This window comes from Pseudomonas sp. NY15372, assembly GCF_048068215.1.
Taxonomy (GTDB): Bacteria; Pseudomonadota; Gammaproteobacteria; order Pseudomonadales; family Pseudomonadaceae; genus Aquipseudomonas; species Aquipseudomonas guariconensis_A.
In genome coordinates, this window is the sequence record NZ_JBLUPY010000004.1 from 169,661 (window position 1) to 226,854 (window position 57,194).

At 64.2% G+C, this 57,194-nt stretch carries 51 protein-coding genes (2 of these 51 running past the window's edge); 22 read left to right on the top strand and 29 right to left on the bottom strand.

Translation table 11 applies throughout. The features are described 5' to 3' along the window. From ACNFG0_RS05300 to ACNFG0_RS05340, 9 genes are all read left to right on the top strand, one after another. Positions 1-68: the end of an STAS domain-containing protein gene (locus ACNFG0_RS05300; protein WP_416764166.1), read on the top strand. 235 nt of this gene lie to the left of the window's left edge; 68 of the gene's 303 nt are visible here — the last part of the coding sequence; its start codon lies off the left edge, out of view; its stop codon occupies positions 66-68. A gap of 118 nt (positions 69-186) precedes the next feature. Further along, on the top strand, positions 187-426 hold the full coding sequence (locus tag ACNFG0_RS05305) for a BolA family protein (RefSeq protein ID WP_029613593.1): 240 nt from the start codon (positions 187-189) through the stop codon (positions 424-426). A 24-nt stretch (positions 427-450) separates the two neighbouring features. Beyond that, the gene (gene murA / locus ACNFG0_RS05310) at positions 451-1,716 is read left to right on the top strand and encodes a UDP-N-acetylglucosamine 1-carboxyvinyltransferase (protein WP_084854530.1); all 1,266 of its coding nucleotides are present in this window, start codon (positions 451-453) and stop codon (positions 1,714-1,716) included. Positions 1,717-1,853: 137 nt separating this feature from the next. Next, positions 1,854-2,489, top strand: a complete 636-nt coding sequence (gene hisG, locus ACNFG0_RS05315) for an ATP phosphoribosyltransferase (protein WP_043213301.1) — start codon at positions 1,854-1,856, stop codon at positions 2,487-2,489. A gap of 125 nt (positions 2,490-2,614) precedes the next feature. Continuing rightward, positions 2,615-3,940: a histidinol dehydrogenase gene (gene hisD / locus ACNFG0_RS05320; protein ID WP_196146437.1), complete on the top strand. Its 1,326-nt coding sequence runs from the start codon at positions 2,615-2,617 to the stop codon at positions 3,938-3,940. Positions 3,941-3,942: 2 nt separating this feature from the next. Beyond that, positions 3,943-4,992, top strand: coding sequence for a histidinol-phosphate transaminase (hisC, locus tag ACNFG0_RS05325; protein WP_416764168.1), 1,050 nt, complete (start codon positions 3,943-3,945; stop codon positions 4,990-4,992). Positions 4,993-5,140: 148 nt separating this feature from the next. Next, complete coding sequence (locus tag ACNFG0_RS05330) at positions 5,141-6,421, top strand: CynX/NimT family MFS transporter (RefSeq protein ID WP_416764170.1); 1,281 nt, start codon at positions 5,141-5,143, stop codon at positions 6,419-6,421. A gap of 99 nt (positions 6,422-6,520) precedes the next feature. After that, a complete protein-coding gene (locus ACNFG0_RS05335; protein ID WP_416764171.1) occupies positions 6,521-6,991 on the top strand; it encodes a nuclear transport factor 2 family protein in 471 nt (156 codons plus the stop codon). A gap of 42 nt (positions 6,992-7,033) precedes the next feature. Then, positions 7,034-7,327, top strand: coding sequence for a GIY-YIG nuclease family protein (locus tag ACNFG0_RS05340; RefSeq protein ID WP_196155270.1), 294 nt, complete (start codon positions 7,034-7,036; stop codon positions 7,325-7,327). 140 nt (positions 7,328-7,467) lie between these two features. Here the strand turns inward: ACNFG0_RS05340 and yejK are convergent, their stop codons facing one another. Beyond that, the gene (yejK, locus tag ACNFG0_RS05345) at positions 7,468-8,475 is read right to left on the bottom strand and encodes a nucleoid-associated protein YejK (protein WP_196155271.1); all 1,008 of its coding nucleotides are present in this window, start codon (positions 8,473-8,475) and stop codon (positions 7,468-7,470) included. Positions 8,476-8,868: 393 nt separating this feature from the next. Here yejK and ACNFG0_RS05350 point away from each other — a divergent pair, with 393 nt between their 5' ends. After that, entirely contained in the window at positions 8,869-9,150 is a 282-nt protein-coding gene (locus ACNFG0_RS05350; protein ID WP_043210728.1) for an HU family DNA-binding protein, read from the top strand. A 51-nt stretch (positions 9,151-9,201) separates the two neighbouring features. Here ACNFG0_RS05350 and rlmF read toward each other — a convergent pair whose 3' ends face one another. The 5 genes from rlmF to ACNFG0_RS05375 all read right to left on the bottom strand — a co-directional run bounded on the left by rlmF (position 9,202) and on the right by ACNFG0_RS05375 (position 15,667). After that, the gene (gene rlmF, locus ACNFG0_RS05355; RefSeq protein WP_416764173.1) at positions 9,202-10,158 is read right to left on the bottom strand and encodes a 23S rRNA (adenine(1618)-N(6))-methyltransferase RlmF; all 957 of its coding nucleotides are present in this window, start codon (positions 10,156-10,158) and stop codon (positions 9,202-9,204) included. 136 nt (positions 10,159-10,294) lie between these two features. Continuing rightward, a complete protein-coding gene (locus ACNFG0_RS05360) occupies positions 10,295-13,141 on the bottom strand; it encodes a valine--tRNA ligase (protein WP_196146444.1) in 2,847 nt (948 codons plus the stop codon). 186 nt (positions 13,142-13,327) lie between these two features. Next, the gene (locus ACNFG0_RS05365) at positions 13,328-13,693 is read right to left on the bottom strand and encodes a DNA polymerase III subunit chi (RefSeq protein WP_196146450.1); all 366 of its coding nucleotides are present in this window, start codon (positions 13,691-13,693) and stop codon (positions 13,328-13,330) included. Positions 13,694-13,698: 5 nt separating this feature from the next. Then, positions 13,699-14,127 (bottom strand): DNA polymerase III subunit chi, encoded by a 429-nt coding sequence (locus ACNFG0_RS05370; RefSeq protein ID WP_416764175.1) that lies wholly within the window; start codon positions 14,125-14,127, stop codon positions 13,699-13,701. Between the two features lie 49 nt (positions 14,128-14,176). Beyond that, complete coding sequence (locus ACNFG0_RS05375) at positions 14,177-15,667, bottom strand: leucyl aminopeptidase (RefSeq protein WP_416764176.1); 1,491 nt, start codon at positions 15,665-15,667, stop codon at positions 14,177-14,179. 289 nt (positions 15,668-15,956) lie between these two features. On the opposite strand from ACNFG0_RS05375, the gene lptF reads away from it, so the two are divergent. Both lptF and lptG read left to right on the top strand, forming a co-directional pair. After that, positions 15,957-17,072 (top strand): LPS export ABC transporter permease LptF, encoded by a 1,116-nt coding sequence (lptF, locus tag ACNFG0_RS05380; RefSeq protein ID WP_196146447.1) that lies wholly within the window; start codon positions 15,957-15,959, stop codon positions 17,070-17,072. Beyond that, the gene (gene lptG, locus ACNFG0_RS05385; RefSeq protein WP_084856636.1) at positions 17,065-18,126 is read left to right on the top strand and encodes an LPS export ABC transporter permease LptG; all 1,062 of its coding nucleotides are present in this window, start codon (positions 17,065-17,067) and stop codon (positions 18,124-18,126) included. Before lptF ends, lptG begins: the two co-directional genes overlap by 8 nt. Positions 18,127-18,328: 202 nt before the next feature. Here lptG and ACNFG0_RS05390 read toward each other — a convergent pair whose 3' ends face one another. The 17 genes from ACNFG0_RS05390 to arcD (ACNFG0_RS05470) all read right to left on the bottom strand — a co-directional run bounded on the left by ACNFG0_RS05390 (position 18,329) and on the right by arcD (ACNFG0_RS05470) (position 37,722). Then, positions 18,329-18,814, bottom strand: coding sequence for an RDD family protein (locus tag ACNFG0_RS05390; RefSeq protein WP_196144481.1), 486 nt, complete (start codon positions 18,812-18,814; stop codon positions 18,329-18,331). A gap of 91 nt (positions 18,815-18,905) precedes the next feature. After that, the gene (locus tag ACNFG0_RS05395; protein WP_003257941.1) at positions 18,906-19,118 is read right to left on the bottom strand and encodes a cold-shock protein; all 213 of its coding nucleotides are present in this window, start codon (positions 19,116-19,118) and stop codon (positions 18,906-18,908) included. Between the two features lie 346 nt (positions 19,119-19,464). Further along, a complete protein-coding gene (gene gcvT / locus ACNFG0_RS05400; RefSeq protein ID WP_416764177.1) occupies positions 19,465-20,586 on the bottom strand; it encodes a glycine cleavage system aminomethyltransferase GcvT in 1,122 nt (373 codons plus the stop codon). Positions 20,587-20,611: 25 nt separating this feature from the next. Continuing rightward, complete coding sequence (locus tag ACNFG0_RS05405; RefSeq protein ID WP_416764178.1) at positions 20,612-21,988, bottom strand: L-serine ammonia-lyase; 1,377 nt, start codon at positions 21,986-21,988, stop codon at positions 20,612-20,614. 142 nt (positions 21,989-22,130) lie between these two features. Beyond that, complete coding sequence (gcvP, locus tag ACNFG0_RS05410; protein ID WP_416764179.1) at positions 22,131-24,986, bottom strand: aminomethyl-transferring glycine dehydrogenase; 2,856 nt, start codon at positions 24,984-24,986, stop codon at positions 22,131-22,133. Between the two features lie 9 nt (positions 24,987-24,995). Next, entirely contained in the window at positions 24,996-25,373 is a 378-nt protein-coding gene (gene gcvH / locus ACNFG0_RS05415) for a glycine cleavage system protein GcvH (protein ID WP_196144485.1), read from the bottom strand. 278 nt (positions 25,374-25,651) lie between these two features. Then, complete coding sequence (locus tag ACNFG0_RS05420; RefSeq protein ID WP_416764180.1) at positions 25,652-26,302, bottom strand: c-type cytochrome; 651 nt, start codon at positions 26,300-26,302, stop codon at positions 25,652-25,654. 9 nt (positions 26,303-26,311) lie between these two features. Then, positions 26,312-27,244, bottom strand: a complete 933-nt coding sequence (locus ACNFG0_RS05425; protein ID WP_416764181.1) for a copper resistance protein B — start codon at positions 27,242-27,244, stop codon at positions 26,312-26,314. Beyond that, on the bottom strand, positions 27,234-27,533 hold the full coding sequence (locus tag ACNFG0_RS05430) for a hypothetical protein (protein ID WP_416764182.1): 300 nt from the start codon (positions 27,531-27,533) through the stop codon (positions 27,234-27,236). The genes ACNFG0_RS05425 and ACNFG0_RS05430 overlap by 11 nt, the downstream gene beginning before the upstream one ends. A gap of 11 nt (positions 27,534-27,544) precedes the next feature. After that, positions 27,545-29,290, bottom strand: a complete 1,746-nt coding sequence (locus tag ACNFG0_RS05435; RefSeq protein WP_196144487.1) for a copper resistance system multicopper oxidase — start codon at positions 29,288-29,290, stop codon at positions 27,545-27,547. A 172-nt stretch (positions 29,291-29,462) separates the two neighbouring features. Next, positions 29,463-30,668 (bottom strand): sodium/glutamate symporter, encoded by a 1,206-nt coding sequence (gltS, locus tag ACNFG0_RS05440; protein ID WP_416764183.1) that lies wholly within the window; start codon positions 30,666-30,668, stop codon positions 29,463-29,465. A 135-nt stretch (positions 30,669-30,803) separates the two neighbouring features. After that, entirely contained in the window at positions 30,804-32,312 is a 1,509-nt protein-coding gene (locus ACNFG0_RS05445) for a sigma-54-dependent transcriptional regulator (protein WP_196144489.1), read from the bottom strand. 169 nt (positions 32,313-32,481) lie between these two features. Further along, positions 32,482-32,850: a DUF5064 family protein gene (locus ACNFG0_RS05450; RefSeq protein ID WP_416764184.1), complete on the bottom strand. Its 369-nt coding sequence runs from the start codon at positions 32,848-32,850 to the stop codon at positions 32,482-32,484. A 54-nt stretch (positions 32,851-32,904) separates the two neighbouring features. Beyond that, on the bottom strand, positions 32,905-33,834 hold the full coding sequence (gene arcC, locus ACNFG0_RS05455; RefSeq protein WP_416764185.1) for a carbamate kinase: 930 nt from the start codon (positions 33,832-33,834) through the stop codon (positions 32,905-32,907). Between the two features lie 95 nt (positions 33,835-33,929). After that, a complete protein-coding gene (locus ACNFG0_RS05460; protein ID WP_196155281.1) occupies positions 33,930-34,940 on the bottom strand; it encodes an ornithine carbamoyltransferase in 1,011 nt (336 codons plus the stop codon). Between the two features lie 68 nt (positions 34,941-35,008). Then, a complete protein-coding gene (gene arcA / locus ACNFG0_RS05465) occupies positions 35,009-36,262 on the bottom strand; it encodes an arginine deiminase (RefSeq protein WP_196155282.1) in 1,254 nt (417 codons plus the stop codon). Positions 36,263-36,294: 32 nt separating this feature from the next. After that, the gene (gene arcD, locus ACNFG0_RS05470; RefSeq protein ID WP_196155283.1) at positions 36,295-37,722 is read right to left on the bottom strand and encodes an arginine-ornithine antiporter; all 1,428 of its coding nucleotides are present in this window, start codon (positions 37,720-37,722) and stop codon (positions 36,295-36,297) included. A gap of 434 nt (positions 37,723-38,156) precedes the next feature. Here arcD (ACNFG0_RS05470) and arcD (ACNFG0_RS05475) point away from each other — a divergent pair, with 434 nt between their 5' ends. Next, complete coding sequence (gene arcD / locus ACNFG0_RS05475) at positions 38,157-39,584, top strand: arginine-ornithine antiporter (RefSeq protein ID WP_416764188.1); 1,428 nt, start codon at positions 38,157-38,159, stop codon at positions 39,582-39,584. On the opposite strand, the gene ACNFG0_RS05480 is transcribed toward arcD (ACNFG0_RS05475), so the two are convergent. The 6 genes from ACNFG0_RS05480 to gap form a co-directional block, all read right to left on the bottom strand. Continuing rightward, positions 39,564-39,989: a YbaN family protein gene (locus ACNFG0_RS05480; RefSeq protein WP_196144496.1), complete on the bottom strand. Its 426-nt coding sequence runs from the start codon at positions 39,987-39,989 to the stop codon at positions 39,564-39,566. The genes arcD (ACNFG0_RS05475) and ACNFG0_RS05480 overlap by 21 nt on opposite strands. Positions 39,990-40,040: 51 nt before the next feature. After that, a complete protein-coding gene (locus ACNFG0_RS05485) occupies positions 40,041-40,631 on the bottom strand; it encodes a biliverdin-producing heme oxygenase (RefSeq protein WP_196144497.1) in 591 nt (196 codons plus the stop codon). A 167-nt stretch (positions 40,632-40,798) separates the two neighbouring features. Then, complete coding sequence (locus tag ACNFG0_RS05490) at positions 40,799-43,387, bottom strand: TonB-dependent receptor (RefSeq protein WP_416764190.1); 2,589 nt, start codon at positions 43,385-43,387, stop codon at positions 40,799-40,801. Between the two features lie 126 nt (positions 43,388-43,513). Beyond that, on the bottom strand, positions 43,514-44,476 hold the full coding sequence (locus ACNFG0_RS05495; protein ID WP_416764191.1) for a FecR family protein: 963 nt from the start codon (positions 44,474-44,476) through the stop codon (positions 43,514-43,516). A gap of 93 nt (positions 44,477-44,569) precedes the next feature. Beyond that, positions 44,570-45,082: an RNA polymerase sigma factor gene (locus ACNFG0_RS05500; RefSeq protein ID WP_196155288.1), complete on the bottom strand. Its 513-nt coding sequence runs from the start codon at positions 45,080-45,082 to the stop codon at positions 44,570-44,572. A 281-nt stretch (positions 45,083-45,363) separates the two neighbouring features. After that, the gene (gap, locus tag ACNFG0_RS05505; protein WP_416764193.1) at positions 45,364-46,365 is read right to left on the bottom strand and encodes a type I glyceraldehyde-3-phosphate dehydrogenase; all 1,002 of its coding nucleotides are present in this window, start codon (positions 46,363-46,365) and stop codon (positions 45,364-45,366) included. 265 nt (positions 46,366-46,630) lie between these two features. Between gap and edd the strand changes: the two genes are divergently transcribed. The 9 genes from edd to ACNFG0_RS05550 form a co-directional block, all read left to right on the top strand. Next, positions 46,631-48,457 (top strand): phosphogluconate dehydratase, encoded by a 1,827-nt coding sequence (gene edd, locus ACNFG0_RS05510; protein WP_196144502.1) that lies wholly within the window; start codon positions 46,631-46,633, stop codon positions 48,455-48,457. Next, the gene (locus ACNFG0_RS05515; RefSeq protein WP_416764195.1) at positions 48,454-49,413 is read left to right on the top strand and encodes a glucokinase; all 960 of its coding nucleotides are present in this window, start codon (positions 48,454-48,456) and stop codon (positions 49,411-49,413) included. The genes edd and ACNFG0_RS05515 overlap by 4 nt, the downstream gene beginning before the upstream one ends. Positions 49,414-49,566: 153 nt before the next feature. Then, positions 49,567-50,265: a two-component system response regulator GltR gene (gene gltR / locus ACNFG0_RS05520; RefSeq protein ID WP_230386055.1), complete on the top strand. Its 699-nt coding sequence runs from the start codon at positions 49,567-49,569 to the stop codon at positions 50,263-50,265. Then, the gene (locus tag ACNFG0_RS05525; protein WP_328306378.1) at positions 50,246-51,700 is read left to right on the top strand and encodes an ATP-binding protein; all 1,455 of its coding nucleotides are present in this window, start codon (positions 50,246-50,248) and stop codon (positions 51,698-51,700) included. The genes gltR and ACNFG0_RS05525 overlap by 20 nt, the downstream gene beginning before the upstream one ends. A 136-nt stretch (positions 51,701-51,836) precedes the next feature. Then, positions 51,837-53,099, top strand: coding sequence for an ABC transporter substrate-binding protein (locus ACNFG0_RS05530; protein ID WP_416764196.1), 1,263 nt, complete (start codon positions 51,837-51,839; stop codon positions 53,097-53,099). Positions 53,100-53,208: 109 nt separating this feature from the next. Further along, positions 53,209-54,117 (top strand): carbohydrate ABC transporter permease, encoded by a 909-nt coding sequence (locus tag ACNFG0_RS05535; protein WP_416764198.1) that lies wholly within the window; start codon positions 53,209-53,211, stop codon positions 54,115-54,117. After that, positions 54,110-54,946, top strand: a complete 837-nt coding sequence (locus ACNFG0_RS05540) for a carbohydrate ABC transporter permease (protein ID WP_416764200.1) — start codon at positions 54,110-54,112, stop codon at positions 54,944-54,946. The genes ACNFG0_RS05535 and ACNFG0_RS05540 overlap by 8 nt, the downstream gene beginning before the upstream one ends. A 3-nt stretch (positions 54,947-54,949) precedes the next feature. After that, positions 54,950-56,095 carry an ABC transporter ATP-binding protein gene (locus tag ACNFG0_RS05545; RefSeq protein WP_416764202.1) on the top strand — a complete coding sequence of 382 codons (1,146 nt, stop codon included), beginning with the start codon at positions 54,950-54,952 and terminating at the stop codon, positions 56,093-56,095. An 84-nt stretch (positions 56,096-56,179) separates the two neighbouring features. Beyond that, positions 56,180-57,194 carry the 5' portion of a carbohydrate porin gene (locus ACNFG0_RS05550; RefSeq protein ID WP_230381265.1) on the top strand. Its footprint extends 287 nt past the window's final position, so the window shows 1,015 of its 1,302 coding nt (coding positions 1-1,015); it begins with the start codon at positions 56,180-56,182; the stop codon falls past the right edge of the window.

A 57,194-nucleotide genomic window follows, 5' to 3' on the forward strand; every position in this document is an offset into this window, starting at 1 on the left:
GCGGCATGCCCGACGACATGCGCGATATCGCCGAGGTCTACGACCTCGATGAAGTGCTGGCGGGCTGATGGCTCGCCGTCAAGAGATGGCCCCTCGGTCAGCAGGCCCCACCATGGGCTTCGCAGGCGAGGGGCTTTTTTGTATGATGGCCGACCCGCGCGCACTGGGCGCCGATTGAGGTTGAGCATGCAGGCCGTAGAAGTTAAAAGCTTCCTTGAAGAGAAATTGCCGGGAACCCGGGTCGAAGTTGAAGGCGAAGGCTGCAACTTCCAGTTGAACGTGATCAGCGACGAGCTGGCCGGCCAGAGCCCGGTCAAGCGCCAGCAGGCGATCTATGCTCACCTGAATCCGTGGATCGCCGATGGCAGCATCCATGCGGTAACCATGAAATTTTTCAGCAGCGCAGCCTGGGCTGAGCGCACCTGAGCCAACGTTGGCGGCGAGATTGCAATGGACAAACTGATTATCACTGGCGGCGCGCGTCTCGATGGCGAGATCCGCATTTCCGGGGCGAAGAACGCCGCCCTGCCGATTCTCTCGGCGACCCTGCTGGCTGACGGCCCGGTCACCGTGGGCAACCTGCCGCACCTGCACGACATCACCACCATGATCGAGCTGTTCGGTCGCATGGGCATCGAGCCTGTGATCGACGAGAAGCTCTCGGTGGAAATCGACCCGCGCACCATCAAGACCCTGGTCGCACCCTACGAGCTGGTCAAGACCATGCGCGCCTCGATCCTGGTGCTCGGCCCGATGGTCGCCCGTTTCGGCAAGGCCGAAGTCGCCCTGCCCGGTGGTTGCGCGATCGGTTCGCGCCCGGTCGACTTGCACATCCGTGGCCTGGAGGCCATGGGGGCGAAGATCGAGGTCGAAGGCGGCTACATCAAGGCCGAGGCCCCTGAGGGTGGCCTGCGTGGTGCGCACTTCTTCTTCGACACCGTCAGCGTGACCGGTACCGAGAACATCATGATGGCCGCTGCCCTGGCCAAGGGCCGCAGCGTCCTGCAGAACGCCGCGCGCGAGCCGGAAGTGGTCGACCTGGCCAACTTCATCAACGCCATGGGCGGCAAGATCCAGGGCGCGGGCACCGACACCATCGTCATCGACGGTGTCGAGCGCCTGCACTCGGCCACCTACCGCGTGATGCCTGACCGTATCGAGACCGGTACCTACCTGGTCGCTGCTGCCGTGACCGGTGGCCGCGTGAAGGTCAAGGACACCGATCCGACCATCCTCGAGGCCGTGCTGGAGAAGCTCAAGGAAGCCGGTGCCGAAGTCACCGCCGGCGAAGACTGGATCGAGCTGGACATGCATGGCAAGCGGCCCAAGGCCGTCAACCTGCGTACCGCCCCGTACCCGGCCTTCCCGACCGACATGCAGGCGCAGTTCATCTCGCTCAACGCCATCGCCGAAGGCACTGGCGCAGTGATCGAGACGATCTTCGAAAACCGCTTCATGCACGTCTACGAAATGCACCGCATGGGCGCTCAGATCCAGGTCGAGGGCAATACCGCGATCGTCACCGGGGTCAAGGCACTCAAGGGCGCACCGGTCATGGCCACCGACCTGCGGGCTTCGGCCAGCCTGGTCCTGTCGGCCCTGGTGGCCGACGGCGATACCCTGATCGATCGCATCTACCACATCGACCGTGGTTACGAGTGCATCGAAGAAAAACTGCAGATGCTGGGCGCGAAAATTCGCCGCGTACCGGGCTAGTCATCTGAGGTGCGAGAGCGGGCTTGGCCCGTGAAGAAGCTTGCCGTTCACGGGGCAAGCCCGCTCCCACACGCGAATCATAGGCGGCCAGGTCGACGACCTGGCCGGCAGTAGCCGCTTAAGGACCGACGTTTCCCATGTTGACCATCGCGCTATCGAAGGGCCGAATCCTCGACGATACCCTGCCATTGCTGGCCGAGGCCGGTATCGTGCCGACCGAGAATCCGGACAAGAGCCGCAAGCTGATCATCCCCACGACCCAGGACGACGTGCGCCTGCTGATCGTGCGCGCCACCGATGTGCCGACCTATGTCGAGCATGGCGCCGCCGACCTCGGGGTGGCCGGCAAGGACGTGCTGATGGAGTACGGTGGCCAGGGCCTCTACGAGCCCCTGGACCTGCAGATCGCCCGCTGCAAGCTGATGACCGCAGGTGCCGTAGGCGCGCCGGAGCCCAAGGGCCGGCTGCGTGTGGCCACCAAGTTCGTCAATGTAGCCAAGCGCTACTACGCCGAACAGGGCCGTCAGGTCGATATCATCAAGCTGTACGGCTCGATGGAGCTGGCGCCGCTGATCGGCCTGGCCGACAAGATCATCGACGTGGTCGACACCGGCAATACCTTGCGTGCCAACGGCCTGGAGCCCCAGGAACTGATCGCCACGATCAGCTCGCGTCTGGTGGTCAACAAGGCCTCCATGAAAATGCAGCACGCCCGCATCCAGAGCCTGATCGACACCCTGCGCCAGGCCGTCGAATCCCGACACCGCGGCTGACCTTTGCGCGCGACTTCTCGTCGCGCCCGTCTATCCGCGTCATAGCCAACTTTCTCGGGTGCCCGCGCGGATGGACTGGTAGCCTAGGGCGCCTGAGCATTCGCCAATAAAACGAGGCCCTCGCCATGACCGTGTCCACTGCAATTGCCCGTCTCAACGCTGCTGACCCGGATTTCGCCCGACATCTGGATCATCTGCTGAGCTGGGAAAGCGTGTCCGATGACGCGGTCAACCAGCGCGTGCTCGACATCATCAAGGCCGTGCGCGAGCGCGGCGATGCCGCCCTGGTGGAATTCACCCAGCGCTTCGATGGCGTCGAGGCCAAGGGCATCGACGACCTGATCCTCGGCCGCGAGCGCCTGGAGCTGGCGCTGACCCGCATCACCGAGGCCCAGCGCCAGGCGCTGGAGACTGCGGCCAACCGTGTGCGCAGCTACCACGAACGGCAGAAGCAGGACTCCTGGCAGTACACCGAGGCCGACGGCACCGTGCTCGGCCAGAAGGTCACGCCGCTGGACCGTGCCGGCCTGTATGTCCCGGGCGGCAAGGCATCGTACCCGTCGTCGGTACTGATGAACGCCATCCCGGCGAAGGTCGCCGGGGTCGGCGAAGTGGTGATGGTGGTACCGACCCCGCGTGGCGAGGTCAATGAACTGGTGTTGGCCGCAGCCTGCATCGCCGGCGTGGACCGTGTCTTCACCATCGGCGGCGCCCAGGCGGTCGCGGCCCTGGCCTATGGCACCCAGAGCGTGCCCCAGGTGGACAAGATCGTCGGCCCGGGCAACATCTACGTGGCCACCGCCAAGCGCCACGTCTTCGGCCAAGTCGGCATCGACATGATCGCTGGGCCTTCGGAGATCCTCGTGGTGTGCGACGGCCAGACCGACCCGGACTGGATCGCCATGGACCTCTTCTCCCAGGCCGAGCATGACGAAGACGCCCAGGCAATTCTGGTCAGCCCGGACGCTGCGTTCCTGGACCGCGTCGCCGCGAGCATCGACAAACTGCTGCCGACCATGGAGCGTGCCGAGATCATCGAGAAGTCGATCAACGGCCGTGGCGCGCTGATCCAGGTGCGCGACATGCAGCAGGCGATGGACGTCGCCAACCGCATCGCGCCCGAGCACCTGGAGCTGTCGGTGGCCGACCCACAAGCCTGGCTGCCGCACATCCGCCATGCCGGCGCGATCTTCATGGGCCGTCACACCAGCGAAGCCCTGGGCGACTACTGCGCCGGCCCCAACCACGTGCTGCCCACTTCCGGTACCGCGCGGTTCTCCTCGCCACTGGGGGTGTATGACTTCCAGAAGCGTTCATCGATCATCTTCTGCTCCGAGCAGGCCGCTTCCGAGCTGGGCCACACCGCGTCGGTCCTGGCCCGTGGCGAGTCGCTGACTGCCCACGCCCGCAGCGCCGAATACCGCATCCTCACCGAGAACAAGGGGAACTGAACATGAGCCGATTCTGGAGCCCCTTCGTCAAGGACCTGGTGCCCTACGTGCCGGGCGAGCAGCCCAAGCTGGCCCGCCTGGTCAAGCTCAACACCAACGAGAACCCCTATGGCCCGTCGCCCAAGGCACTGGCGGTCATGCAAGGGGAACTGAACGACAACCTGCGCCTGTACCCGGACCCCAATGCCGATCGCCTCAAGCAGGCGGTGGCCGAGTACTACGGCGTGACGGCGCAGCAGGTCTTCGTCGGCAACGGCTCGGACGAAGTGCTGGCGCACATCTTTCACGGCCTGTTCCAGCATGACGGCGGCCCGCTGCTGTTCCCCGACATCAGCTACAGCTTCTACCCGGTGTACTGCGGCCTGTACGGCATCCCGTTCGAGCCGGTGGCACTGGACGAGCAGTTCCAGATCCGCATCGCGGACTACAACAAGCCCAATGCCGGCATCATCTTCCCCAACCCTAACGCGCCGACCGGTTGTCTGCTGCCGTTGCAGGCCGTAGAGCAGTTGCTGCAGGCCAACCCTGATTCGGTCGTGGTGGTGGACGAGGCGTACATCGATTTTGGCGGCGAAACGGCCATCAGCCTGGTGGGCCGCTACGACAACCTGCTGGTGACCCAGACGCTGTCCAAGTCGCGCTCCCTCGCCGGCCTGCGGGTTGGCCTGGCGGTGGGGCACCCGGACCTGATCGAGGCGCTGGAGCGGATCAAGAACAGCTTCAACTCCTACCCGCTCGATCGCATGGCGATCGTGGGGGCGGCGGCAGCGTTCGAGGACCGCGCCTACTTCGACGAGACGTGCCGCAAGGTGATCGACAGCCGCGAGGCGTTGGTCGCTGAACTGCGCGACCGTGGTTTCGAGGTGCTGCCTTCGGCGGCCAACTTCATCTTTGCTCGGCATCCGCAGCAGGATGCTGCGGGGATTGCGATGCGGTTGCGGGAGCAGGGGGTTATTGTCCGACACTTCAAGCAAGCGCGGATCGCCCAGTTCTTGCGGATTACCATCGGCACGCCGGAGATGAACCAGGCACTGCTCGATGCGCTTGGATAAGGCAGCGGTTCAGGCGTAGGTGCTTGCGGCGACGCCTCGATTGGCGTTGTTTCTTCAGTGGGGTTGATGGTGGGGTTATGGGTCCGATCGCGGGACAAGCCTGCCCCTATCACCCTCGCCTTCAACGAACCCTGACCACGAGAAACCCATGGACGAACGCACGACCCACCCCGGCCCGCCCCACGAGACGGAGCTCGACGAACTGCTGATCGACGCCGAGGCTGACGACGAACAGGTCCAGCAACAGCCTGTGGTGCTGCACAAACCCTGGTTGCTGTTGCTTGGCCTGGTACTGGTGGCGCTGAACTTGCGCCCGGCCCTGTCGAGCATGGCGCCGGTGCTGGGGCAGGTGTCCGAAGGCTTGGGCCTGAGCGCGTCCCAGGCGGGCTTGCTGACCACCCTGCCGGTGCTCTGCCTCGGCCTGTTCGCGCCGCTGGCCCCCGTGCTGGCGCGCCGTTTTGGCAGCGAGCGGGTGATTCTCGGCATCCTGCTGGCCCTGGCGCTGGGGATCCTGGTGCGCAGTGCCTTGGGGGCGCCCGGGGTGTTTCTCGGCAGCCTGGTGGCCGGTGCCAGCATCGGAATCATCGGTGTGCTGCTGCCGGGTATCGTCAAGCGCGACTTCCCTCGGCATGCCGGCACCCTGACCGGTGTCTACACCATGGCCCTGTGCCTGGGAGCGGCCCTTGCGGCCGGAGCGACCGTGCCGCTGGCCCAATACTTCGACGACAGCTGGGCCCTGGGCCTGGGGTTCTGGCTGGTGCCCGCCTTGCTGGCGATGCTGGTCTGGCTGCCCCAGGCGCGCCGGGGGCATGGCTTGCACAAGGTGGCGTATCGGGTAAAGGGGCTGTGGCGTGATCCGCTGGCCTGGCAGGTCACGCTGTACATGGGCTTGCAGTCGTCGTTGGCCTATATCGTCTTCGGCTGGCTGCCGTCGATTCTCATCGGCCGGGGCCTGAGCCCGACAGAAGCGGGCCTGGTGCTGTCCGGCTCGGTGATCGTGCAACTGGTCAGTTCGCTCAGCGCGCCTTGGCTGGCAACCCGGGGCAAAGACCAGCGCCTGGCCATCGTCATCGTCATGCTGATCACCCTGGCGGGGTTGTTCGGGTGCTTGTATGCGCCACTCTCGGGTCTGTGGGGCTGGGCGGTCGTGCTTGGCCTGGGGCAGGGCGGTACCTTCGCCCTGGCATTGACCTTGATCGTGTTGCGTTCGAACGATGCCCATGTCGCGGCGAACCTGTCGAGCATGGCCCAGGGGGTAGGGTACACACTGGCCTCCATGGGCCCCTTCGCGGTGGGGTTGGTGCATGACCTGACCGGCGGCTGGTCTGCCGTGGGGTGGATCTTCGCAGCCTTGGGCGTCGGGGCCATCGTGTTCGGCCTTGGGGCTGGGCGGGCCTTGCATGTGCAGGTAACCAGCGAGCGGGTGTAGGCCTTTTCTTCGATGGGGGCATCGAAGGCTCGAATGGGCATGGCGCCAGCGCGCGTCACGGATTATCGTTCGAGCTTCCACTTCTCGACGGATTGCGCCATGAGCGATGCCAACCAAGCACTGATCACCCGTTTCTACCAGGCTTTCCAGCGCTTGGATGCCGAGTCCATGGTGGCTTGCTACAGCGAAGACATTACTTTCAGCGACCCGGTGTTCGGCACCTTGCGCGGCCAGGACGTCGGCGATATGTGGCGGATGCTGACCACACGAGCCAAGGATTTCTCGCTGACTTTCGACCACGTTCAGGCCAATCAGGACAGCGCCAGTGCGCATTGGGTGGCGCGTTACCTGTTCAGCCAGACCGGGCGCACGGTGGTCAACGACATCCAGGCGCGTTTCGTCATTCGCGACGGCCTGATCCTGCAGCATGACGACGGTTTCGATTTCTGGCGCTGGTCCCGCCAGACCCTAGGGTTGCCTGGCCTGTTGCTGGGCTGGTCGCCAATGTTGCAGAACAAGGTGCGCCTGCAGGCATTCAAGGGGCTCCGGGCGTTTCAGCAAGCGCGTTGAGCGAGTAAGCTGGCAGCTTTCCTGGTGGCCCTGAACGACGCTGTGAGCGAGACACTTCCTCCCCCCAACCCCAAGCCGTGGTACGTCTACCTGGTGCGTGCCGCCAATGGTTCGCTGTATTGCGGTATCAGCGATGACCCGCAGCGGCGCTTTCTGAAGCACCAGAAGGGACAGGGGGCGCGTTATTTCAAGACCAGCCCAGCCCAGGCGCTGGTCTATGTCGAGCAGTGGCCGGACAAGGCCGAGGCATTGCGCCAGGAGCGCCTGGTGAAGAAGCTGCGCAAGTCGGCCAAGGAAGCCCTGGTGGCGGCCTATGCCGAGGGGGCTGAACGTTAGAGGGCGTCAGCGCCATCGCCGGCAAGCCGCTCCCTCAAAGGATCAGCGCCCGAAGGGCTGGATCTCCCACAGGTGCGGCGGTGTCTCTGGAGGCAGCGCAGCGCAGGTGGGAGCCGGCTTGCCGGCGATAGGGCGCAGCCTCAATCCTTGCGGCGCTTGAGCTGATCGACCAGCTGGGTCGGCAGGCCCTTGATGATCAGGGTGCCGGCTTCCTCGTCATACTCCACCTTCGAGCCGAGCAGGTGAGCCTCGAAGCTGATCGACAGGCCTTCGGCCCGGCCGGTGAAGCGGCGGAATTGGTTGAGGGTGCGTTTGTCCGCCGGGATCTCTGGCGACAGGCCGTAGTCCTTGTTGCGGATATGGTCGTAGAAGGCCTTCGGGCGGTCCTCGTCGATCAGGCTCGACAGTTCTTCCAGGGTCACCGGCTCGCCCAGTTTGGTCTGGGTGGTGGCGTAGTCGACCAGGGTCTGGGTTTTTTCCCGGGCCGCTTCCTCGGGCAGGTCCTCGCTCTCGACGAAGTCGCTGAAGGCCTTGAGCAGCGTGCGGGTTTCACCGGGGCCGTCCACGCCTTCCTGGCAGCCGATGAAGTCGCGGAAATAGTCCGAGACCTTCTTGCCGTTCTTACCCTTGATGAACGAGATGTACTGCTTGGAGTTCTGGTTGTTCTTCCATTCCGAGAGGTTGATACGCGCCGCCAGGTGCAGTTGGCCGAGGTCCAGGTGGCGCGACGGGGTGACGTCGAGATCGGCATTCACCGCCACGCCTTCGCTGTGGTGCAGCAAGGCGATGGCCAGGTACTCGGTCATGCCTTGCTGGTAATGGGCGAAGAGGATGTGGCCACCGGTGGAGAGGTTGGATTCCTCCATCAGCTTTTGCAGGTGCTCGACGGCGATACGGCTGAAGGCGGTGAAGTCCTTTTCCTCGTCCAGGTACTGCTTCAGCCAGCCGCTGAGCGGGTAGGCACCGGACTCGCCGTGGAAGAAGCCCCAGGCCTTGCCCTGCTTGGCGTTATAGCTGTCGTTGAGGTCGGCCAGCAGGTTTTCGATGGCGTCGGAGGCGGCGAGTTCGGACTCGCGCGCGTGCAATACTGCGGGGCTGCCATCGGGTTTCTTGTCGATCAGGTGAACGATGCAATGACGGATTGGCATGGATATCTCGAATAGGTGTCGGGCGGTGGCGGACCGCGCTGCAAAGTCGCCCAGTTTAACCCAGGGCAGGGGCGATGCAGTGGCCAGATGTTGGCAGAAATGTCTTTTGTTCGTTTTTTGTTCAATTTTTTGCGTTTTCCGCTAAACCCCCCGAAAAACCTGCATTAAATCGAAGCCGGCAGCGGATATTTATCCATTCCTGTGGTAGCTTTGCGCGGTCTTGCGCCCCTTGGGTGGCGCATTGCCGGCAGATCGCTTGGCCGTGTCGAACCAAACGCCGATTTTCGTATCTACATACGCGATTGGCGCGGCCCGCCTGGCCGCCCAGGGCTGGCCCGATTACGACCTGGCACACTGCATAATCACTGAATTTGATAGGGAAGGAACACCACCATGGCATTGACCAAAGACCAACTGATTGCCGATATCGCCGAAGCCATCGACGCGCCGAAGACCACCGCGCGTAACGCCCTGGAGCAACTGGGCCAGATCGTCGCCGACCAACTGGAAAACGGCGCTGAAATCACCCTGCCAGGCATCGGCAAGCTGAAAGTCTCCGAGCGTCCTGCCCGTACCGGCCGCAACCCTTCGACTGGCGCTGCCATCGAAATCGCTGCCAAGAAAGTCGTCAAGTTCGTACCTGCCAAGGTCCTGAACGACGCCGTCAACAAGTAAGACGTTGATGCGTTGAACGAACCGCGCCCGGCTTGCCTGGGCGCGGTTTTTTCATGCCTGCGGTTTGCCCTCGCGCCGGGCATGCCAGGCCTGGCGAGCGGCGTCGTCCTGGAAACTCCAGGCGACCATGCGGCTCTGCTTCTGGCCCTGGCCCATGGCGACGACACGTTGCGCCTTCGCCCCTGCTTTTTTCAGGGCCGCCTCGATACCCGGCAGGTTGCTGGCCTTCGACACCAGGCTGGTGAACCACAGCACCTGTTCCCCGTACGGCACGCTCTCGCCCACCAGTTGGGTGACGAAACGAATCTCGCCACCTTCGCACCACAGCTCATTGTTCTGCCCGCCGAAGTTCAGGACCGGTAGCTTGCGCTTGGGGTCCTGCTTGCCCAGGTTCTTCCACTTGCGTTGGCTGCCACGGGTGGCTTCGTCCCGGGAGGCATGGAAGGGCGGGTTGCATAGGGTCACATCGAAACGCTCATCGCTTTGCAGTAGGCCGTCGAGGATATGCCGTGGGTTGCCTTGCTGGCGCAGGGTGATCACCTTGGCCAGGCCATTGGCCTGCACGATCGCCTTGGCCGAGGCCAGGGCGATTGGGTTGATGTCCGAGCCGAGGAAGCGCCAGCGGTAGTCGCTGTGGCCGAGCAACGGGTAGATGCAGTTGGCACCGACGCCGATGTCCAGCGCACGCACCTGGGGGCCGCGGGGGATGGCACCGCCGCAATCTTCGGCCAGCAGGTCGGCCAGCACGTGGATATAGTCGGCCCGGCCTGGGATCGGCGGGCACAGGTAGTCGGCCGGGATGTCCCAGTGCTGGACGCCGTACTGGGCCTTGAGCAGGGCACGGTTGAACACCCGCACCGCCTCGGGGTTGGCGAAGTCGATACTGGGCTTGCCGTAGGGGTTGGTGATGGTGAAGCGGGCAAGGTCCGGGTGGGCCTTGATCAGGCTGGGGAAGTCGTAGTGGCCCTTGTGTCGGTTGCGCGGGTGCAGGGTGGGTTTCTGGGTCATGGTAGGGTCCTGAAAAAGCATCGCCGGCAAGCAGGCTCCCACAGGTCAGTGCAAGGTTCAGGGTCTGCACGTTACCTGTGGGAGCCGGCTTGCCGGCGATGGGCTGCAAAGCAGCCCGCTATGGCTTCACTCGATGTTACAGCGCTGCAATCCGCGCATGCTGCTCGGTCAGGTTGGCCAGGGCCTGCTCGGACTCGGCCAGCTTGGCGCGCTCTTTCTCGATCACGGCAGGCGGGGCCTTGTCGACGAACGCAGCGTTGGACAGCTTGCCGCCCACGCGCTGGACTTCGCCTTGCAGGCGCTGGATTTCCTTGTTCAGACGCGCAAGCTCGGCATCCTTGTCGATCAGGCCGGCCATCGGCACCAGTACCTGCAGGTCGCCCACCAGTGCGGTGGCCGACAGTGGCGCTTCGTCCTGCTCGCCCAGTACGGTGAACGACTCGACCTTGGCCAGCTTCTTGAGCAGTGCCTCGTTCTCCTGCAGGCGACGCTGGTCGTCGGCATTGGCGTTCTTGAGGAACAGCGGCAGCGGCTTGCCTGGGCCGATGTTCATCTCGGCGCGGATGTTGCGCAGGCCGACCATCAGCTGCTGCAGCCACTCGATGTCGCCTTCGGCGGCGGTGTCGATGCGGCTCTCGTTGGCCACCGGCCACGGTTGCAGCATGATGGTCTTGCCGTCGATACCGGCCAGCGGCGCGATGCGCTGCCAGATCTCCTCGGTGATGAACGGCATGAACGGGTGAGCCAGGCGCAGGGCCACTTCCAGCACGCGTACCAAGGTGCGACGGGTGCCGCGGGCGCGCTCGACCGGAGCGTTCTCGTCCCAGAGCACCGGCTTGGACAGCTCCAGGTACCAGTCGCAGTACTGGTTCCAGATGAACTCGTACAGGGCCTGGCTGGCCAGGTCGAAGCGGAACTGCTCGAGCTGACGGGTGACCTCGGCCTCGGTGCGCTGCAGCTGCGAGATGATCCAGCGGTCGGCCAGCGACAGCTCGTAGGCCTCGCCGTTCTGGCCGCAGTCTTCGCCTTTGTCCAGCACGTAGCGGGCGGCGTTCCAGATCTTGTTGCAGAAGTTGCGGTAGCCTTCGACGCGGCCCATGTCGAACTTGATGTCGCGGCCGGTGGAGGCCAGCGAGCAGAAGGTGAAGCGTAGGGCATCGGTGCCGTAGCTGGCGATACCTTCCGGGAACTCGGCCTTGGTCTGCTTGGCGATCTTCTCGGCAAGCTTGGGCTGCATCATGCCGCTGGTGCGTTTTTCCAGCAGGGCGTCGAGGGTGATGCCGTCGACGATGTCCAGCGGGTCGAGCACGTTGCCCTTGGACTTGGACATCTTCTGGCCCTGGCCATCACGCACCAAGCCATGGACGTAGACGGTCTTGAACGGTACCTGCGGGGTGCCGTCCTCGTTCTTGATCAGGTGCATCGTCAGCATGATCATCCGGGCGACCCAGAAGAAGATGATGTCGAAGCCCGTCACCAGCACGTCGGTGGAGTGGAATTTCTTCAAGAACTCGGTCTGTTCCGGCCAGCCCAGGGTGGAGAAGGTCCACAGGCCCGAGCTGAACCAGGTGTCGAGTACGTCGTCGTCCTGGCGCAGGGCCACGTCGGCGCCCAGGTTGTGCTTGGCGCGCACCTCGGCTTCGTTGCGCCCGACATAGACCTGGCCGGCCTCGTCGTACCAGGCCGGGATGCGGTGGCCCCACCACAGCTGGCGGCTGATGCACCAGTCCTGGATGTCACGCATCCAGGAGAAGTACATGTTCTCGTACTGCTTGGGCACGAACTGGATGCGGCCGTCTTCCACGGCGGCAATGGCAGGCTCGGCCAGCGGCTTGGTGGAAACGTACCACTGGTCGGTCAGCCACGGCTCGATGACGGTGCCGGAGCGGTCGCCCTTCGGTACTTTCAGGGCGTGGTCGTCGATGCTGACCAGCAGGCCCTGGGCGTCCAGGTCGGCGACGATCTGCTTGCGCGCGACGAAACGGTCGAGGCCGGCGTATTGGGCGGGCAGGGTGGTGTCGATGTTCTCGTTGACGCTGCCGTCGAGGTTGAAGGCCTGGGCGCTTGCCAGCACCAGGGCGTTCTTGTCGAAGATGTTGAGCAGCGGCAGGTTGTGGCGCTTGCCGACTTCATAGTCGTTGAAGTCGTGGGCCGGGGTGATCTTCACGCAGCCGGTGCCGAACTCCGGGTCGCAGTAGTCGTCGGCGATGATCGGGATGCGGCGGCCCACCAAGGGCAGCTCGACGAACTTGCCGATCAGGGCCTGGTAGCGTTCGTCGTTCGGGTTGACCGCGACGGCGGCATCGCCGAGCAGGGTTTCCGGACGGGTGGTGGCGACGACCAGGTGGTCCTTGCCTTCGGCGGTCTTGGCGCCATCGGCCAGCGGGTAGCGCAGATTCCACAGGTGGCCCTTCTCGTCGTGGTTTTCCACTTCGAGGTCGGAGATGGCGGTGTGGAGCTTGGTGTCCCAGTTGACCAGGCGCTTGCCGCGGTAGATCAGGCCGTCTTCATGCAGGCGTACGAAGGCTTCCTTGACCGCCTCGGAGAGGCCGTCGTCCATGGTGAAGCGTTCACGGCTCCAGTCTACCGACGAGCCCAGGCGACGGATCTGGCGGCTGATGTTGCCACCGGACTGCTCTTTCCACTCCCAGACCTTCTCCAGGAACTTTTCGCGGCCCAGGTCATGACGGTTCTGGCCCTTGGCCTCGAGCTGGCGCTCCACCAGCATCTGGGTGGCGATGCCTGCGTGGTCGGTGCCCGGCTGCCACAGGGTGTCGCGACCCTGCATGCGGCGGAAGCGGATCAGGGCGTCCATGATCGCATTGTTGAAGCCATGGCCCATGTGCAGGCTGCCGGTCACGTTCGGCGGCGGGATCATGATGGTGTAGGACTCGCCTGCACCTTGTGGGGCGAAATAGTTCTCGGACTCCCAGGTGTTGTACCAGGAAGTTTCGATGGCGTGCGGCTGGTAGGTCTTATCCATGCGCGGCGGGACCCTATGGCATTAATTCGGGAAAGCCGGGAAGTATAACCAAGGTGGGGGTTCGAGGCGACAGGGGCAGGGGCTGCTTTGCAGCCCTTTCGCGGCACAAGGCCGTTCCTACAGACGCCACGGTCCCTGTAGGAGCGGCCTTGTGCCGCGAAAGGGCCGCAAGGCGGCCCCAGGGCATCATTCCGAACGCTTGATCAGCCGTTCCATGCGCGCATCCAGGCGGCGCTTGATCTCGTTCTCGATGTGCGGCGTGAAATCGTTGATCACGTCTTGCATGATCTGTTGGGCGGCGGCGCGCAGGTCAGCTTCCAGATGCAGCAGGGTGTCCTGGCGGCGGGTCTGCGGGTCGTCCTCGTCCACCGCTGGTGTGGCTTCGGTGGGCGGCGCCGTGTTGCCGGCCGGTTCGTCGAGCAGCAGGGGGATCTGCTCGACCGTTTCGGTCAGCAGCGGCGGTTGCAGGTCGGCGTCGCCCAGCAACTGGCGGATCGATTCGAGGTCGTCGAGCAGATGCGCGGAGTCAGGTAGGGGGGAATGCTTGTCCATCATCGTCAAAGTCGCTGTAAGCGGTGGTCTTGCAGAGCATAGCCCCGTTCACGGTAGAAACGGAATCGCTCCCGAGCAGCCTGGCGGACGGCCGGAGCCTCGACGACGATCTCGGCCACCCGTTCGAACTGACTGACGAACCCAGGCACGTCGGCCCCCAGGTTGATCAGCAGGTCATGGTGGGTGCCGGCATCGTCGCCCAGCCCCAGGGCCACCACGGCGTCGGCATGGGCCTCGGCTGGGTCATGGGGCACGAAGGCTTCGCCCTTGAAACGCCACAGGCGCTCGTCCAGCGCGGCACGCTGCTCGGCATCCTGGCAGTGCAGGTAGACCCGGTGGCCGAGGCGCCAGGCCTTCTCGCACAACTTGCAGGCGAAATCCAGGCGTGCCGCCAAGTCGTCGGTGGGCAGGATGTAGAAGTCGACTTTGCTCATGGTCAGGTCTGCCAGCCGATGGCGCGCGAACGCCACCGGCCTGGAGGCATCAGGCGTTGGCGCGGTCGAGCAGGTACTGGGTCAGCAGCGGGACCGGGCGGCCCGAGGCGCCCTTGTCCTTGCCGCCGCTGATCCACGCGGTGCCAGCAACGTCCAGGTGTGCCCAGTCGTAGGCCTTGGCGAAGCGCGACAGGAAGCAACCGGCGGTGATGGTGCCGGCCTTCGGCCCGCCGATGTTGGCGATGTCGGCGAACGGGCTGTCCAGCTGCTCCTGGTACTCGTCGAACAGCGGCAGCTGCCAGGCGCGGTCGTCGGCGCGCTTGCCGGCGTCGAGCAACTGGCCGACCAGGTCGTCGTTGTTGCCCATCAGCCCCGAGGTGTGGCTGCCCAGGGCGACGATGCAGGCGCCGGTCAGGGTGGCGATGTCGATCACTGCCTGGGGCTTGAAGCGCTCGGCGTAGGTCAGGGTGTCGCACAGCACCAGGCGGCCTTCGGCGTCGGTGTTGAGGATCTCGACGGTCTGGCCGCTCATGGTGGTGACGATGTCACCCGGGCGGGTGGCGCCGCCGCTGGGCATGTTCTCGGCGCAGGCCAGCAGGCACACCAGGTTGATCGGCAGCTGCAGTTGCAGCACTGCACGCAGGGTGCCGAACACGCTGGCGGCGCCGCACATGTCGTATTTCATTTCATCCATGCCGGCACCGGGCTTGAGGCTGATGCCGCCGGTGTCGAAGGTGATGCCCTTGCCGACCAGCACGAATGGCTTCTCGCTCTTCTTGCCGCCCTGGTAGTTGAGCACGATCAGGCGTGGCGGCTGGTCGCTGCCCTGGCCCACGGCATAGAAGGCCCCCATGCCCAGGTCCTTGATCTTCTTCTCGTCCAGGACCTCGACCTTGAGATTCTTGTGCGCCTTGCCCAGTTCCTTGGCCTGCTCGGCCAGGAAGCTTGGGTGGCACAGGTTCGGCGGCAGGTTGCCCAGGTCGCGGGTGAAGGACATGCCGGCGGCGATGGCGCTGGCGTGTTTCACGGCGCGTTCGACTTCGCCCTGGCCGGCCTTGTCGGCCAGCAGGGTGATCTTCTTCAACGCGCGGGGCTCGGCCTTCTGGCTCTTGAAGCGGTCGAACACGTATTCGCCGTCGAGCAGGGTCTCGGCCAACAGGCGGTACTTGCTGTAGTGGGCATCGCGGCCGGTGACGCTGACATCATCCAGGGCCAGTACCGCGTCGCCGCCGTTCAGGCCCTTGAGTACGCCGGCGACGCTGGCGACCAACTTGCGCCAGGCGCGATCGCCCAGCGCTTCCTTGCCGCTGCCCACCAGCAGCACGCGCTCGGCCTTGAGGCCTGGCAGGCTGTGCAGTAGTAGGGTCTGGCCGGGCTTGCCGGCCAGGTCGCCACGCTTGAGCACGGCGCTGATGGCACCGCTGCTGGCCTGGTCGACGGCCTTGGCGATTTCGCCGAGCTTGCGTCCTTCACTAACGGCCAGTACCAAGGTGGCGGTTTTCAAGGAGGCGGCGGCTACACTTTTTACAACCAGTTCCATGTCAGGGTCCCCGAATGATCAGTCAGTTGGCGCGGTCTCGTGCACACGCTCGAAACGGGCCTGGCCGCGTGCTCGCGTGCCAGTGGAAAAGCTGCCAGTTTGAGCCTGCGGCAACCTCGATGACAACCCCGACATGCGCCGTCATGCGCGGCCAAGTGACAGGCACTGCCAATCACAGGATAATGCGCGCACTTTACATGGAGGTTCGCCTTCGGCGAACCGGCATAGGTCTTGGCTGTCCGAAGCCCTTGAATGGCTTTGCGCCCCTGACAACCCAGGAGTGTCTGGTTTGATCGTCTTCCGTTATCTGTCCCGCGAGGTCCTGGTGACCTTGAGCGCCGTCAGCGCCGTGCTGCTGGTGATCATCATGAGCGGGCGCTTCATCAAGTACCTGGCCCAGGCCGCCCAGGGCGTGCTCGACCCGAGCGTGCTGTTCCTGATCATGGGCTTCCGCCTGCCGGGCTTCCTGCAGCTGATCCTGCCGCTGGGCCTGTTCCTCGGCATTCTCCTGGCCTACGGCCGGCTCTACTTGGAAAGCGAGATGACCGTCCTCTCGGCCACCGGCATGAGCCAGCAGCGCCTGCTACTGCTGACCCTGGCCCCGGCCGGGCTGGTCGCCCTGCTGGTGGCCTGGCTGAGCCTGAGCTTGGCCCCCCAGGGCGTGGCCCAGGTGCAGCAGATCATCAACCAGCAGGACGCCCTGACCGAATTCGATACCCTGGTGCCTGGGCGCTTCCAGACCCTGCGCGACGGCTCGCGGGTGACCTACACCGAAGAGCTGACCGACGATCGCATCAACCTGAGCGGCGTGTTCATCTCCGAGAAGCGTTTCAACCAGGACAAGACCAAGGACCGTGCGCCTTCGGTGCTGGTCGCCGAGAAGGGTCATCAGGAAGTGCAGGCCGACGGCAATCGCTACCTGATCCTGGAAAACGGCTACCGCTACGACGGCAACCCGGGCCAGGCCGACTACCGCGCGATCAAGTACGACACCTATGGCGTGCTGCTGCCCAAGCCCGAGGTCAGCGAGGAAGTGACCGACCGCGAGGCCATCCCCACCTCCGAGCTGTTCGGCAAGAAGGCGCTGCGCGAGCAGGCCGAGCTGCAGTGGCGCCTGTCGCTGCCGCTGCTGGTCTTCGTGGTGACCTTGCTGGCCGTGCCGCTGTCGCGCGTCAACCCGCGCCAGGGCCGTTTCCTCAAGCTGCTGCCGGCGATTCTTCTGTACATGGCCTACCTGACGATGCTGATTTCCGTACGCGGCGCCCTGGAGAAGGGCAAGATCCCGATCGCCCTGGGCATGTGGTGGGTGCATGGGCTGTTCCTGCTGATCGGCCTGGGCCTGATGTACTGGGAGCCACTGCGCCTGAAGCTCGCCGCCCGTCGTTCGGAGGTGGCCCATGGCTAAGCTGGATCGCTACATCGGCCAGAGCGTGCTGCTGGCCATCCTGGCGGTGCTGGGGATCATCCTCGGCCTGGCTTCGCTGTTCGCCTTCATCGACGAGATGGGCGACTTGAGCAACACCTATACGGTGATGGACGCCGGCCGTTTCGTGTTGCTGACCGCGCCGCGCCGGTTGTACGAGATGCTGCCGATGGCCGCGCTGATCGGCTGCCTGATCGGCCTGGGCAGCCTGGCCAGCAGCAGCGAGCTGACCATCATGCGCGCTGCCGGCGTGTCGATCGGGCGCATTGTCTGGGCGGTGATGAAGCCGATGCTGGTGCTCATGCTGGTCGGCTTGCTGATCGGCGAGTACGTGGCCCCGGTCACCGAGAACAAGGCCCAGGCCGACCGCTCGCTGGCCCAGGGTGGCGGCGACGCCCAGAGCTCCAAGCGTGGCATGTGGCACCGCCAGGGCGAGGAGTTCGTGCACATCAACTCGGTGCAGCCCAATGGCCTGCTGCTGGGCGTGACCCGTTATCGCTTCGATGCCGAGCGTCACATCGTGACCTCGAGCTTCGCGCGCCGGGCGCAGTACAACCAGGATCACTGGATCCTCAGCGACGTCGCCACTACCCATTTCCGTGGCGACCACACCGAGGTGGTGAAGACCCCTCAGGAACGCTGGGACGTTTCGGTGACACCGCAACTGCTCAACACCGTGATCCTGGCGCCCGAGTCGCTGTCGATCACCGGCCTGTGGGATTACATCCACTACCTGTCCGAGCAAGGCCTGAACAATGCCCGTTACTGGCTGGCATTCTGGACCAAGGTGTTGCAGCCGGTGGTCACCGCGGCCCTGGTGCTGATGGCGATTTCCTTCATCTTCGGCCCGCTGCGTTCGGTGACCCTCGGCCAACGGGTGTTCACCGGCGTGCTGGTGGGCTTCGTGTTCCGCATCGGCCAGGACCTGCTGGGGCCATCGAGCCAGGTGTTCGGCTTCCCACCGCTGCTGGCGGTGGTGATCCCGGCCGGGATCTGTGCGCTGGCGGGTGTGTGGTTGTTGCGCCGGGCGGGGTAGTGCCTATCAGTTAAGGACGCGGGTGCGCTGCACGCCCATCGCCGGCAAGCCGGCTCCCACAAGCCTCCAGGGCAGCACGGGCCTGTGGGAGCCGGCTTGCCAGCGATGGGCTGCGTAGCAGCCCCAAGTGCAGCCGACCTCAGGGTCGGCTTTTTTGTGCCGGCAGGCAATGCTCTTGCACGCTCCTACAGGTTGGTAGGTTTCACTTGCGCTTGGGCACCCGCACCAACTGGGTTTCTGAATAAATGTCGTGCCAGCCACGCTTGCGCTTGTCGACCAGCGCCCAGAGGAAGCCCAGGCCCAGGCACAGCCACGACGCGATGGCCACCACGAAGCGCAACAACGCCTGCCACAGGCTGATGGCACTGCCGTCGGCGTTCTGCACCCGTACGCCCCATACCTGCATGCCCAGGGTCTGGCCACCGTGGGTCCAGAACTTGGCGAAGAAGCCAAACAGGGCGAACAGCAGGATCGTCGACAGCAGCGGGTCGCCGTCCAGCGCACCAGCATCGGTCAACTCGCGCATGCGCGCCTCGCCGATGATCGCCATCTGCACCAGCTTGTAGAGGCCGGCGGTGACGATCAGCAGCGCGGTGCACAGCAGGAAGTCATAGAACATCGCAGCCAGGCGGCGGCCCAGGCCGACCGGTGGGAAGTCGCCTTGGGGGGCGAGCAGAGGCTTGGACATGCAGGGGCAGCTCCATATGGCGAAGCGGCTATTCTACGGGCAAAAAAAAGCCCCTGCACATGGCAGGGGCTTTTTGAAGTCGGGATCGGGCTTAGCCGGCGACCTGAACCTTGTCAGCCTGCATGCCTTTCTGGCCTTGCACTGCTTCGAAGGTGACCTTCTGGCCTTCTTTCAGGCTCTTGAAGCCGTTGCCTTCGATGGCACGGAAGTGCACGAACAGATCCGGACCGCTTTCTGGGGTGATGAAGCCGTAACCTTTCTCGTCATTGAACCACTTGACGGTACCGTTCTGACGCTCAGCCATTGTCTTGTTTCCTATGAAGCTTAAATTTTGATGACAGTTTCTTTCATATCTAAAGGTTATGAAAGAGTACCGGGCTGGGTTGCAGGAAAGTAAGAGACGTCGAACGGGTTGTAGCAGATTCAGCTACTGGCCCAGGTCACGAACTGTTGCGACCCATGCAAACACAGTGCAATGACTCTACGCTAACTCCAGCGAGAAAAACAAGCCCTGCGGACCACTGGATTCCCGGCTTTTGCCGATAACCGACAAAATTGTCGGAAACGGCATGGCGCCTGGCCTGGCGCCATGTTCCAAAAGTTATATGACAGGTTCGAAAACGAATATGCAGAACCTGTCTCCCCGGTTATCAACCGCGATAGTAACGCTGCGCTACGAATGGCATTTTGCTCACTTTCAAGGCCACCTGCTTGCCGCGCACAACAGCGAACAAAGCGGTATCGAGTGCAGCATGTTCGCTATCGACATAGCCCATGGCGACCGGGGCGCCGAGTGTCGGGCCGAAGCCGCCGCTGCACACTTCACCGACGGGCTGCCCGTCGGCATCGACGATCTGCGCCCCTTCGCGGACCGGGGTGCGCTCTTGCGGCAGCAAGCCAACCCGCTTGCGGGCAACGCTTTGCCGTTGTTGCTCGAAAATGGCGTGGGCCCCCGGGAAACCACCGGCACGTGCGCCCTCGGCGCGGCGCACCTTGGATACGGCCCATAGCAGGCTGGCCTCGACTGGCGTCGTGGAGGTGTTCATGTCGTGGCCGTACAGGCACAGGCCGGCTTCCAGGCGCAGCGAGTCGCGTGCGCCCAGGCCGATCGGCTGTACCTCGGGCTCGGCCAGCAGGCGGCGGGCGAGGGCTTCGGCGGCGGCGACCGGGACCGAAATCTCGTAGCCGTCTTCACCGGTGTAGCCCGAGCGGCTGACATAGCAGTCGGTGCCTAGCAGGTTGACGGGGCGGAACTGCATGAAGGTCATGCCGGCCACTTCCGGAGCCAGGCGCTCGAGCACCTTGACGGCAGCGGGGCCTTGCAGGGCCAGCAGGGCGCGCTCCTCGAACAGCGCCTGGATCTCGCAGCGCCCGCCGATGTGCTTTTGCAGGTGAGCCAGGTCCTGTTCCTTGCAGGCGGCGTTGACCACCAAGAACAGCTCGTCGTCGCCCAGGTTGGCGACCATCAGGTCGTCGAGGATGCCACCTTGCTCGTTGGTGAACATGGCGTAGCGCTGCATGCCCACCGGCAGGTCGATGATGTCCACCGGCACCAGGGTTTCCAGAGCCTTGGCGGCATCGCTGCCGCGCAGGCGGATCTGACCCATGTGCGAGACGTCGAACAGGCCCGCCTGTTCACGGGTGTGCAGGTGCTCCTTGAGCACGCCCAGTGGATACTGCACCGGCATGTCATAGCCGGCGAACGGCACCATGCGGGCGCCCAGTTCCAGGTGCAGGGCGTGCAATGGGGTCTTGTGCAGTGTTTCGGACATCGATGGTTCCTCGTTGTTATTCGGGTCAACATTCGATGATGTTGACGGCCAGACCGCCGCGGGCGGTCTCCTTGTATTTGCTTTTCATGTCCGCGCCGGTCTGGCGCATGGTGCGGATGACCTTGTCGAGCGAGACATAGTGTTGCCCGTCGCCACGCAAGGCCATGCGCACCGCGTTGATCGCCTTGACCGAGCCCATGGCGTTGCGCTCGATACAAGGCACCTGGACCAACCCGCCAATGGGGTCGCAGGTCAGGCCCAGGTTGTGTTCCATGCCGATCTCGGCGGCGTTCTCCACCTGCTGCGGGCTGCCGCCCATGACCTCGCACAAAGCGCCGGCCGCCATGGAGCACGCCACACCCACCTCGCCCTGGCAGCCGACTTCGGCACCGGAGATCGAGGCGTTTTCCTTGTACAAGATGCCGATGGCCGCAGCCGTGAGCAGAAAGCGCACGACCCCGTCCTCGTTGGCACCGGGAATGAAGCGCATGTAGTAGTGCAGCACCGCCGGGACGATGCCCGCCGCGCCATTGGTCGGCGCGGTGACCACCCGCCCGCCGTAGGCGTTCTCCTCGTTCACCGCCAGGGCGTAGAGGTTGACCCAGTCGAGCACCGACAGCGCATCGCGCAGGCTGGCTTCGGGGTGACGGCTGAGCTGGCGATACAGCGCCGGTGCACGCCGCTTGACCTTGAGCCCGCCGGGCAGGATGCCTTCGTGACGGTAACCGGCTTCGACGCAATCCTGCATGACCTGCCAGATGTGCAGCAGCCCTTCGCGGGTCTCGGCCTCGGGCCGCCAGGCCGCTTCGTTGGCCAGCATCACCTGGCTGATCGACAGGTGCTGTTCGCTGCAGTGGGCGAGCAGTTCCTTGGCGGTGCGGAACGGGTAGGCCAGCACGGTGCTGTCCTCGACGATCCGGTCCTGGCCGGCGGCATCCTCGTCGACCACGAAGCCACCACCGACCGAGTAGTACTCCCGGCTACGCATCTGCAGCCCGGCTTCATCGAAGGCGCGGAAGATCATGCCGTTGGGGTGGTAGGCCAGGGGCTTGCGGATCATCGCCAGGTGTTGTTTCTCGACGAAGGCGATTTCATGCTCGCCCAAAAGGCGCAGGCGGCCGCTGTCGCGGATCGCGTGCAGACGGGCGGGGATGGCCTCGGTGTCGACGGTGTCCGGGTGCTCGCCTTCAAGGCCCAGCAGCACGGCCTTGTCGCTGCCATGGCCCTTGCCGGTGGCGCCGAGCGAGCCATACAGCTCGGCCTTGACGCTTGCGGTACGGGTGAGCAGGCCATCGCGGCGCAGCCCTTCGGCGAAGCGCGCGGCGGCGCGCATCGGGCCGACCGTGTGCGAGCTGGAGGGGCCGATGCCGATCTTGAACAGGTCGAAGACGCTCAGTGACATTGCGTGTTCCCTCCAGAAGGTGAAAGCGAGTGCTGCGCACTCGATCGCTGGCAAGCCAGCTCTCACAGGTACTGCACCATGCTTACGGGCAGCGAGACGCCTGTGGGAGCCGGCTTGCCGGCGATTGGGCCAGCATGCCTGATCAGGCGTCCTGGTAGCTCTCGATCGACGGGCAGGCGCAGACCAGGTTGCGGTCGCCGTACACGTTGTCGACCCGGCCCACTGGCGGCCAGTACTTGGCCTCCACCAGGCTCGGCAGCGGGTACACCGCCTGCTCGCGGCTATAACCGTGGGCCCATTCGCCGACCAGTTCCGCCGCGGTGTGCGGGGCGTTCTTCAGCGGGTTGTCGTCCTTGTCCAGGGTGCCGTTCTCGACCGCGCGGATTTCCTCGCGGATCTGGATCATCGCGTCGCAGAAACGGTCCAGTTCCTCCTTGGACTCGCTTTCGGTCGGTTCGATCATCAAGGTGCCGGCCACCGGGAAGGACATGGTCGGGGCATGGAAGCCGAAGTCGATCAGACGCTTGGCCACGTCGTCGACGCTGATGCCGCTGCTGTCCTTGAGCGGGCGCAGGTCGAGGATGCACTCGTGGGCCACCAGGCCATTGCCACCGGTATACAGGACAGGATAGTGCTCTTCCAGGCGGCGGGCGATGTAGTTGGCGTTGAGGATGGCCATCTGCGAAGCGCGCTTGAGGCCCACGCCGCCCATCATGCGGATGTACATCCAGGTGATCGGCAGGATGCTGGCGCTGCCGAACGGTGCGGCGCAGACCGCGCCCTGGGTGTTCTCCAGGGCCGCATGGCCCGGCAGGAACGGTGCCAGGTGCGACTTGACGCCGATCGGGCCGACGCCTGGGCCGCCACCGCCGTGGGGAATGCAGAAGGTCTTGTGCAGGTTCAGGTGCGAGACATCGCCGCCGAACTTGCCTGGAGCGCACAGGCCGACCATGGCGTTCATGTTGGCACCGTCGATGTACACCTGGCCGCCGTTGTCGTGGATGATCGCGCAGATCTCGCCGATCGCTTCCTCGAACACGCCGTGGGTCGATGGGTAGGTGATCATGATCGCGGCCAGGCGATCGCGGTGCTCGATGGCCTTGGCACGCAGGTCCTCGACATCGACGTTGCCGCGTGCGTCACAGGCGGTGACCACCACGCGCATGCCGGCCATGTGCGCGGTAGCGGGGTTGGTGCCGTGGGCCGAGGATGGGATCAGGCAGATGTCGCGGTGGCCTTCGCCACGGCTGCGGTGGTAGGCGCGGATGGCCAGCAGGCCCGCGTACTCGCCCTGGGAGCCGGCGTTGGGCTGCAGCGACACGGCGTCGTAGCCGGTGGCGGCGCAGAGCATGGCTTCCAGTTCGCGGGTCATCTGCAGGTAGCCCTGGCTCTGCTCGGCCGGGGCGAAGGGGTGCAGGTTGCCGAACTCGGCCCAGGTCACCGGGATCATCTCGCTGGCGGCGTTGAGCTTCATGGTGCACGAGCCCAGCGGGATCATGCTGCGGTCCAGGGCCAGGTCCTTGTCGGCCAGGCGGCGCAGGTAGCGCATCAGCTCGGTTTCGCTGTGGTAGCGGTTGAACACCGGGTGTTCGAGGATCGCCGATTGGCGCAGCAGGGCCGATGGCAGGCGCGAGACGGTGCTGGCAGCCAGGCTGGCGAAGGCCGGCGCGGCCTTGCCTTCGGCGAACAGCTGCCACAGGGCCTCGACATCGGCCTGGGTGCAGGTTTCGTCCAGGGACAGGCCCAGGTGCGCGGCGTCGATCTGGCGCAGGTTGATGCCCTGGGCGCGGGCCTGCTCGTGCAGGCGAGCGGTGGCGTCACCGGTGGCCAGGGTCAGGGTGTCGAAGTAGGCACGGGTAACGACTTGGACGCCCAGCTGTTCCAGGCCGGTGGCGAGGATGGCGGTCAGGGCGTGGGTGCGTTCGGCGATGCGCTTGAGGCCGGCCGGGCCGTGGTACACGGCGAACATGCTGGCGATGTTGGCCAGCAGCACCTGGGCGGTGCAGATGTTGCTGGTGGCCTTCTCGCGGCGGATGTGCTGCTCACGGGTCTGCATGGCCAGGCGTAGGGCGGTCTTGCCGAAGCGGTCGATGGACACGCCGACCAGGCGGCCGGGCATGTCGCGCTTGAATGCATCGCGAGTGGCGAAGTAGGCCGCGTGCGGGCCGCCGAAGCCCAGCGGTACACCGAAGCGCTGGGCGCTGCCGATGGCCACGTCCGCCTCGAATTCGCCCGGCGGGGTGAGCAGGGTCAAAGCCAGCAGGTCAGCGGCCACCGCGACCAGGGCATTGCTGGCGTGCAAGCGTTGTACTAGCTCGCGGTAGTCGAACACGTCACCGTTGCTGGCCGGGTATTGCAGCAGGGCACCGAAGAAGTTGCCGACATCGCCGAGCTCGCGCTCGTCGCCCACCACCACTTCGATACCCAGGGGCTCGGCACGGGTGCGCAGCACGTCGAGGGTCTGCGGGTGGCAATGGATAGAGGCGAAGAAGGCATGGCCGCCCTTGTTCTTCGACAGGCGCTTGCAGAAGGTCATGGCCTCGGCGGCGGCGGTAGCTTCGTCAAGCAGGGAGGCGTTGGCGATCGGCAGGCCGGTCAGGTCGCTGATCAGGGTCTGGAAGTTGAGCAGCGCTTCCAGGCGGCCTTGGGAGATTTCCGGCTGGTAGGGGGTATAGGCGGTGTACCAGGCCGGGTTTTCCAGCAGGTTGCGCAGGATCGGAGCTGGCGTGTGGGTGTTGTAGTAGCCCTGGCCGATGTAGTTCTTGAACAGCTGGTTCTTGCCGGCGATGGCCTTGAGGTCGGCAAGGGCATCGGCCTCGCTCTGGCCGTCGGCGTTACCGAGTACGCTGGTGCCCTTGATGGTGTCGGGAATGACCGCGGCGGTCATGGCATCGAGCGACTCGAAGCCCAAGGCGGTGAGCATGGCCTGTTCATCGGCGCTGCGTGGGCCGATGTGGCGGGCGATGAATTCATTGGCGGTGCCGAGGTTGATGGTCATGGCGGCTCCTCAGGCGTTTTCGTTGATCAGGCGGTCGTAGGCGGCCTGGTCGAGCAGTTTGCCGACGGCGCTGGCGTCGGCCGGAACGAAGCGGAAGAACCAGCCTTCGCCCAATGGGTCTTCATTGACCAACTCAGGGCTGTTGTTGAGGTCTTCGTTGACTGCGACCACTTTACCGGTCAAGGGCATGTACACGCCGCTGGCGGCTTTCACCGATTCCACGGTCGAGGCTTCGGCGCCTTGTTCGTATTGCTGCAGTTCCGGTAGTTGCACGTAGACCACATCGCCCAAAGCGTTCTGGGCATAGGCGGTGATGCCCACGGTGACACTGCCGTCAGCTTCGACGCGCAGCCATTCGTGATCTTCGGTGAAACGCAACTCGCTCATGGGGAATCCTCGAAGCAGGGGAGGTAGGCACGGTGGTTCCGCGCTCTTGGTCACGATTCCCTTAGCAATAATGCGGCCAATTCGTGCGAGGGCCCGGAAATCAAGGCGGGCAGCGATTTGCGCGAGGGTTTGTCGGGGTGGGGTGTAATGAAATCACTACAGCTCGGCGGCGATTGAAAAGCCATGGTGGATCAAACCCTTGCGTACCGGTAGTCGAGGTGGCTTGGAACGATTTCAGTACATTGTATTTAAATCGATACAGTCACCCCGTTCTGCCGTCAATGGTGGGCGTGCTTCTTACCGTCCGCATGGTGATGGGTACCTGGTACAGCCGCTTCCTGCGCCGGGGTGGTTCCATGATGAGCACCATGGCCATCGGGCGCATCGTGCATCCGGGTTTCGCCGCCGCCATGCTGGTGGCCTGAACTGCTGGCGACCAACAGCTGATACTGCTCGGCATCCAAGGAGGGCAATTGCTGGAGGAAGGCGACGATGCCCCAGATGTACGGGTCTTCCATGCTCTTGCCCCAGGCCGGCATGCCCGTGGCCTTGATGCCATGCTTGATGGTCCAGAATGCCAGGGCAGGGCTTGCATCCAGCCCTGGCTTGGCCAGGTTCGGCGGAGCAGGGTAGAGGCCTTGGCTCAGTTCGGTCTTTTCCAGGCCCGGCGCCAAGTGGCAGCTGACGCACATGGCGTTGTAGTTGCCGGCGCCTGTTCGAATCAAGGCTTCATCCTTGAGGTCAGGGACCTGGAGGTTTCGCGCACGCACTTCGATAGAGCGGTCTCGGGCCATGGCCAAGAAGGCGTGGATCGGGGCGAAGTGCGGGTCATCGGCCCCCACGTTGACCAGGCCGAAATAGGCCACCCCCAGGATGGCCGCACTACCTACGGCACTTGCAAGGCTCAGCGTTTTTATTGTTCTTTTCATGTCAGGGTCTCAGAACCACATACGGATACCGGTCACGAAGCGCGCTTCTTCCACATCTTCGCCCTCGTCGCGCAGCATGTCGGCGGTATTGCCATAGGAGCGGCTCCACGTGACGCCAATATAGGGCGCGAACTCGCGCCGTATTTCATAACGCAGGCGAAGGCCGACTTCGGTGTTGGCCAGGCCCGAGCCGACGCCACGTGCTTCGTCGTTCTTGCCATAGACGTTCACTTCTGCCGTCGGCTGGAGGATCAGCCGATTGGTGAGCAATATGTCGTAGTCACCTTCCAGGCGCAGTGCGCTCTGGCCGTTCTCGCCAACGAACGCCGTCGCTTCGGCTTCGAAGGCATAGAGCGCCATGCCTTGCAGCCCGAACGCCGCCCAGGTTTGCGGGGCGCCAGGCTTGAAGTCCTGGCGAACACCGGTGACCACATCCCACCAAGGGCCGATGGCATGGCCCCAGAGCGCCTGGACCTCGGCTTCCTCGGTCACGCCGTTGGTGCGTTCGCCTTCGGAACGCAGCCAGAGGCGATCGACATCGCCGCCGATCCAGCCCGACGCATCCCAGGCCAAGGTGCTGCCGTCATCGGCGTCCTGGTACTCCAGTTGGTCGAGCAGGAAGAAGGTGTTGATCGCGCTGTCGTGGACGCCATGGCCGGGGAGCGGGGGAAAGGCAGCCTTGCGGTCGGCGTCGGTCAGCTCCGGAATGGGGGTGCGGCTTTCGGTCGCCGGCGAAGCGCCTGGCGCGGCGTGGTTCATCTTGCCGTGATCCATGCCTTGCATCTGGCCGTGGTTCATCTGACTGTGACCCATGCCGTGCATCTGGCCGTGGTCCATCTGGCTGTGATCCATGCCTTCGGCTGCGCTTGCCGGGCCCAGGGCCAGGGCCCCGAACGAGACAAGCGCCGCCAGTGCGGATGATGCCGTGGTTCTACTGGTCATTGTCCTTGCCCGTTTGTGCCTTGTCCGTTTTCGGCTCAGGCTTCATCGAGCCGTGATCCATCATTTTTCCATGGTCCATGGGCATCTTGCCGTGGTCCATGCTGCCGTGGTCCATAGGCATCTTGCCGTGGTCCATCTGCCCATGATCCATTTTCTCCATCTCGCCCGCCGAGCGTTTCTGGTGTGCGTCATGCTCGTCTGCGGCCAGGGCCGCAGGCATCGACAACACGGCCAGGCCGAAGGCCAGCAGGCCGCCGAACAGTGTCTTACGCATCTTGGATTCATTCATTGCAAGTCTCCTCATTCGTCCACACGGACTTCACGGAACATGCCCATTTCCATGTGGAACAGCAGATGGCAGTGGTAGGCCCAGCGGCCCAGCGCGTCGGCGGTGACGCGATAGCTGCGCTTGGAGCCAGGGGGCATGTCGATGGTGTGCTTGCGCACCATGAAGTTGCCGTGCTCATCCTCGAGGTCGCTCCACATGCCGTGGAGGTGGATGGGGTGGGTCATCATGGTGTCGTTGACCAGGGTGATGCGCAGGCGCTCGCCGTATTTCAGGCGCAACGGCTCGGCGTCGGAAAACTTGATCCCGTCGAATGACCAGGAGAATTTCTCCATGTGGCCGGTCAGGTGCAGCTCGACGGTGCGGCCGGGCTCGCGGCCGTCCGGGTCGATGAACGTACTGCGCAGGTCGGCATAGGTCAGTACCTTGCGGCCGTTGTCGCGCAGCCCGATGCCCGGGTCGTCCAGCTTGGGCGTGGGGGTCATGGTCTGCATGTCGACCAGCGGGCTATTGCTTTCCGAGGCCGGGTGCTGCTGCATCTGGCCACCGGCGGCGCCATGGTTCATGCCCGCCATCTGGCTGTGGTCCATGCCGGCCATGTCGCCCTGCATGCCTGGGGCCATGCTGCCCATGCCGCCATGGTCCATGCCCATGTCGGCCATGCTGATCAGGGGGCGTGGGTCGAGCGCCGGTACCGCGGCGCTCAGGCCATGCTGCACGGCCAGGGTGCCGCGGGCATAACCGGTACGGTCCATGGACTGGGCGAAGATCGTGTAGGCCTGCTCAGCGGCAGGCTCCACCAGCACATCGTAGGTTTCCGCGACGGCGATGCGAAACTCGTCGATGCTCACCGGCTCGACGGGCTGGCCGTCGGCGGCGACCACGGTCATCTTCAGGCCCGGGATGCGGACGTCGAAGTAGCTCATGGCCGAACCGTTGATAAAGCGCAGGCGGATCTTCTCGCCCGGCTTGAAGATGGCTGTCCAGTTGCCATCTGGCGCCTGGCCGTTCATCAGGTAGGTATAGGTATACCCGCTGACATCGGCGAGGTCCGTGGGGCTCATTTTCATTTCGGCCCACATCTTGCGGTCGGCCAGGGTGGCCGACCAGCCTTTCTCGCCCACGTCGTTGATGAAGTCGCCCACGGTGCGCTTGTGGAAGTTGTAGTAGTCGGACTGTTTTTTCAGCTTGGCCATGACCCGGGCCGGGTTCTCGTCGGTCCAGTCGCTGAGCATCACCACGTAGTCGCGGTCGTACTGGAAGGGCTCGGGTTCCTTCGGGTCGATGACCAAGGGGCCGTATACGCCCACCTGTTCCTGCAACCCGGAATGGCTGTGGTACCAATAGGTGCCGCTCTGCCTGACCTGGAACCGGTATTCGTACAGGCCGTCCGGCGCGATGCCGTGGAAGCTCAGGCCCGGCACGCCGTCCATGTTGGCCGGCAGGATGATGCCGTGCCAATGGATCGAGGTGTCTTCCTGCAGGCGGTTGCGCACGCGCAGGGTGACCGTGTCGCCTTCACGCCAGCGCAGGAGTGGCCCGGGCAGGGTGCCGTTGATGGTCATGGCCGTCCGCGAGGCGCCAGTGATATTGACCGGCGTCTGGCCGATGAACAGGTCGAATTCGGTACCGCTCAGCACCGTGGGCTGCCCTGGGCTGGTGAGGGCCCAGACCGGGCTGCGCCACAGGCCCAGGCCGCCCAGGATGCCACTTGCGGCCAGGCCCTTGACGAAGGTTCGCCTCGAGGTTTTGCAATGCATGCCGTGTATGTCCCATGAGTCAATGGAGCCTGCGCGATCCATCGGCGCGGCCAGGCTGTCGGGCTGGGCTATGCGCCACAGCTCGCTCATGGTCTCAGCCTAGGCAGCGACGGCTGTCAGCTGCCTGAGACAAGCATTACAGTTTTGTCAGCTTGGGGCGCGAGCCCCGTAGTCAAAAGGCGGCGAAGAGGGGCAGGGCGAGGTACAGCTTGATCACGATGACGTTGATGATGTCGATGAAGAATGCCCCCACCATTGGCACCACCAGGAAGGCGAGCTGGGACGCTCCGTAGCGTTGGGTCACCGCCTGCATGTTGGCGATGGCCGTAGGCGTGGCACCCAGGCCGAAACCGCAATGCCCGGCTGCCAGCACTGCCGCATCGTAGTTGCGGCCCATGACCCTGAATGTGACGAAGATCGCGAACAAGGCCATGACCAGCGTTTGTGCGGTCAACAGAATCAGGAAGGGCAATGCCAGGGCCGCGAGGTCCCACAATTTGAGCGACATCAGGGCAATGGCCAGGAACAGCGACAAGCTCACATTGCCCATCACGGACACTTCTCGCTCGAACACTTGATACAAACCCAAAGCCGAAAGCCCGTTGCGCAAGATGACGCCTACGAACAATACGCAGACGAATGTCGGCAGTTCGAATGCCGTGCCCTTGAGCCATTCGTTCAAGAGCGAGCCTGCCAGCAGGCTGACCGCGATCAGGGCGATGGTTTCGATCAGGGAGAACGGCGTGATCAGGCGTTCCTTGTTGGGTTGCTCGAACCCCTTGGGCAGGGTTGGCGCTTCCGGCACGATGCCGGGCGTCTGCACGCGGCTGATGAGCAGGCGTGCGACCGGGCCGCCGATCAACCCGCCCAGTACCAGGCCGAATGTCGCCGAGGCCAGCGCCAGCTCGGACGCCGAGGCCAGGCCGAACTTCTCGCTGAAGGTCGCGCCCCAGGCCGCGCCGGTACCGTGGCCGCCGGACAAAGTGATCGAGCCCGACAGCAGGCCCATCAGCGGGTCCAGCCCGAGGGCTGTCGCCAGGCCGATGCCCATGGCGTTCTGGACCACCAGCAGCGCAGTGACCACCAGCAGGAACACGGTAACCACACGCCCGCCTTTCTTCAGGCTGGCGAAGTCTGCGCTCAAGCCGATGGTGGCGAAGAAGGCGAGCATCAAGGGCGTTTGCAACGAGGTATCGAATTGGACCTGGATGTCCAGGCTGCGCAGGCCCAGCAGCACCAAGGCCACGAGCAGGCCGCCTGCCACCGGTTCGGGGATGTTGTAGGTGCGCAGGAAACCCAGGCGGGCGACAAGGCTACGCCCCAGCAGCAATACCAGCGAGGCTGCCACCAGCGTTCCATAGAAGTCGAGCTCAAGCATGTGAGTGCACTCTTTGAATCTTCAGAAGAATATTGACTAGAGCGCGGGATTCTAGGTGTGAAGTGTCGGTTAGTTATGTAAGGGGATTCTGAAGTTAATCGACTTAATATTTAAAGTTCAGGGGAAAGATAGGTTTCAATGCTTGCCCGGAATACCGTATTTGCGCAGCCGTTGGGCGATGGCGGTGTGCGAGGTCTGCAGGCGCCCGGCCAGCTGCCGGGTCGAGGGGTAGCTCAGGTACAGACGTTGCAACAGGTCGCGCTCGAAGGCCTGCACCGCTTGCTCCAGGCTCGCCACTTCGCCGTCCTGGCCACGCGCCACGGAGGTGCCGGCGATGTCGAGGTCGCCGATGTCCACCAGGCTACCTTCGCAGATGGCCGCGGCACGGAAGATCACGTTCTGCAGCTGGCGCACGTTGCCCGGCCAGGGGTTGGCGAGCAGTGCCGAATGGGTGGCCGGGGCCAGGCGGCAGGGTGGGCGCTGGATCTGCGTGCAGGCCTGCTGCATGAAGAAATGCGCCAGCAGGAGGATGTCCTGGCCCCGCTCGCGCAGGGGCGGTACCTGCAGGTTGAGCACGTTGAGGCGGTAGAACAGGTCTTCGCGGAAGGTGCCTTCGGCGACCATGCGCTCCAGGTCGCGGTGGGTGGCGCTGATGATGCGCACATCGACTTTGACCTCGCGGTCGCCGCCTACCCGGCGGAAGCTGCCGTCGCTGAGAAACCGCAGCAGCTTGGCTTGCAAGTAAGGCGACATCTCACCGATCTCGTCGAGGAACACCGTACCCTGGTTGGCCAGCTCCATCAGCCCTGGCTTGCCGCCGCGCTGCGCGCCGGTGAAGGCGCCGGGGGCATAGCCGAACAGTTCGCTCTCGGCCAGGCTCTCCGGCAGGGCGGCGCAGTTCAGTGCAAGGAAGGGGGCCGCATGGCGACTGCTGATGGCATGGCAGGCGCGGGCCACCAGCTCCTTGCCGGTACCGGTCTCGCCATGCACCAGCAGCGGTGCGTCCAGGGCCGCTACTCGCAGGGCGCGGGCCTTGAGGGTGCGGATTGCCGGCGAGTCGCCGAGCAGTGCGTCGAAGCCTTCGGCGTGGTCGTGGCGCAGGGCCGAGAGGCGCTCGCCCATGCGCGTCGGCGGGTAGAGCGTCAGCAGGCCGCCGGCGTTGGTGATCGGCGTGGCATCGAGCAGCAGGCTTTGGCCGTTGAGCTGCATCTCGCGCATCGGCAGGTGGAAGTTGTTTTCCACCAGGGCCTCGAGCAGCCCAGGGTCGTCGAACAGTTCGCCCACCGAGCGCCCAGCGGACTCGCGCCCGCACAGTGCGATCAGCGCGGGGTTGGCCAGCAGCACCAGGCCTGCGCTGTCCACTGCCAGTACCGGGTCGCTCATCGCGGCGAGCAGTGCGTCGAGCTGCAGGTGGCGGCGCTGGCCGGGGAGGATGTCGACCACTTCCACCGACTGCACCCCCTGAACCTCGAACAGCGCGTCATGAAGCTCCTCCAGCACGGCGGGGCTCAGGGTCGGCGCGTCGATGTAGACATTGGGCGGGACCATCTCCACGGCATCCAGGTTGAGGTTGCGTGCGCCGAGCAGGGCCAGGACTTCCTGGGTGATGCCGACGCGGTCGATGAAGCTGACGTGGATGCGCATGGGGCGATGGGGTTTTGGCTGAGAGAAGGGCGGTAGTATGCCTCAACATCGCCGGGGCCGCTGCGCGGCCCATTCGCGGCACACAGCCGCTCCTACAAGGGTACGCATGTTTCTGTAGGAGCGGCCTTGTGCCGCGAAAGGGTCGCAAAGCGGCCCCAGGTCTTTCACGTCACTCCAGATGCTCAGGCTTGATCGGGTCGCCCGACTTCACGTCCAGGGTCTGGCGAATGTCCTCGAACATGTAGTCGTAGAGCTTGTGCGGCGAGCCGAGGTTCTCGAACTTCTTCGGCGGCGGCAGGTGCGACTGGGCCCTGCGGCTGAGCTGCATGAGAAAACTCGGCAGGACCTGGTCCTTGGCCAGGAAGAACTTCTCGTCGACCGTTTTGCCCTCGATGCTGCCATGCATGTGGAACTGGATGCCTCTACCTTCCCTTGGGTCCTGCGCCGCTTCGTATTCGATGTTCAGGTCGTAGCTGTGGTCGTTCTGGTTGAGTGCGGTGCGCTCGATATGCACGTGCCCGGGCTTGTACTGGGCCATGGCGGAGTCCTCCAGAAGGTTGAAAACGACGGGCGATCTGCCTGCCAATTGCATTCAACGGTAGCTGATGCCCGGCTTCTCGGTGCTGACGCGGGTGCCAGCGGTGCCTTTGACGATGTCTTCGATGTTTTCCAGCGAACTGATCACCGCGACCTTGCCGGTGTGTCGGGCGAAGTCGCAGGCAGCCTGCACCTTCGGCCCCATGGAGCCTGCGGCGAAGCCCAGCTGTTCGAGCTCGTCGGGGTGGGCCTGGGCAATGGCCTTCTGCGTGGGCTTGCCCCAGTCGATGTAGGCCGCGTCGACGTCGGTGGCGATGATCAGCAGGTCCGCCTCCAGTTGTTCGGCGAGCAGGGCCGAGCACAGGTCCTTGTCGATCACCGCTTCGATGCCCTTGAGCTTGCGATTTTCATCGTACAGGGTGGGAATGCCGCCGCCGCCGGCGCAGATCACGATGCTGCTCTTTTCCAGCAGCCACTTGATCGGGCGGATCTCGAAGATGCGTTTGGGCTTGGGGCTGGCGACCACGCGACGGTACTTGTCGCCATCGGCCTTGACCACCCAGCCTTTTTCCTTGGCCAGGCGTTCGGCTTCTTCCTTGCCGTATACCGGGCCGATGAATTTGGTCGGGTCTTTGAAGGCCGGGTCGTTGGCATCGACTTCGACCTGGGTCAGCAGCGTGGCGAAGGGCACTTCGAAGTCTAGAAGGTTGCCCAGCTCCTGTTCGATCATGTAGCCGATCATGCCTTCGGTCTCGGCGCCGAGCACGTCCAGCGGGTAGGCTTCGTCGGGTTTGTAGGCCTGGCCCTGGAGCGACAGCAGGCCGACCTGCGGGCCGTTGCCGTGGGCGATGACCAGTTCGTTGCCCGGGTGGATCTTGGCGATCTGCTCGGTGGCGGTACGGATATTGGCGCGCTGGTTGTCGGCGGTCATGGGCTCGCCGCGACGCAGCAGGGCGTTGCCGCCCAAAGCAACAACGATACGCATGGTGAAGGTCCTTTTGAAATGGAGTGAGCGCCTCGTTCTTTGTGGGAGCCGGCAAGCCGGCTCCCACAGAGTTCCCACAAGGAACGAGAGGGGTGTCAGAGGTCTGCCAGGGTCGATACCAGGATCGCCTTGATGGTGTGCATGCGGTTTTCCGCCTGTTCGAAGGCGATGCACGCCGGCGACTCGAACACGTCGTCGGTGACTTCGATGCCGTTGGCCAGGTGCGGGTACTGTTCGGCGATCTGCTTGCCGACCTTGGTCTCGGAGTTGTGGAACGCCGGCAGGCAGTGCATGAACTTGGTGCGTGGGTTGCCGGTGGCCTTCATCAGCTCCTTGTTCACCTGGTAGGGCAGCAGCAACTTGATGCGCTCGCCCCAGGCCTCGACCGGCTCGCCCATCGAGACCCAGACGTCGGTGTGGACGAAGTCCACGCCATCGACCGCGGCTTTCGGGTCTTCGGTAAGGGTGATGCGCGCGCCGCTTTCCTCGGCGTATTGCTTGCAGCGTTGCACCAGGTCGTCATGGGGCCACAGCTCCCGGGGCGCGGCGATGCGCACGTCCATGCCGAGCTTGGCGCCGATCAGCAGCAATGAGTTGCCCATGTTGTTGCGGGCATCGCCCAGATAGGCATAGCTGATGTCATGCAGCGGCTTGTCGCTGTGCTCGCGCATGGTCAGCACGTCGGCGATCATCTGGGTCGGGTGGTACTCGTCGGTCAGGCCGTTGAACACCGGCACGCCGGCGAACTTGGCCAGTTCCTCGACGATCTCCTGCTTGAAGCCACGGTATTCGATGGCATCGTACATGCGCCCGAGCACTCGGGCGGTGTCCTTCATGCTCTCCTTGTGGCCGATCTGCGAGGAGTTGGGGTCGATGTAGGTGACGTTGGCGCCTTGGTCGTAGGCGGCGACTTCGAAGGCGCAGCGGGTGCGGGTCGAGGTCTTTTCGAAGATCAGGGCGATGTTGTTGCCCTTGAGGTGCTGCTGCTCGGTGCCGGTGTACTTGGCGCGCTTGAGGTCGCGGGACAGGTCCAGCAGGTATTTCAGTTCACGGGTGCTGTGGTGTTCGAGGCTGAGCAGGTTGCGGTTGTGGATATTGAACGCCATGACGGTTCTCCTTGGATTCGGGGTCGACCCGGCTGCCGCCTTGTGGGGGCAGCCGGGGGTGTGATGGCCTAGTAGTCGATGGGGTCGCGTACGATCGGGCAGGTCATGCAGTGGCCACCGCCGCGGCCTCGGCCCAGTTCGCCGGCACTGATGGTGATGACCTCGATCCCGGCTTTGCGCAGCAAGGTGTTGGTGTAGGTATTGCGGTCGTAGCCGATGACCACGCCTGGCTCCAGCGCCACCACGTTGTTGCCGTCATCCCACTGCTCGCGCTCGGCGGCGAAGCTGTTGCCGCCGGTCTCGACCACGCGCAGCTTGACGCCCAGCTGTTCGCCGACCACCTCGATGAACGACTTGTTCTCGCGGCGTACGTCCATGCCGTAGGGCTTGCTTTCGTCCGGGCGGATGATGAACGGCACGATCTCGCGCACCACTTCCGGGAAGACCGTGACCAGGTCGCGGTCGCAGAAGCTGAACACGGTGTCCAGGTGCATGGCCGCGCGGGACTTCGGCAGCCCGGCGACGATCACTTTCTCCACCGCGCCTTTGGCGAACAGGTTCTGTGCCAGTTGGCCGATGGCCTGGCGCGAGGTGCGCTCACCCATGCCGATCAGCACGATGCCCTTGCCGATCGGCATGACGTCGCCGCCTTCGAGGGTGGCCTGGCCATGCTCCTGGTCCGGGTCGCCGTACCAGACCTGGAAGTCGGCCTTGGTGAACTCAGGGTGGAACTTGTAGATGGCGGTGGTCAGCAGGGTTTCCTGGCGTCGAGCCGGCCAGTACATCGGGTTGAGGGTCACGCCGCCGTAGATCCAGCAGGTGGTGTCGCGGGTGAACTGGGTATTGGGCAGCGGCGGCAGGATGAAGCTGGAATGGCCCAGGTAGTCGTTGTACATGTTGACCACGCTGGCGCCTTCGCTCTGCGGCAGGTCCTGGCCGGCCACGCCGCCGATCAGGAATTCGGCCAGGTGGCGTGGCTCCTGGCCTTCGAGCCAGCTGCGCACTTCGTTGGTCAGGCCCACCCCGACGGTGTCAGGGGTGATCTTACGGTCGAGGATCCACTTCAGGGCCTCGGGGTTCTGCACGATGTCGGTGAGCAGGTTGTGCATTTCCAGTACATCCACCCCGCGCTCGCGCATCTTGGTGACGAAGTCGAAGTGGTCGCGCTTGGCCTGGTCGACCCAGATCACATCGTCGAACAACAGCTCGTCGCAGTTGCTCGGGGTCAGGCGCTTGTGCGCCAGTCCTGGGGCGCAGACCATTACCTTGCGCAGCTTGCCTGCTTCGGAGTGGACACCGTACTTGTGTTTTTCCGTGGACATGGTTCATTCCTCCAAAAAAGCGAAGACGTGGTTCAAAGGGTCAGGAAGCCGTCGTACAGGCCGTAGGCCGCCACCAGGGCGCCGACCACGACGGCTGCGAAGATCAGTTTTTCCACGTTGGTGAAGATAGGTTGGCCCACCTCGCGCTTGGCCTTGGCGAACAGGATCGCGCCAGGGGCATAGAGCAGGGCCGACAGCAGCAGGTACTTCACGCCGCCGGCGTACAGCAGCCAGATGGCGTACAGCAGGGCGATGCCACCGATGACCAGGTCCTTCTTGCGTTCGGCCAGGGCCTGCTCGTAGGTCTCGCTACGCACTGCCAGCAGCACCGCGTAGGCGGCCGACCACAGGTAGGGCACTAGGATCATCGAGGTGGCGAGGTAGATCAGCGACAGGTAGGTGCTGTTGGAGAACAGCGTGATGACCAGGAAGATCTGCACCATGGCGTTGGTCAGCCACAGGGCGTTGGCCGGCACATGGTTGGCGTTCTCGCGGCGCAGGAACTCCGGCATGGTGTGGTCCTTGGCCGCGGCGAACATGATCTCGGCACACAGCAGCACCCACGACAGCAAGGCGCCGAGCAGCGAGATGATCAGGCCGACACTGATCAGCACCGCGCCCCAGTGACCGACCACGTGCTCGAGTACGGCAGCCATCGACGGGTTCTGCAGCTTGGCCAGCTCCGGTTGGGTCATCACGCCCAGCGACAACACGTTGACCAGTACCAGGAACAGCAGCACGGTGATGAAGCCAATGACCGTGGCCTTGCCCACGTCGGCGCGTTTTTCCGCCCGCGAGGAGAAGATGCTCGCGCCCTCGATGCCGATGAACACCCACACGGTCACCAGCATCATGTTGCGCACCTGATCCATCACGCTGCCCAGGTCCGGCGAGCCTTCGCCCCAGATGTCGGCGGTGAAGATGTCGAGCTTGAAGGCGAACAGGCAGATCAGGGCGAACAGCGCCAGAGGCACGACCTTGGCCACCGTGGTGACCAGGTTGATGAACGCCGCTTCCTTGATGCCGCGCAGCACCAGAAAGTGCACTGCCCACAGCAGGATGGACGCGCCGATCACTGCGGCGGGGGTATTGCCTTCACCGAAGATCGGGAAGAAATAGCCCAGCGTGCTGAACAACAGCACGAAGTAGCCGACGTTGCCCAGCCAGGCGCTGATCCAGTAACCCCAGGCCGAGGAAAAGCCCATGTAGTCACCGAAACCGGCCTTGGCGTAGGCATACACCCCGCCGTCCAGGTCGGGCTTGCGGTTGGCCAGGGTCTGGAACACGAAGGCCAGGGTCAACATGCCCACGGCGGTTATGGCCCAACCGATCAGCACCGCGCCGACACCGGCACTGGCCGCCATGTTTTGCGGTAATGAAAAGATGCCGCCGCCAATCATCGAGCCGACGACAAGTGCAACGAGTGCACCCAGTTTTAGTTTTCCGGGAGAATCAGACATTTAACAACTCCATGTCAGGAGAACGTTGACCTCAGCGTAAATCCGATGTCGTTGCCATTCGCTGACCTGGGTCAGTTTATGACGATGTGAAGTAGGAAAATTCCTTCACATAACCTCCTGGAGCGTACCGACTACCCGGCTGCAGGCCTTGCGCGCTGGCACTTCCATGTCTATCTAGAGTAAACGCTCTGTGTCGCCTGCGAGCATAGACGCTAGCTGTTTTTGGCTGGGAATCAAGTTTTGGTAAATATTCTGTATAAAAGTTTCAGACGTTGACCTGAGGCAAGGAACGCGCAGTATTAATACAAAGGACATAGAACGCGTTGTTATGAGTCTTTAACGTTTGATCGCATGGGCTACTATAAAACGCTGTAGTTTTTTATAGGGGCGGTATGGTTGTTTCATGCATATTGCAACGCACCAAGGAGAGGGCCATGACTGAACCGGGACAAAAGCTGCGCCTGGGTGCGTTGATCGCACTGGTGGTCGGCTCGATGATTGGCGGCGGCATCTTTTCGTTGCCGCAGAACATGGCGGCCCGGGCCGATGTCGGGGCGGTACTGATCGGTTGGGGGATCACCGCAGTGGGCATGTTGGCGCTGGCCTTCGTGTTTCAGACCCTGGCCAACCGCAAGCCTGAACTCGACTCCGGGGTGTATGCCTATGCCAAGGCCGGTTTCGGTGACTACATGGGTTTTTCCTCGGCCTGGGGTTACTGGATCAGCGCCTGGCTGGGCAACGTCGGCTATTTCGTCCTGCTGTTCAGCACGCTGGGCTTCTACTACCCGGTGTTCGGCGAAGGCAACACGCCGGTGGCCATCGGCTGCGCCTCGCTGCTGCTATGGGCGGTGCACTTCCTGGTGCTGCGCGGCATCAAGGAAGCGGCGTTCATCAACCAGGTGACCACCATCGCCAAGGTGGTACCGCTGCTGATGTTCATCGTCATCGCGGCCTTTGCCTTCCGTGCCGATATCTTCACCCGCGACATCTGGGGCCTGGGCAACCCGAAGTTCGGCGGCGTGCTGGAGCAGGTACGCAACATGATGCTGGTGACCGTGTTCGTGTTCATCGGCATCGAGGGCGCCAGCGTCTATTCCGGCCGGGCCCTGCATCGCTCGGACGTGGGCAAGGCCACGGTGATCGGTTTTCTTGGTGTATTGGCCCTGCTGGTGCTGGTCAATGTGCTGTCGCTAGGGGTGATGACCCAGCCGGAACTGGCCAAGCTGCAGAACCCGTCGCTGGCATCGGTACTCGAGCACATCGTCGGGCCCTGGGGCGCGTTGCTGATCAGCATCGGGCTGGCGGTGTCGTTGCTCGGGGCCTTGCTGTCGTGGGCACTGCTGTGCGCGGAGATCCTCTTCGCCACGGCCCGGGACAAGACCATGCCACGTTTCCTGGCGCGGGAAAACGCCAACCATGTACCGGCCAATGCGCTGTGGTTGACCAACTGCATGATCCAGGGCTTCCTGCTGATCACCCTGTTCTCCGCGGGCACCTATACCAGCCTGATCTACCTGGCCTCGTCGATGATCCTGGTGCCGTACTTTTGGTCCGCGGCCTATGCTGTGTTGCTGACGCTGCGCGGTGAAGGCTATGCCGGGCAACAACGGCGGCGCCGCAAGGACCTGCTGGTGGCCATGGTCGCGTTGCTCTATGCCGTCTGGCTGCTATATGCCGGAGGTCTCAAGTACTTGCTGCTGTCGGCGCTGTTGTATGCGCCTGGGGTGATCCTGTTCGCCCGGGCCAAGCATGAGCAGGGGCAAGCCCTGTTCACCCGATGGGAGAAGCTGATCTTCGCAGCGGTGCTGGCCGGGGCCGGCCTGGCCGCCTACGCGCTGTATTCAGGAGTGCTGAGCTTGTGAACGTTCGCCCGGGTTGGGTGGGGTAGGGCGTTCCGGGCGCGACCATATCCACAGGTTACCCAGGGCCATGCCGCCGATGGCCAGGAAGACCGGCCAACGGGCCTCCAGGAACACCAGCATCAGACCGGCGCACAGCAGCATGCTGAGGGTGGCGCTGACCTTGGCCCGGCGCTGGATCACCTTGCCATTGCGCCAGTTGTACAGGATCGGCCCGAACAGGCGATGGTTTTCCAGCCAGGCGCTCAGGCGGGGGGAACTGCGGGTGGCGGCCCAGGCCGCGAGCAGGATGAACTCGGTGGTCGGCAGGCCGGGGATGACGATGGCCACGAGGCCGATGCCCAGGCTGACGTAAGCAAGGAGTGCGAACAACAGGCGGGACAGTTTGGAGCGGGCAGGTCGGGTCATGGTCTCACTGCAGGGAAGGGCCCGACCGCCTAGGCGGCCGGGTGAAGCGTGTCAGGCCAGTGCAGCATCGGCGGCATAGGCATGCTTGAGCAGCTCGGTGAAACGTTCGAAGGCCGCGACCGCGCCACGTTCGGCAGCGGCGTCTTCCTCGGGCGACAGCTCAAGGCCATCGAGAATCCGGGTGAACTGCTTCCAGCCTTCGGCGCGGCCACCTTCCGGCTCGCCCAGGTGACGGGCACCGAAACTGTCGGACAGCTCCAGGGCCACGGCACGCTTGATCAGGAACGCGGCGCCCAGTTTGGAGCCTTCGGAGACGAAGATCCAGCCCAAGGCCTGGCCGAGGGTCGGGTTGTGCAGGGCGCCGGGTACCCGGGCGGGCACCTCGGTATCCAGGTCGGCCAGGTCCAGGCGGGCTTGCTCGGCACGGCAGCGGGCGGCCAGGTCGGGAAAGATGGCGATCAGTTTCGGGTCGTTGTACAGCGCCTGCAGCTCTGACTGGAACAGGTACTGGGCAACCACGAAGCGGGCGAAGCTTTCGCGGCTGTCGAATGGCTTGTGCGATTTGACCAGGGCGTCCAGCTCGGTGTGAGGGGCGTGGGTGACCTGGTTCAGGCGTTGCGAACGCAGGGAAGTGGCGGTCATGGTAGGTCCTTGGGAAATTGGGCTCTAGTGACAAGACGAACGAGGTAGTGGCTGGACGTAAAAATTCTGTTCGAGCAGGAGGGCGTACCTCTGTGGGGGGGGTGAGATCGAGCCCCGCCCGCGCGGCGCTCGATCTCACAGGCACCCAGGCCGCTGCGCCGAACGGATCAGATATCCCACACCAGGTTGATGGCGAAGTTACGCCCTGGTGCTGTCAGGCGGTCGAGGTTGGCCGGCTGGGTCACGGCAGCTTCGCCCTGGCCGTCGTAGCGGCGTACCGAGTCCCACTGCCAGTACTTCTTGTCGGTGAGGTTGTACAGGCCGGCATTGACCGTGAGGTCGTCGGTCACCTTGTAGAAGCCGCTCAGGTCCAGCACGCCGTAGCCTGGCGTACGGAACTTCGAGCTCTGGCCGTCCGGGGCGAAGAAGGTGCTGTCGTCGACACGGGTCTTGCGCTTGACCAGGGTCCAGCTCACCAGGCCGCCGTAGTTCGGCTGCTCGTAACCCAGCCCGAACACGCCGGTCAGCGGGTTGACCGAGTTCAGCGGCTGGCCACTGTCGTCGTTGCGGCCATGGGCATAGGCGATCGAGCCTTGGGTGTACAGGCCCTGCGGCGCGCCGAAGTGGTCGAGGTTCAGGCGGCCCTTGACCTCGGCACCCTTGATGGTGGCGTGCCTGATGTTGTTGGCCTGGTAGGTGGGCAGCAGGTCCAGGCTCTTGACCGCGTCTTCGTCGATGAAATCACGGTACTTGTTGTAGAACACCGCGACATCGAAGTTACCCGCCTCGAAGTTGCCACGCAGGCCGGTTTCATAGCTCTTGCTCTTTTCAGGCTCCAGGTTCGGGTTGCCCTGGACGCTATAGCCCAGCTCGGCGTTTTCGAAGCGACCATACATGGCCTTGGCCGTCGGCGTGCGGAAGCCTTCGGCGTACTGGCCATACCAGGTGTAGTTGTCATCGAAGGCGTAGGTGATACCCAGCTTGGGCGACAGGCGATGCCACTTCTTGGCCGAGTCGTCGACGTTTTGCGCGCTGCCGCTGCCGTTCTCCAGACCACGCAGGAATTCGTCCGTCATCTTCGGCTTCATGCGGGTGTAGTCATAGCGTGCACCGGGGAGGAAGGTCCAATCGTTCCAGCGGATTTCGTCCTGGACAAAGAGGCTGTAGGTATTGACCGTCGGATCCGGGAAGTCGCTGACGAGCACCTGCCCATCCTTCGGGCTGTCCGCGCCTTCGGCAGGGCAGTCTCTGCCGACGGCCAGGCAGGTGCCGGCACCACTGCGTGAGCCGGCCACTTCCTGATGCTTGAGGGTCGTGCCATAGGTCAGCAGGTGGTCGGTTTCACCCAGGCTGAATGCTTTGTCCAGCTGGGCGTCGAAGACCCACTGGCGATCCTTGTAGGTCGTGTTGCGCGTGCGCAAGACTTCACGCGCCCCGGGCACATAGAGCTCCTCGGTGTTCTGATCGGTCTTGGCGACCTGGTAGTTCAAGCTCCACTTCACATGGTCGGCCACCAGACTATCGAGCCCGAACTCATGGTTGATGCCGAAACGCTCACGGGTAATGGTGTCGTTACTGGTACGCGCACGGTACATGTTCGAAGCGCCCCAGCCAGGGATGAAAGGACCGCCTACCGCACTGAGGATGTTCTGGTCGCGATCGTCCTTGTAGCGCTCGTAGGTCAAGCCCAGGCGTGCGTCATCGGCATAGTTCCAGCCCAACTTGGCCAGTACGTTGGTGGTGCGTGCGTCCACCGGGTTGGCCTTGGTGCGGTCCAGGCCGGTGCCGCCGTGCTCGCCGTAGGATTCGGTTTCGTGGCCGTTGCGCTGGCTCAGGTGCAGCAGGCCGTCGAAGTCGCCCTGGCGGCCGGCGACGGTGGCAGAGGTCAACCAGCTTTCATCGGCGGAGCTGTAGCCGGTCTTCAGGCGGGCACCGACGTCCTTGCCGGGCTTGATGATGTCGTCTGGATCGAGGGTGAAGTAGCTCACCGCACCGCCAATCGCGTTGCTGCCATACAGCACCGACGCCGGGCCGCGCAGGATTTCCACGCGCTTGACGATTTCCGGGTCGACGTAGTTGCGTTGGGTTTGCGCGTAGGGGCCGTAGAAGAAACTGTCCGGGATGGAGACGCCGTCGACCTGGGTCAGGATGCGTTCGCGGTCGATGCCGCGAATGTTGAAACCATTCAAACCGCTGCGCTGGCCGGTGCCGGCCACCGATACGCCGGGCTCGTAGCGCACCATGTCCTGGATGTTGTTGACGTTCTGCCGGTCCAGCTGTTGGCGGGTTTGCACTGTCACGGTGCTCGGTACCTGGCTGACGTCCTGAGCGCTGCGGGTGGCACTGACCGTCAGCTGCTGCAGGGCGATGGCGTTGCCCGTCATCTGGCGCTCCAGCACCACGTTGCCATTGCCGATGGTGCGGAATTTGAGCCCGGTTCCTTGCAGCAGGCGGCGCAGCGCCGCTTCCGGTGCCAACGAGCCCCGCACGCCTGGCGACGAAACGCCCTCGGCCACCTCGGCGCTGAAGCCGACCTGCCAGCCAGTGACCTGGCTGAACGCATTGATTGCGGCGACCAAGGGTTGCTGGTCGATGGCGAAGCGGTAGTCGCCCATGCGTGGGCTGCTGGCCTGGGTCGGTTCCGCGGCCAGTGCCGGCAGGCTGCAGGCGCCGCTGGCGAGCAGGGCGAGGGTCAGCAGGGACAATTGCCCCATGCGGCGGGACGGGTTGGATGGGCGAGTTGAACCTGTGGACATCGAAGGCGCTCCCTGACGCGCGAACTGTTATAGGTGATGGCTGTTCTCGTTTTCGAACAAGAATCAGTCGCATTGGCTATAACGAGACGGACGGAGGGCGGCAATTGCGTAAAAAAAACCAGCAGATCAGTTGAGGATCACCAGTGCCGGATACTCATGCAGCTGTGCCGAGGTGATGTGGGCGAGGGCGCGCAGGGTTTCCAGCGGCTGGTCGAGGCGGTAGTTGCCGGTCACCGCGACGTGGTCGAGGTTTGCGTTGCGGTTGATGATCCAGCCTGGGTAGTAGCGGCGGACTTCGGCCAGTACCTGGCTCAATGGGCAATTTTCGAACACCAGGCGGCCATCGACCCAGGCAAGGTCCTTGCGCAGGTCGGCACGTTGACGCGTGCCAAAACCCTGGGCCCCCACGCTGATGCTGTCGCCGGCACTGAGGCGAATGCGTTGATCGCTGGCCGCCTGCAGGTCGATATCGCCGCGCTGCACCCTGACCTGGGCCTGGCCGTCGAGGTAACGAACGGCGAAATCGGTGTCGCTCGCCTGCGCCCGCAAGGGGCCGGCCTGGACTTCCAGAGGCTCAAGGGTATCGCCGGGGACCTGGAAATAGGCTTCGCCCTGGAGCAGGCGGGCGACCTGGCGGCCATTGTGCAGGTCGCTGGCGAAGGCCGAGTCGGTGTTGAGCAGCACCTTGGCGCCATCGCCCAACTGCAGGCGCTGGCGTTCGCCGACCACCGTCAGATGGTCGGCCTGTAGGCGTACAGGCAGGTTGCCGAAGGTGAACAGCCCGACCAGCAGCACGGCGGCGGTGGCCAGGGGTTTCCAGTGGGCGCGCAGGCGACCGCCCACGGAACGGCGCCGGGTGTGGTGCAGTTGCGCAGCGGCCTGGCGCAGTGGCGCACCGTTCCACAGGGCCTCGGCTTCGACATAGGCCTCGGCGTTTTCCGCAGCTGCGCCCAGCCAGGCCTCGAAGGCTTGGGTGTCCTCTTCGCTGGCGCATTGCAGGCGCACCAGCCAGTCCAGCGCTTCGTCCATGGCGCGGGCACGGGCATCAGGCTCGGCAGGCGACGGGCCAGGGGCAGGGCTGTCAGTCACGGAGAATCCTTGCTGTAGGTCTTTTCGCAAATGATCAAGGCTGCGGTGAAGCAAGGCAAGGGCTTTGCCTGGACCGGCCGGCGAGTGGTCGGCTCACTTGAGGCGGTCGGCCACGCCCATGCAAATGGCCATGATCAGTTTCAGTTCCTTCTGTACCGTGCTGGCCGAGACGTTCAATTGTTCGGCGATTTCCAGGTAGCTGGCGCCGTGCAGGCGACTGAGGATGAAGATGCGTTGCTGGCGCGGTGTCAATTGGCCGAGGCTGACGCTCAAGCGCTCGAGCAACTGCTCGGCATGGGCGGCATCCTCGTTGCTGGTGGTGGGGGCGGCGACGTTGTGCAGGATGTCGTCAGGGACGTCCTCGACCAAGGTACGTGCCTGTACACGGCGGGCGCGCAGGTGATCCAGGGCGAGATTGCGCGCGGTCTGGAACACGAACGGCTCCAGGTGCTCGATCGGCCGCTCGCCCAGGGCGCGGGTGACGCGAAGGTAGGTTTCCTGCAACAGATCCTCGGCGGTGCTGGGGTTGCCCACCATGCGTTGCAGCGTACGCAACAGCGTGAGGCGCTGGGTGACGAAGACTGTGTTGAACCGGGACTGACTCACGGGAAAACCTGACCGATAGGAAGCGAATGATAATGCTTATCATCCGCTCTGTTGGTCAAGTCCAATCTGTAATCACATTGCCAGGCGGCGGTGATATCAGGCCCGGCCCAATCGCGGGACAAGCCCGCTCCCACAGGCCCGGCTAGCAATCTGTAGGAGCGGGCTTGCCCCGCGATCAAGGGCGAAGCCCTTGCCAGGCGACGCGATATCAGGCTCGGCCCAATCGCAGCCCCCACAGTCGCCATGTGTTCGCTGCGCGACAGTGCAGCTCAATACCGCGATCAGCGGGCGTTGCACAACGCCAGGCAGTTATCCAGCATGCGGTTGGAGAAGCCCCATTCGTTGTCGTACCAGGCCAGTACCTTGAGCATCCGCCCGTTGGCCCGGGTATGGTTGGCATCGAAGATCGACGACAGCGGGTTATGGTTGAAGTCGCACGAGACCAGCGGCAAGGCGTTGTAGCCCAGTATCCGGGAGTGCCGGCTGGCCTCGAGGAACAGCTGGTTGACCTGCTCGGCACTGACGTCGCGCTTGAGGTTGACGGTCAGGTCCACCAGCGACACATTGATCACCGGCACCCGCACGGCCATGCCGGTGAGCTTGCCGGCGAGCTCCGGCAGTACCAGGCCTACGGCCTCGGCGGCGCCGGTCTTGCTCGGGATCATCGACTGGGTGGCCGAACGCGCCCGGTAAGGGTCGCTGTGGTAGACGTCGGTGAGCACCTGGTCGTTGGTATAGGCGTGGATGGTGGTCATCAAACCTTGCTCGATGCCGAACTCGCGGTGCAGCACCTGGGCGATCGGCGCCAGGCAGTTGGTGGTGCAGGAGGCGTTGGAGATGATCTGGTGCGAAGCCTTCAGCATGTCATGGTTGACCCCGTAGACCACCGTGGCATCGGCGCCCTTGGCCGGTGCCGAGACGATCACCTTGCGCGCCCCGGCGGCCAGGTGGGCGGCGGCCTTGGCGCGGTCGGTGAACAGGCCGGTGCATTCGAACACCACATCCACGCCCTCGGCCTTCCACGGCAGCTCCGCCGGGTTGCGGATGGCGCTGACCGAGATGCGGTCGCCGTTGACCGTCAGGCTCTCCTGGTCGGCCTCCACACTGGCTTCGAACGTGCCGTGCACGCTGTCGTACTTGAGCAGATGGGCGTTCATCGTGCTATCGCCCAGGTCATTGATGGCGACGACCTGCAGGTCCTGGCGGTAGCCTTGGGTATAGAGTGCGCGCAGGACGTTGCGTCCGATGCGGCCAAATCCATTGATCGCGATGCGAAGGGTCATGGCATTACCTCTGGCGGTCCGGGTGAAGCCGTGGCAAAAAAGGTGACTTCACTGAAACGGTTTTGTTATTGGAATTACAAGATTATTCCTCGCAGGATAGAAAACAAGCCTTTTTGATGGCAGTATTTTGTTAAACCTACAACGAGTGGTCGGGCAGACCACCCCGTGATCGCGTCAGGCCCCCTTACCTTGAGCCTAGGCCGCAATCGTTTGGAGGGGAAATGCCCGAAGACGCCACCCCCACAGTTAGCCTGGAGTCCAGTACATGCATCCGCGCATCCTTGAGGTCACCGAACGGTTGGTCGAACGCAGCCGTGCCACCCGTGAACGCTACCTGGAGCTGATTCGCGGCGCGGCCAGCGATGGCCCCATGCGTGCCAGCCTGCAGTGTGCGAACTTCGCCCATGGCGTGGCCGGCTGCGGCGCCCAGGACAAGCAAAGCCTGCGGATGATGAACGCCGCCAACGTGGCCATCGTCTCGGCGTACAACGACATGCTCTCGGCCCACCAGCCGTACCAGCACTTCCCGGAGCAGATCAAACAGGCCCTGCGTGAGATCGGTTCGGTCGGCCAGTTCGCGGGTGGTGTGCCGGCCATGTGCGACGGCGTCACCCAGGGCGAGCCGGGCATGGAGCTGGCCATCGCCAGTCGTGAGGTGATCGCCCTGTCCACGGCCATCGCGCTGTCGCACAACATGTTCGATGCGGCGTTGATGCTGGGTATCTGCGACAAGATCGTCCCCGGCCTGATGATGGGCGCCCTGCGCTTTGGCCACCTGCCGACCATCTTCGTGCCAGGTGGGCCGATGCCGTCGGGCATCTCCAACAAGGAAAAGGCTGACGTGCGCCAGCGCTACGCCGAGGGCAAGGCCAGCCGCGAGGAGCTGCTGGAGTCGGAGATGAAGTCCTACCACAGCCCGGGTACCTGTACCTTCTACGGTACGGCCAACACCAACCAGCTGGTGATGGAAGTGATGGGCCTGCATCTACCGGGTGCTTCGTTCGTCAACCCCTATACCCCGCTGCGCGATGCCCTGACCGCCGAAGCGGCGCAGCAGGTCACGCGCATGACCAAGGCCAGCGGCAGCTTCATGCCACTGGGCGAGATCGTCGATGAAAAGGCCCTGGTCAACGCCATTGTCGCCCTGCATTCCACCGGGGGCTCCACCAACCATACCCTGCACATCCCGGCCATCGCTCAGGCTGCGGGTATCCAGCTGACCTGGCAGGACATGGCGGACCTGTCCGAGGTGGTGCCGACCCTGTCCCACGTCTACCCCAACGGCAAGGCCGACATCAACCACTTCCAGGCCGCCGGTGGCATGGCCTTCCTCATTCGCGAACTGCTCGACGCCGGGCTCCTGCACGAAGACGTCAATACGGTGGCTGGCCACGGCCTGCGCCGCTACACCCAGGAGCCGTTCCTGGAAGAAGGCAAGCTGGTCTGGCGTGAAGGCCCACGCCAGAGCCTGGACGAGAGCATCCTGCGCCCGGTGGCGCGGCCGTTCTCGGCCGAAGGTGGCCTGCGGGTGATGAACGGCAACCTTGGCCGGGGCGTCATGAAGGTGTCTGCCGTGGCGCCCGAGCATCAGGTGGTGGAAGCGCCGGCGCGGGTATTCCATGACCAGCAATCGTTGGCCGATGCCTTCAAGGCCGGCGAGCTGGAGCGTGACTTCGTCGCGGTGGTGCGGTTCCAGGGCCCGCGTTGCAACGGCATGCCCGAGCTGCACAAGCTGACCCCATTCCTGGGCGTGCTGCAGGACCGCGGCTACAAGGTCGCACTGGTGACCGACGGGCGGATGTCCGGCGCTTCAGGCAAGATCCCGGCCGCGATCCACGTCTGCCCGGAGGCCTATGACGGCGGCCCGCTGGCGCGGGTGCGCGATGGTGATATCGTGCGGGTCGACGGTGTCGAAGGCACGCTGCAGATCATGGTGTCGGCCGAAGAGCTGGCAACCCGCGACCTGCCCACGGCCCCCCAGGGCAACGACCTGGGCATGGGGCGCGAGCTGTTCGGCTTCATGCGTGTGGCGTTCAGCTCGGCCGAGCAGGGCGCCAGCGCCTTCACCTCGGCGTTGGAGCAGCTCAAATGAAGGCTTTGCTGGTTGGCGACATCGGTGGCACCAACGCGCGCTTCGGCCTGTGGCACGACAACCAGCTGCAGGCCGTGCAGGTCCTGGCGACCGCCGACTACACCAACCCCGAGCAGGCCATTGAGGCCTACCTCGCCGGGCAAGGTATTCCCCGCGGTGGCCTGGCCGCCGTATGCCTGGCGGTGGCGGGGCCGGTCAGCGGCGACGAGTTCCGCTTCACCAACAACCACTGGCGCCTGAGCCGCAGTGCCTTTTGCCGGGCCCTGCAGGTCGAGCGCCTGCTGTTGATCAATGATTTCAGCGCCATGGCCCTGGGCATGACACGCCTGCAGGACGGCGAATATCGCCAGGTCTGCGCGGGCACGGCCGACCCCGCTCGGCCGGCCCTGGTCATCGGCCCCGGTACCGGGCTGGGCGTGGGTAGCCTGTTGCGCCTGGACAACCAGCACTGGCTGGCCTTGCCGGGGGAGGGCGGGCATGTCGACCTGCCGGTGGGCAACGCACGCGAGGCCGCGATCCACCAGCAGATCCACGGGCAAATCGGCCATGTCAGCGCCGAAACGGTGCTCAGTGGCGGTGGTCTGGTGCGCCTGTACCAGGCCATGTGCGCACTCGATGGGGACACACCCAGACACAAGACCCCGGCGCAGATCACCGATGCCGCCCTAGGCGGCGAACCCCGGGCGCTGGCGGTGGTCGAGCAGTTCTGCCGCTTCCTTGGGCGAGTCGCTGGTAACAATGTCCTGACCCTCGGTGCCCGGGGCGGCGTCTATATTGTCGGCGGCGTGATCCCGCGTTTTGCCGAGTTGTTCCTGCGCAGCGGCTTTGCCGAGAGCTTTGCCGACAAGGGCTGCATGAGCGGGTATTTCGACGGAGTGCCGGTGTGGCTGGTGACGGCGGAGTTTTCCGGGTTGCTGGGGGCAGGCGTCGCGTTGCAGCAGGCGTTGGATCATTGAGCCAAGGTCAGCCCGATCGCGGAGCAAGCCCCCACGAATCAGGCGCGATGCTGTCCCTGTAGGAGCGGGCTTGTCCCGCGATGGGCTGCCAGGCAGCCCCGTTTCCACTGTTCAGAGGAAGGTTCAGTGACCACCACCGGCAAATCGATCCTGATGGTCGACGACGACCAGGAAATTCGCGAGCTGTTGCAAACCTACCTGAGTCGCTCCGGGTTCCAGGTGCATGCCGAGGCCGACGGCCAGGGCTTTCGCCAAGCGCTGGAGCGCGAGCCCTGCGACCTGGTGATCCTCGACGTGATGCTGCCTGACGAAGACGGTTTCAGCCTGTGCCGCTGGGTGCGCCAGCATCCTCGCCTGGCACGGGTACCGATCATCATGCTGACCGCCAGCTCCGACGAGGCCGACCGGGTCATTGGCCTCGAGCTGGGCGCCGACGACTACCTGGGCAAGCCGTTCAGCCCGCGCGAATTGCAGGCGCGGATCAAGGCCCTGCTGCGCCGCGCCGAGTTCGGTCAGGCGGTGCCCAGCCAGGCCGTACTGACCTTCGATGACTGGCGCCTGGACACCATCAGCCACCGGCTGTTCCACCGCGATGGCGAGGAGGTGATTCTCTCCGGGGCCGACTTCGCCCTGCTCAAGCTGTTTCTCGACCACCCGCAGCAGATCCTCGACCGCGACACCATCGGCAACGCCACCCGTGGGCGCGAGCCTATGCCGCTGGACCGCATCGTCGACATGGCGGTCAGCCGCCTGCGCCAGCGCCTGCGTGACACCGACAAGCCGCCTCGGCTGATACGCACCGTGCGCGGCAGTGGCTACCTGCTGGCAGCCCATGTCTACCCGGCCTGCTGAGCGACGCTGGCGCTTGCTGCCGCGCTCGTTGCTGGGGCGCATGCTGCTGCTTACCCTGCTGGTGGTGTTGCTGGCCCAAGGGCTGTCGAGCCTGATCTGGGTTTCCCAGTTGCGCGCCAGCCAGCTCCAGGGCCTGCAGGCCAGCGCCCGTAGCCTGGCGCATTCGATGAGCGCCAGCGTCAGCTATTTTCGTTCGTTGCCGGTGGCCTACCGGCCCATGGTGCTGGACCAGCTGCGCAGCATGGGCGGCACGCGTTTCTTCGTCTCGCTCAACGACAAACCCCTGGACATGCCCATGCTGCCGATCACCCCACGCAAGCGAGCGGTGATCGAGGTGTTCGAGCAGGTGTTGCACGAGCGCCTGGGCCAGCAGATGGAAATTTCGGTGGAATTCGTCAGCCCACAGGAGCTGCGTATCTTCAACAGCGGCTTGAAGCTCGACGAACTGCCGCGCTCATGGGCGCACTACTCGCTGACCCTGGAGCCGCTGAACCCGCCGGTGCTGGTGACGCAGATCCGCCTGGGCGAAGGCGAGTGGCTGTACATCGCCTCGTTGCTGCCCGAGCCCTACACCAGCCTCGAGGCCGAACGGCTGCCACGCCAGCAGATCGGCTTCATCGCCCTGACCACCGCCTTGTTGCTGTTGTTCATCGGCTTGCTGGTGCATTGGCAGAGCCGCCCGCTCAAGCGCCTGGCCCGGGCGGCGCGGGAGATGTCCCTGGGGGCCGACGTGGCCCCGGTGGTCGAGGGGGGCGGCAGCGAAGTGGTCGAGGTGGGGCGAGCGTTCAACAGCATGCGCGAGCGTATCAGCCGCTACCTGACCGAACGTGCGCAGCTGTTCAGTGCCGTGTCCCATGATCTGCGCACGCCCATCACACGCCTGCGCCTGCGCGTCGAGCTGCTCGAGGACGAGCGGATGCAGGCCAAGTTCAGCCGTGACCTCGACGAGCTGGAGCTGTTGGTCAAGGGTGCCCTGCAATGCGTGAAGGACACCGACATCCACGAGAACATCGAGCCCATCGACCTCAACCAGGTGCTTGAGATGCTCGCCGAGCCCTACCTGGGCGATGGCCGCATCACCCTCGAGGGCCGTGCCCTGGCGCCGTACCCGGGCAAGCCCCTGGCCTTGCGCCGCTGCATCGGCAACCTGATCGACAACGCCATCAAATACGGGGAGCGGGCGCACCTGCGCATTCTGGATAGCGCCACCGGCTTCGTCCTGCAGGTGGACGACCAAGGGCCTGGTGTTCCCGAGCAGCGTCTGGAGCAGGTGTTCGAGCCGCATTTTCGTCTGGCCGGGCAGCAGCAGGGCTACGGCCTGGGGCTCGGTATCGCGCGCAATATCGCCCATAGCCATGGCGGGGAGGTGAGCCTGCTGAACCTGCGCCAGGGTGGGTTGCGGGTGACCTTGAGCCTGCCGCGCAGCGCTGATTGAACAGCCGAATGTCACGAGTCGGTGACATTTGCGCATCCCTTCGTTACCTGCCCGGCATGGGCGTCTGGTTAGACTCGGATGCAAGCGCAAGTACCCATGACTTGCCTATGCATAACAACAAGAAAGGTTTCCCACGATGAATGCGATCACTCGTCTCGCCGCTGTCGTTTCCCTCGCTTCGCTCATGCCGCTTCATGCATCCGCCGCCAGCAACGGCACCGTCGAAGTCCTGCACTGGTGGACTTCTGGTGGCGAGGCCGCTGCCGTGAACACCCTCAAGCAACAAGTCGAGAAGGACGGCTTCACCTGGAAGGACAACGCCGTGGCCGGCGGTGGCGGTGCCGCTGCCATGACCGTGCTCAAGAGCCGTGCCGTGGCCGGCAACCCGCCCGCCGCCGCGCAGATCAAAGGCCCGGACATCCAGGAATGGGGCGCGTTGGGCCTGCTCACCGAGCTCGATGACGTGGCCCAGGCCAATCAGTGGGACCAACTGCTGCCGGCCAAGCTCACCCCCATCTGGAAATACGACGATCACTACGTGGCCGTGCCGGTGAACATCCATCGGGTCAACTGGCTGTGGGTCAACCCGCAGGTGTTCGAGAAGGCCGGGGCCAAGGTGCCCACCACCCTGGACGAACTGTTCGCCGCCGCGGACAAGCTCAAGGCCGCAGGTTTCCAGCCCTTGGCCCATGGTGGTCAGCCTTGGCAGGACAGTACTGTGTTCGAGAACCTGGTGCTGGCGGTCCTGGGGCCGCAGGGTTACCACAAAGCCTTCGTCGAGCTGGACCAAGGCACCCTGACCGGCGACCAAATGGTCCAGGCCTTCAAGGTCCTGCAGCGCCTGGGGACCTACATGGACGCCAACCGCGCCGGGCGTGACTGGAACATCGCCGCCGCCGAGGTCATCAATGGCAAGGCCGGCATGCAGATCATGGGCGACTGGGCCAAGAGCGAATGGACCGCCGCACACAAGGTGGCTGGCAAGGACTACCAGTGCGTGCCATTCCCCGGCACCCAAGGCAGCTTCACCTACAACATCGACTCCCTGGCGATGTTCAAGCTCAAGGACGACAACGACATCAAGGCCCAGAACGACCTGGCCAAGGTCGCCCTGGAGCCGGCCTTCCAAACTGCCTTCAACCAGGCCAAGGGCTCGCTGCCGGTGCGCCAGGGCATGGACATGAGCCAGTTCGATGCCTGCACCCAGCAGTCGCAGAAGGACTTCCAGCAAGCCGAGCAGGGCGATGGCCTGCAGCCGAGCATGGCGCACAACATGGCCTCGTCGCTGGCCGTGCAAGGGGCCATCTTCGATGTGGTCACCAACTTCCTCAACGACCCCAAGGCCGACCCGGCCAAGGCGGCCAAGCAGTTGGGCGCGGCGATCAAGGCGGCCCAGTAACGAGCCTACGCCCACAGGTGCCGCATGACCTGTGGGCAGCGCTCACTCTGTGGGTGCGGGCTTGCCCCGCGATGCGGTGCCCAGCGCCGCCATTGACTCGGTATCACTCATGAACACAGCAACCGCAACCCTGCGGGCCTCACCCCTGGACGCCTTGCAGCGCTGGCTCCCGAAACTGGTGCTGGCGCCCAGCATGCTGATCGTCCTGGTGGGCTTCTACGGCTACATCCTCTGGACCTTCGTCCTGTCCTTCACTAACTCAAGCTTCATGCCCAGCTACAAGTGGGCTGGGCTGAGCCAGTACCTCAAGCTGCTCGACAACGACCGCTGGTGGGTTGCCAGCAAGAACCTGCTGGTGTTCGGTGGGCTGTTCATCGGCATCAGCCTGCTGGTCGGGGTACTGCTCGCAGTGCTGCTAGATCAGCGCATCCGCCGCGAGGGGTTCATCCGCACTATCTACCTTTACCCCATGGCGCTGTCGATGATCGTCACCGGCACGGCCTGGAAATGGTTGCTCAACCCCGGCCTGGGCCTGGACAAGCTGCTGCGTGACTGGGGCTGGGAGGGCTTTCGCTTCGACTGGCTGGTGGATCCCGAGCGGGTCGTGTACTGCCTGGTGATCGCCGCGGTGTGGCAGGCTTCCGGGTTCGTCATGGCGCTGTTCCTGGCGGGCCTTCGCGGGGTCGACCCGTCCATCGTGCGGGCTGCCCAGGTCGACGGCGCGAGCCTGCCGAGGATCTATTTGCGCATCGTGTTGCCCAGCCTGCGGCCGGTGTTCTTCAGTGCCCTGATGATCCTCGCTCACATCGCCATCAAGAGTTTCGACCTGGTCGCCGCCATGACCGCAGGTGGCCCTGGCTATGCCTCCGACCTGCCGGCGATGTTCATGTACAACTTCACCTTCAGCCGCGGGCAGATGGGCATGGGGTCGGCCAGCGCGATCCTCATGCTTGGCGCCATCCTGGCGATCCTGGTGCCCTACCTGTATTCGGAACTGAGGAACAAGCGCCATGACTAGCCCCCGTTGGTTCGCCCCCAGCCGCCTGGCCATTCACGCCACCCTGCTGGCTGCCTGTGCGCTGTACCTGGTCCCGCTGGTGGTGATGTTGCTCACCAGCTTCAAAACACCCGAGGACATCCGTGCCGGCAACTTGCTCAGCTGGCCGGAGGTGGTCACCGGCATCGGCTGGATCAAGGCCTGGGACACCGTGGGCGGCTACTTCTGGAACTCGGTGAAGATCACCGTGCCGGCGGTGGTGCTTTCCACGCTGATCGGCGCGCTCAACGGCTATGTGCTGTCGATGTGGCGCTTCCGAGGGTCGCAGCTGTTCTTCGGCCTGTTGCTGTTCGGGTGCTTCCTGCCGTTCCAGACCGTGCTGCTGCCAGCCTCGTTCACCCTGGGCAAGCTGGGCCTGGCCAGTACCACCGCGGGCCTGGTGCTGATGCACATCGTCTATGGCCTGGCCTTCACCACGCTGTTCTTTCGCAACTACTACTGCAGCGTGCCCGAGGCCTTGGTGCAGGCGGCGCGGCTGGACGGTGCGGGCTTCTTCACGATCTTCGGGCGCATCCTGCTGCCGATGTCGGTGCCGATCATCATGGTCTGCCTGATCTGGCAGTTCACCCAGATCTGGAACGATTTCCTCTTCGGCGTGGTGTTCGCCAGCGGCGACGCCCAGCCCATCACGGTGGCCCTGAACAACCTGGTCAACACCAGCACCGGGGTCAAGGAATACAACGTCGACATGGCGGCGGCGATGATCGCGGGGCTTCCGACCCTGCTGGTCTATGTGCTGGCCGGCAAATATTTCCTGCGCGGGCTGACCGCCGGCGCGGTCAAGGGGTGACATATGGCACGGCTCGAACTTCGCAACGTCAACAAGCGCTACGGCAGCGGCCTGGCCGATACCCTCAAGGCCATCGACCTGGGTATCGAGTCGGGTGAGTTCCTGATCCTGGTGGGCCCGTCCGGCTGCGGCAAGTCGACCCTGATGAATTGCATCGCCGGGCTCGAGGACATCAGTGGTGGCGAGATTCTGGTCGATGGCGCCGACATCAGCGGCATGAGCCCCAAGGACCGGGACATCGCCATGGTGTTCCAGTCCTATGCGCTGTACCCGACCATGAACGTGCGCGACAACATCGCCTTTGGCCTGAAGATCCGCAAGATGCCCCAGGCGGCCATCGACGAGGAGGTGGCGCGGGTCGCCAAACTGCTGCAGATCGAACACCTGCTCGGCCGTAAGCCCGGGCAGCTCTCCGGCGGCCAGCAACAGCGGGTGGCCATGGGCCGGGCCCTGGCGCGGCGGCCGAAAATTTACTTGTTCGACGAGCCGCTGTCGAACCTGGACGCCAAGCTGCGGGTGGAGATGCGCACCGAAATCAAGTTGATGCACCAGCGCCTGAAAACCACCACCGTATATGTCACCCACGACCAGATCGAGGCCATGACCCTGGGTGACAAGGTGGCGGTGATGAAAGATGGCGTCATCCAGCAGTTCGGCACGCCCCAGCAGATCTACAACGACCCGGCCAACCAGTTCGTCGCCAGCTTCATCGGCTCACCGCCAATGAACTTCATCCCGGCTCGTTTGACGAAACAGGAAGGGCGCCTGCTGGCCCTGCTCGACAGCGGCCAGGCGCGCTGTGAGTTGCCCCTGGGGCGGATGGACGCATGGGAGGGGCGCGAAGTGGTCCTGGGCATCCGTCCGGAGCAGATCGGCGTGGGAGAGGGCAATGGCCTGCCTGGCATCCGCGCCCAAGTGCAGGTGACCGAGCCCACCGGGCCGGACCTGCTGGTTTTCGTCACCCTCAACCAGGCCAAGGTCTGCTGTCGGCTGGCGCCGGATGTTGCCTGCCGGGTCGGTGACAACCTGAACCTGCAATTCGACCCGGCCCGGGTACTGCTGTTCGACGCGCAAAGCGGCGAACGCCTGGGCCTTGCCGAACCGGTATCCGGGGTCACGGGCAACGTGGCGCGCTTCAAGAGTCGCTGAATCGTCTACACCATCAATAACAAGAAGAGTGAGGAACAAGGGATGGATCATCGCAAACGCATCAGGACGCTGGGGTCGCTGGCCATGCTGGCCATCGTCGGCAGCAATGGGGCACAGGCAGCCGAGGCCTTCTCGGCGGACTCGAAATGGATGACCGGCGACTGGGGCGGGACGCGCACCGAACTGCTGGAAAAAGGCTACGACTTCACCCTCGATTATGTCGGCGAAGTGGCCGGCAACCTGCACGGCGGCTACAACGACGACAAGACCGCACGCTACAGCGATCAGTTCGCCCTCGGGGCGCACCTGGACCTGCAGAAGATCCTCGGCTGGCATGACGCCGAGTTCAAGCTGGCGATCACCGAGCGTAGCGGTCGCAACCTGTCCAACGACCGCATCGGCGACCCGCGGGCCGGCCACCTCAGCTCGGTGCAGGAAGTCTGGGGCCGTGGCCAGACCTGGCGCCTGACCCAGATGTGGATCAAGCAGAAGTATTTCGACGGCGCCTTGGACGTGAAATTCGGCCGCTTCGGTGAAGGTGAGGACTTCAACAGCTTCCCCTGCGACTTCCAGAACCTGGCGTTCTGCGGCTCCCAGGTAGGCAACTGGGTAGGCGGCATCTGGTACAACTGGCCGGTCAGCCAGTGGGCGCTGCGGGTCAAGTACAACATCAACCCGGAGTTCTTCGTGCAGGTGGGCGCCTTCGAGCAGAACCCCTCGAACCTGGAGACCGGTAACGGCTTCAAGCTCAGCGGCAGTGGCACCAAGGGCGCCATCCTGCCGGTGGAGATGGTCTGGTCGCCCAAGGTCAACGGCCTGCCGGGCGAGTACCGCCTGGGCTACTACTACAGCACCGCCAATGCCGACGATATCTACGAGGACGTCAATGGCCAGCCACAGGGCATCACCGGCAACGACTTCAAGTCCCACTCCAGCAAGCATGGCTGGTGGGTCGTTGCCCAGCAGCAGGTGACCGCCCACGGCGGCGACGTCAATCGGGGCCTGAGCCTGTTCGCCAACTTCACGGTGCATGACAAGGCCACCAACGTCATCGACAACTACCAGCAGGTCGGCATGGTCTACAAAGGCCCCTTCGATG

Bases quoted from the DNA above. Each gene is read 5' to 3' on its own strand.
- lptG (WP_084856636.1), top strand. From the start codon at position 17,065: ATGGCTAAGCTGGATCGCTACATCGGCCAGAGCGTGCTGCTGGCCATC.
- ACNFG0_RS05540 (WP_416764200.1), top strand. From the start codon at position 54,110: ATGACTAGCCCCCGTTGGTTCGCCCCCAGCCGCCTGGCCATTCACGCC.
- ACNFG0_RS05460 (WP_196155281.1), bottom strand. From the start codon at position 34,940: ATGGCGTTCAATATCCACAACCGCAACCTGCTCAGCCTCGAACACCAC.
- yejK (WP_196155271.1), bottom strand. From the start codon at position 8,475: ATGCCAATCCGTCATTGCATCGTTCACCTGATCGACAAGAAACCCGAT.
- gcvT (WP_416764177.1), bottom strand. From the start codon at position 20,586: ATGTCCGAAACACTGCACAAGACCCCATTGCACGCCCTGCACCTGGAA.
- rlmF (WP_416764173.1), bottom strand. From the start codon at position 10,158: ATGACCCAGAAACCCACCCTGCACCCGCGCAACCGACACAAGGGCCAC.
- arcA (WP_196155282.1), bottom strand. From the start codon at position 36,262: ATGTCCACGGAAAAACACAAGTACGGTGTCCACTCCGAAGCAGGCAAG.
- ACNFG0_RS05530 (WP_416764196.1), top strand. From the start codon at position 51,837: ATGAATGCGATCACTCGTCTCGCCGCTGTCGTTTCCCTCGCTTCGCTC.
- ACNFG0_RS05480 (WP_196144496.1), bottom strand. From the start codon at position 39,989: ATGACCCGACCTGCCCGCTCCAAACTGTCCCGCCTGTTGTTCGCACTC.
- ACNFG0_RS05405 (WP_416764178.1), bottom strand. From the start codon at position 21,988: ATGTCACTGAGCGTCTTCGACCTGTTCAAGATCGGCATCGGCCCCTCC.
- arcC (WP_416764185.1), bottom strand. From the start codon at position 33,834: ATGCGTATCGTTGTTGCTTTGGGCGGCAACGCCCTGCTGCGTCGCGGC.
- ACNFG0_RS05525 (WP_328306378.1), top strand. From the start codon at position 50,246: ATGTCTACCCGGCCTGCTGAGCGACGCTGGCGCTTGCTGCCGCGCTCG.
- gap (WP_416764193.1), bottom strand. From the start codon at position 46,365: ATGACCCTTCGCATCGCGATCAATGGATTTGGCCGCATCGGACGCAAC.
- ACNFG0_RS05360 (WP_196146444.1), bottom strand. From the start codon at position 13,141: ATGGATAAGACCTACCAGCCGCACGCCATCGAAACTTCCTGGTACAAC.
- hisD (WP_196146437.1), top strand. From the start codon at position 2,615: ATGACCGTGTCCACTGCAATTGCCCGTCTCAACGCTGCTGACCCGGAT.
- ACNFG0_RS05435 (WP_196144487.1), bottom strand. From the start codon at position 29,290: ATGCATTGCAAAACCTCGAGGCGAACCTTCGTCAAGGGCCTGGCCGCA.
- ACNFG0_RS05305 (WP_029613593.1), top strand. From the start codon at position 187: ATGCAGGCCGTAGAAGTTAAAAGCTTCCTTGAAGAGAAATTGCCGGGA.
- gltS (WP_416764183.1), bottom strand. From the start codon at position 30,668: ATGCTTGAGCTCGACTTCTATGGAACGCTGGTGGCAGCCTCGCTGGTA.
- ACNFG0_RS05365 (WP_196146450.1), bottom strand. From the start codon at position 13,693: ATGGACAAGCATTCCCCCCTACCTGACTCCGCGCATCTGCTCGACGAC.
- ACNFG0_RS05425 (WP_416764181.1), bottom strand. From the start codon at position 27,244: ATGACCAGTAGAACCACGGCATCATCCGCACTGGCGGCGCTTGTCTCG.
- ACNFG0_RS05485 (WP_196144497.1), bottom strand. From the start codon at position 40,631: ATGACCGCCACTTCCCTGCGTTCGCAACGCCTGAACCAGGTCACCCAC.
- gltR (WP_230386055.1), top strand. From the start codon at position 49,567: ATGGTCGACGACGACCAGGAAATTCGCGAGCTGTTGCAAACCTACCTG.
- ACNFG0_RS05335 (WP_416764171.1), top strand. From the start codon at position 6,521: ATGAGCGATGCCAACCAAGCACTGATCACCCGTTTCTACCAGGCTTTC.
- ACNFG0_RS05490 (WP_416764190.1), bottom strand. From the start codon at position 43,387: ATGTCCACAGGTTCAACTCGCCCATCCAACCCGTCCCGCCGCATGGGG.
- murA (WP_084854530.1), top strand. From the start codon at position 451: ATGGACAAACTGATTATCACTGGCGGCGCGCGTCTCGATGGCGAGATC.
- ACNFG0_RS05420 (WP_416764180.1), bottom strand. From the start codon at position 26,302: ATGAAAAGAACAATAAAAACGCTGAGCCTTGCAAGTGCCGTAGGTAGT.
- ACNFG0_RS05515 (WP_416764195.1), top strand. From the start codon at position 48,454: ATGAAGGCTTTGCTGGTTGGCGACATCGGTGGCACCAACGCGCGCTTC.
- ACNFG0_RS05535 (WP_416764198.1), top strand. From the start codon at position 53,209: ATGAACACAGCAACCGCAACCCTGCGGGCCTCACCCCTGGACGCCTTG.
- ACNFG0_RS05370 (WP_416764175.1), bottom strand. From the start codon at position 14,127: ATGAGCAAAGTCGACTTCTACATCCTGCCCACCGACGACTTGGCGGCA.
- arcD (WP_416764188.1), top strand. From the start codon at position 38,157: ATGACTGAACCGGGACAAAAGCTGCGCCTGGGTGCGTTGATCGCACTG.
- ACNFG0_RS05350 (WP_043210728.1), top strand. From the start codon at position 8,869: ATGGCATTGACCAAAGACCAACTGATTGCCGATATCGCCGAAGCCATC.
- ACNFG0_RS05545 (WP_416764202.1), top strand. From the start codon at position 54,950: ATGGCACGGCTCGAACTTCGCAACGTCAACAAGCGCTACGGCAGCGGC.
- ACNFG0_RS05330 (WP_416764170.1), top strand. From the start codon at position 5,141: ATGGACGAACGCACGACCCACCCCGGCCCGCCCCACGAGACGGAGCTC.
- ACNFG0_RS05450 (WP_416764184.1), bottom strand. From the start codon at position 32,850: ATGGCCCAGTACAAGCCCGGGCACGTGCATATCGAGCGCACCGCACTC.
- ACNFG0_RS05430 (WP_416764182.1), bottom strand. From the start codon at position 27,533: ATGAATGAATCCAAGATGCGTAAGACACTGTTCGGCGGCCTGCTGGCC.
- gcvH (WP_196144485.1), bottom strand. From the start codon at position 25,373: ATGAGCGAGTTGCGTTTCACCGAAGATCACGAATGGCTGCGCGTCGAA.
- ACNFG0_RS05390 (WP_196144481.1), bottom strand. From the start codon at position 18,814: ATGTCCAAGCCTCTGCTCGCCCCCCAAGGCGACTTCCCACCGGTCGGC.
- ACNFG0_RS05445 (WP_196144489.1), bottom strand. From the start codon at position 32,312: ATGCGCATCCACGTCAGCTTCATCGACCGCGTCGGCATCACCCAGGAA.
- hisG (WP_043213301.1), top strand. From the start codon at position 1,854: ATGTTGACCATCGCGCTATCGAAGGGCCGAATCCTCGACGATACCCTG.
- ACNFG0_RS05395 (WP_003257941.1), bottom strand. From the start codon at position 19,118: ATGGCTGAGCGTCAGAACGGTACCGTCAAGTGGTTCAATGACGAGAAA.
- gcvP (WP_416764179.1), bottom strand. From the start codon at position 24,986: ATGACCATCAACCTCGGCACCGCCAATGAATTCATCGCCCGCCACATC.
- ACNFG0_RS05375 (WP_416764176.1), bottom strand. From the start codon at position 15,667: ATGGAACTGGTTGTAAAAAGTGTAGCCGCCGCCTCCTTGAAAACCGCC.
- hisC (WP_416764168.1), top strand. From the start codon at position 3,943: ATGAGCCGATTCTGGAGCCCCTTCGTCAAGGACCTGGTGCCCTACGTG.
- edd (WP_196144502.1), top strand. From the start codon at position 46,631: ATGCATCCGCGCATCCTTGAGGTCACCGAACGGTTGGTCGAACGCAGC.
- arcD (WP_196155283.1), bottom strand. From the start codon at position 37,722: ATGTCTGATTCTCCCGGAAAACTAAAACTGGGTGCACTCGTTGCACTT.